This is a genomic window from Mesorhizobium newzealandense (assembly GCF_042682145.1).
Classification (GTDB): domain Bacteria; phylum Pseudomonadota; class Alphaproteobacteria; order Rhizobiales; family Rhizobiaceae; genus Mesorhizobium; species Mesorhizobium newzealandense.
This window is the reverse complement of record NZ_JBHUGZ010000003.1, coordinates 1-54,912: the sequence shown is the minus strand read 5'-3', so window position 1 is coordinate 54,912 and position 54,912 is coordinate 1. Positions and strand designations below refer to the sequence as shown.

At 61.6% G+C, this 54,912-nt stretch carries 54 protein-coding genes and 3 pseudogenes (1 of these 57 only partly in view); 25 read left to right on the top strand and 32 right to left on the bottom strand.

What is annotated here, in order from left to right; translation table 11 throughout:
- The 3 genes and pseudogenes from ACFSOZ_RS06855 to ACFSOZ_RS06845 form a co-directional block, all read right to left on the bottom strand.
- Positions 1-116 (bottom strand): annotated as a pseudogene (locus ACFSOZ_RS06855) (IS5 family transposase); it reaches 639 nt to the left of the window's first position.
- Between the two features lie 87 nt (positions 117-203).
- Positions 204-437 carry a hypothetical protein gene (locus ACFSOZ_RS06850; protein ID WP_379095135.1) on the bottom strand — a complete coding sequence of 78 codons (234 nt, stop codon included), beginning with the start codon at positions 435-437 and terminating at the stop codon, positions 204-206.
- A gap of 420 nt (positions 438-857) precedes the next feature.
- Entirely contained in the window at positions 858-1,577 is a 720-nt protein-coding gene (locus ACFSOZ_RS06845; protein WP_379095132.1) for a Crp/Fnr family transcriptional regulator, read from the bottom strand.
- Between the two features lie 134 nt (positions 1,578-1,711).
- Between ACFSOZ_RS06845 and ACFSOZ_RS06840 the strand changes: the two genes are divergently transcribed.
- The gene (locus ACFSOZ_RS06840; RefSeq protein ID WP_379095129.1) at positions 1,712-2,014 is read left to right on the top strand and encodes a DUF6894 family protein; all 303 of its coding nucleotides are present in this window, start codon (positions 1,712-1,714) and stop codon (positions 2,012-2,014) included.
- A gap of 315 nt (positions 2,015-2,329) precedes the next feature.
- Here the strand turns inward: ACFSOZ_RS06840 and ACFSOZ_RS06835 are convergent, their stop codons facing one another.
- Complete coding sequence (locus tag ACFSOZ_RS06835) at positions 2,330-2,554, bottom strand: hypothetical protein (RefSeq protein ID WP_379095126.1); 225 nt, start codon at positions 2,552-2,554, stop codon at positions 2,330-2,332.
- Positions 2,555-2,966: 412 nt separating this feature from the next.
- Here ACFSOZ_RS06835 and ACFSOZ_RS06830 point away from each other — a divergent pair, with 412 nt between their 5' ends.
- A complete protein-coding gene (locus ACFSOZ_RS06830) occupies positions 2,967-3,308 on the top strand; it encodes a c-type cytochrome (RefSeq protein ID WP_379095123.1) in 342 nt (113 codons plus the stop codon).
- 1,054 nt (positions 3,309-4,362) lie between these two features.
- Here the strand turns inward: ACFSOZ_RS06830 and ACFSOZ_RS06825 are convergent.
- The 5 genes from ACFSOZ_RS06825 to ACFSOZ_RS06805 all read right to left on the bottom strand — a co-directional run bounded on the left by ACFSOZ_RS06825 (position 4,363) and on the right by ACFSOZ_RS06805 (position 9,555).
- Positions 4,363-5,253, bottom strand: coding sequence for an acyltransferase family protein (locus ACFSOZ_RS06825; RefSeq protein WP_379095120.1), 891 nt, complete (start codon positions 5,251-5,253; stop codon positions 4,363-4,365).
- A gap of 24 nt (positions 5,254-5,277) precedes the next feature.
- On the bottom strand, positions 5,278-6,090 hold the full coding sequence (gene istB / locus ACFSOZ_RS06820; RefSeq protein WP_379095118.1) for an IS21-like element helper ATPase IstB: 813 nt from the start codon (positions 6,088-6,090) through the stop codon (positions 5,278-5,280).
- Positions 6,080-7,609, bottom strand: coding sequence for an IS21 family transposase (gene istA, locus ACFSOZ_RS06815; protein WP_379095250.1), 1,530 nt, complete (start codon positions 7,607-7,609; stop codon positions 6,080-6,082). Before istA ends, istB begins: the two co-directional genes overlap by 11 nt.
- Positions 7,610-7,711: 102 nt before the next feature.
- Positions 7,712-8,275: a hypothetical protein gene (locus tag ACFSOZ_RS06810; RefSeq protein WP_379095115.1), complete on the bottom strand. Its 564-nt coding sequence runs from the start codon at positions 8,273-8,275 to the stop codon at positions 7,712-7,714.
- Positions 8,272-9,555 (bottom strand): tyrosine-type recombinase/integrase, encoded by a 1,284-nt coding sequence (locus ACFSOZ_RS06805; protein ID WP_379095112.1) that lies wholly within the window; start codon positions 9,553-9,555, stop codon positions 8,272-8,274. The genes ACFSOZ_RS06810 and ACFSOZ_RS06805 overlap by 4 nt, the downstream gene beginning before the upstream one ends.
- 353 nt (positions 9,556-9,908) lie before the next feature.
- Between ACFSOZ_RS06805 and ACFSOZ_RS06800 the strand changes: the two genes are divergently transcribed.
- Positions 9,909-10,562 (top strand): hypothetical protein, encoded by a 654-nt coding sequence (locus ACFSOZ_RS06800; RefSeq protein WP_379095109.1) that lies wholly within the window; start codon positions 9,909-9,911, stop codon positions 10,560-10,562.
- A 371-nt stretch (positions 10,563-10,933) separates the two neighbouring features.
- Positions 10,934-11,311 carry a c-type cytochrome gene (locus ACFSOZ_RS06795; protein WP_379095107.1) on the top strand — a complete coding sequence of 126 codons (378 nt, stop codon included), beginning with the start codon at positions 10,934-10,936 and terminating at the stop codon, positions 11,309-11,311.
- 869 nt (positions 11,312-12,180) lie between these two features.
- On the opposite strand, the gene ACFSOZ_RS06790 is transcribed toward ACFSOZ_RS06795, so the two are convergent.
- Positions 12,181-12,402 (bottom strand): hypothetical protein, encoded by a 222-nt coding sequence (locus tag ACFSOZ_RS06790; RefSeq protein ID WP_379095104.1) that lies wholly within the window; start codon positions 12,400-12,402, stop codon positions 12,181-12,183.
- Positions 12,403-13,149: 747 nt separating this feature from the next.
- On the opposite strand from ACFSOZ_RS06790, the pseudogene ACFSOZ_RS06785 reads away from it, so the two are divergent.
- From ACFSOZ_RS06785 to ACFSOZ_RS06760, 6 genes and pseudogenes are all read left to right on the top strand, one after another.
- Positions 13,150-13,623: pseudogene (locus tag ACFSOZ_RS06785) on the top strand (beta/alpha barrel domain-containing protein); the annotation flags it as partial.
- Between the two features lie 156 nt (positions 13,624-13,779).
- Complete coding sequence (gene bioB, locus ACFSOZ_RS06780) at positions 13,780-14,721, top strand: biotin synthase BioB (protein ID WP_379095246.1); 942 nt, start codon at positions 13,780-13,782, stop codon at positions 14,719-14,721.
- A complete protein-coding gene (locus ACFSOZ_RS06775) occupies positions 14,718-15,857 on the top strand; it encodes an 8-amino-7-oxononanoate synthase (protein ID WP_379095101.1) in 1,140 nt (379 codons plus the stop codon). The genes bioB and ACFSOZ_RS06775 overlap by 4 nt, the downstream gene beginning before the upstream one ends.
- Positions 15,854-16,489, top strand: a complete 636-nt coding sequence (bioD, locus tag ACFSOZ_RS06770; protein ID WP_183459551.1) for a dethiobiotin synthase — start codon at positions 15,854-15,856, stop codon at positions 16,487-16,489. The genes ACFSOZ_RS06775 and bioD overlap by 4 nt, the downstream gene beginning before the upstream one ends.
- Positions 16,489-17,754, top strand: a complete 1,266-nt coding sequence (locus ACFSOZ_RS06765; RefSeq protein WP_379095098.1) for an adenosylmethionine--8-amino-7-oxononanoate transaminase — start codon at positions 16,489-16,491, stop codon at positions 17,752-17,754. Before bioD ends, ACFSOZ_RS06765 begins: the two co-directional genes overlap by 1 nt.
- Positions 17,751-18,734 carry a beta-ketoacyl-ACP synthase III gene (locus ACFSOZ_RS06760; protein ID WP_379095096.1) on the top strand — a complete coding sequence of 328 codons (984 nt, stop codon included), beginning with the start codon at positions 17,751-17,753 and terminating at the stop codon, positions 18,732-18,734. Before ACFSOZ_RS06765 ends, ACFSOZ_RS06760 begins: the two co-directional genes overlap by 4 nt.
- Positions 18,735-18,777: 43 nt before the next feature.
- Here ACFSOZ_RS06760 and ACFSOZ_RS06755 read toward each other — a convergent pair whose 3' ends face one another.
- Positions 18,778-20,403, bottom strand: coding sequence for an ABC transporter substrate-binding protein (locus tag ACFSOZ_RS06755; protein WP_379095093.1), 1,626 nt, complete (start codon positions 20,401-20,403; stop codon positions 18,778-18,780).
- Between the two features lie 942 nt (positions 20,404-21,345).
- Here ACFSOZ_RS06755 and ACFSOZ_RS06750 point away from each other — a divergent pair.
- Positions 21,346-21,912, top strand: a complete 567-nt coding sequence (locus ACFSOZ_RS06750) for a polysaccharide biosynthesis C-terminal domain-containing protein (protein ID WP_379095090.1) — start codon at positions 21,346-21,348, stop codon at positions 21,910-21,912.
- A complete protein-coding gene (locus tag ACFSOZ_RS06745) occupies positions 21,906-23,132 on the top strand; it encodes a glycosyltransferase (protein WP_379095087.1) in 1,227 nt (408 codons plus the stop codon). Before ACFSOZ_RS06750 ends, ACFSOZ_RS06745 begins: the two co-directional genes overlap by 7 nt.
- A 61-nt stretch (positions 23,133-23,193) precedes the next feature.
- On the opposite strand, the gene rbsK is transcribed toward ACFSOZ_RS06745, so the two are convergent.
- From rbsK to ACFSOZ_RS06730, 3 genes are read right to left on the bottom strand one after another with little or no spacing between them, the layout of a single operon-like run.
- Entirely contained in the window at positions 23,194-24,123 is a 930-nt protein-coding gene (rbsK, locus tag ACFSOZ_RS06740) for a ribokinase (protein WP_379095084.1), read from the bottom strand.
- A gap of 4 nt (positions 24,124-24,127) precedes the next feature.
- Positions 24,128-24,580 (bottom strand): RbsD/FucU family protein, encoded by a 453-nt coding sequence (locus ACFSOZ_RS06735; protein WP_379095082.1) that lies wholly within the window; start codon positions 24,578-24,580, stop codon positions 24,128-24,130.
- 26 nt (positions 24,581-24,606) lie between these two features.
- Complete coding sequence (locus tag ACFSOZ_RS06730; protein ID WP_379095079.1) at positions 24,607-25,665, bottom strand: ABC transporter ATP-binding protein; 1,059 nt, start codon at positions 25,663-25,665, stop codon at positions 24,607-24,609.
- A 283-nt stretch (positions 25,666-25,948) separates the two neighbouring features.
- On the opposite strand from ACFSOZ_RS06730, the gene ACFSOZ_RS06725 reads away from it, so the two are divergent.
- From ACFSOZ_RS06725 to ACFSOZ_RS06710, 4 genes are all read left to right on the top strand, one after another.
- Positions 25,949-27,613 (top strand): ABC transporter substrate-binding protein, encoded by a 1,665-nt coding sequence (locus tag ACFSOZ_RS06725; RefSeq protein ID WP_379095076.1) that lies wholly within the window; start codon positions 25,949-25,951, stop codon positions 27,611-27,613.
- Between the two features lie 87 nt (positions 27,614-27,700).
- Complete coding sequence (locus ACFSOZ_RS06720; RefSeq protein WP_379095073.1) at positions 27,701-28,822, top strand: carbohydrate ABC transporter permease; 1,122 nt, start codon at positions 27,701-27,703, stop codon at positions 28,820-28,822.
- Between the two features lie 12 nt (positions 28,823-28,834).
- Positions 28,835-29,752 carry a carbohydrate ABC transporter permease gene (locus tag ACFSOZ_RS06715; RefSeq protein WP_379095070.1) on the top strand — a complete coding sequence of 306 codons (918 nt, stop codon included), beginning with the start codon at positions 28,835-28,837 and terminating at the stop codon, positions 29,750-29,752.
- Positions 29,753-29,754: 2 nt separating this feature from the next.
- On the top strand, positions 29,755-30,078 hold the full coding sequence (locus tag ACFSOZ_RS06710; protein ID WP_379095068.1) for a hypothetical protein: 324 nt from the start codon (positions 29,755-29,757) through the stop codon (positions 30,076-30,078).
- 11 nt (positions 30,079-30,089) lie between these two features.
- On the opposite strand, the gene ACFSOZ_RS06705 is transcribed toward ACFSOZ_RS06710, so the two are convergent.
- The gene (locus ACFSOZ_RS06705; RefSeq protein WP_379095065.1) at positions 30,090-30,833 is read right to left on the bottom strand and encodes a creatininase family protein; all 744 of its coding nucleotides are present in this window, start codon (positions 30,831-30,833) and stop codon (positions 30,090-30,092) included.
- Between the two features lie 3 nt (positions 30,834-30,836).
- Complete coding sequence (locus ACFSOZ_RS06700) at positions 30,837-31,463, bottom strand: SIS domain-containing protein (protein ID WP_379095063.1); 627 nt, start codon at positions 31,461-31,463, stop codon at positions 30,837-30,839.
- Positions 31,464-31,571: 108 nt separating this feature from the next.
- Between ACFSOZ_RS06700 and ACFSOZ_RS06695 the strand changes: the two genes are divergently transcribed.
- On the top strand, positions 31,572-32,594 hold the full coding sequence (locus ACFSOZ_RS06695; protein WP_379095061.1) for an aldo/keto reductase: 1,023 nt from the start codon (positions 31,572-31,574) through the stop codon (positions 32,592-32,594).
- Positions 32,595-32,752: 158 nt separating this feature from the next.
- Here ACFSOZ_RS06695 and ACFSOZ_RS06690 read toward each other — a convergent pair whose 3' ends face one another.
- From ACFSOZ_RS06690 to clpP, 4 genes are all read right to left on the bottom strand, one after another.
- Positions 32,753-33,025 carry an HU family DNA-binding protein gene (locus ACFSOZ_RS06690; RefSeq protein WP_006201846.1) on the bottom strand — a complete coding sequence of 91 codons (273 nt, stop codon included), beginning with the start codon at positions 33,023-33,025 and terminating at the stop codon, positions 32,753-32,755.
- Positions 33,026-33,324: 299 nt separating this feature from the next.
- The gene (gene lon, locus ACFSOZ_RS06685; protein ID WP_379095058.1) at positions 33,325-35,736 is read right to left on the bottom strand and encodes an endopeptidase La; all 2,412 of its coding nucleotides are present in this window, start codon (positions 35,734-35,736) and stop codon (positions 33,325-33,327) included.
- Between the two features lie 306 nt (positions 35,737-36,042).
- On the bottom strand, positions 36,043-37,317 hold the full coding sequence (gene clpX, locus ACFSOZ_RS06680; protein ID WP_111545683.1) for an ATP-dependent Clp protease ATP-binding subunit ClpX: 1,275 nt from the start codon (positions 37,315-37,317) through the stop codon (positions 36,043-36,045).
- Between the two features lie 295 nt (positions 37,318-37,612).
- On the bottom strand, positions 37,613-38,242 hold the full coding sequence (clpP, locus tag ACFSOZ_RS06675) for an ATP-dependent Clp endopeptidase proteolytic subunit ClpP (protein ID WP_109669506.1): 630 nt from the start codon (positions 38,240-38,242) through the stop codon (positions 37,613-37,615).
- 331 nt (positions 38,243-38,573) lie between these two features.
- Here clpP and ACFSOZ_RS06670 point away from each other — a divergent pair, with 331 nt between their 5' ends.
- The gene (locus tag ACFSOZ_RS06670; protein WP_379095055.1) at positions 38,574-39,164 is read left to right on the top strand and encodes a hypothetical protein; all 591 of its coding nucleotides are present in this window, start codon (positions 38,574-38,576) and stop codon (positions 39,162-39,164) included.
- Between the two features lie 142 nt (positions 39,165-39,306).
- Here the strand turns inward: ACFSOZ_RS06670 and ACFSOZ_RS06665 are convergent, their stop codons facing one another.
- Together ACFSOZ_RS06665 and ACFSOZ_RS06660 are read right to left on the bottom strand one after the other, a co-directional pair.
- Complete coding sequence (locus tag ACFSOZ_RS06665; RefSeq protein ID WP_379095052.1) at positions 39,307-39,657, bottom strand: hypothetical protein; 351 nt, start codon at positions 39,655-39,657, stop codon at positions 39,307-39,309.
- A 217-nt stretch (positions 39,658-39,874) separates the two neighbouring features.
- Positions 39,875-40,978: an NAD(P)/FAD-dependent oxidoreductase gene (locus ACFSOZ_RS06660; RefSeq protein WP_379095049.1), complete on the bottom strand. Its 1,104-nt coding sequence runs from the start codon at positions 40,976-40,978 to the stop codon at positions 39,875-39,877.
- A gap of 119 nt (positions 40,979-41,097) precedes the next feature.
- Here ACFSOZ_RS06660 and ACFSOZ_RS06655 point away from each other — a divergent pair, with 119 nt between their 5' ends.
- Genes ACFSOZ_RS06655 through ACFSOZ_RS06645 form a run of 3 tightly spaced genes read left to right on the top strand, consistent with a single transcriptional unit; the run spans position 41,098 to position 44,178 of the window.
- Positions 41,098-42,348, top strand: a complete 1,251-nt coding sequence (locus ACFSOZ_RS06655; RefSeq protein ID WP_379095047.1) for a cytochrome P450 — start codon at positions 41,098-41,100, stop codon at positions 42,346-42,348.
- 60 nt (positions 42,349-42,408) lie between these two features.
- Positions 42,409-43,440 (top strand): hypothetical protein, encoded by a 1,032-nt coding sequence (locus tag ACFSOZ_RS06650; RefSeq protein WP_379095044.1) that lies wholly within the window; start codon positions 42,409-42,411, stop codon positions 43,438-43,440.
- A 21-nt stretch (positions 43,441-43,461) separates the two neighbouring features.
- Entirely contained in the window at positions 43,462-44,178 is a 717-nt protein-coding gene (locus ACFSOZ_RS06645) for a transporter substrate-binding domain-containing protein (protein WP_379095243.1), read from the top strand.
- 70 nt (positions 44,179-44,248) lie between these two features.
- On the opposite strand, the gene ACFSOZ_RS06640 is transcribed toward ACFSOZ_RS06645, so the two are convergent.
- From ACFSOZ_RS06640 to ACFSOZ_RS06610, 7 genes are all read right to left on the bottom strand, one after another.
- The gene (locus ACFSOZ_RS06640; protein ID WP_379095041.1) at positions 44,249-44,593 is read right to left on the bottom strand and encodes a cupin domain-containing protein; all 345 of its coding nucleotides are present in this window, start codon (positions 44,591-44,593) and stop codon (positions 44,249-44,251) included.
- Between the two features lie 6 nt (positions 44,594-44,599).
- Positions 44,600-45,880 (bottom strand): O-acetylhomoserine aminocarboxypropyltransferase, encoded by a 1,281-nt coding sequence (locus tag ACFSOZ_RS06635; RefSeq protein WP_379095038.1) that lies wholly within the window; start codon positions 45,878-45,880, stop codon positions 44,600-44,602.
- 146 nt (positions 45,881-46,026) lie between these two features.
- A complete protein-coding gene (locus ACFSOZ_RS06630) occupies positions 46,027-46,548 on the bottom strand; it encodes a CoA-binding protein (protein ID WP_379095035.1) in 522 nt (173 codons plus the stop codon).
- A complete protein-coding gene (locus ACFSOZ_RS06625; RefSeq protein WP_379095032.1) occupies positions 46,535-47,299 on the bottom strand; it encodes a GNAT family N-acetyltransferase in 765 nt (254 codons plus the stop codon). The genes ACFSOZ_RS06630 and ACFSOZ_RS06625 overlap by 14 nt, the downstream gene beginning before the upstream one ends.
- Complete coding sequence (locus ACFSOZ_RS06620) at positions 47,296-48,072, bottom strand: AAA family ATPase (protein ID WP_379095029.1); 777 nt, start codon at positions 48,070-48,072, stop codon at positions 47,296-47,298. Before ACFSOZ_RS06620 ends, ACFSOZ_RS06625 begins: the two co-directional genes overlap by 4 nt.
- Positions 48,072-48,494 carry a VOC family protein gene (locus tag ACFSOZ_RS06615; RefSeq protein ID WP_379095027.1) on the bottom strand — a complete coding sequence of 141 codons (423 nt, stop codon included), beginning with the start codon at positions 48,492-48,494 and terminating at the stop codon, positions 48,072-48,074. Before ACFSOZ_RS06615 ends, ACFSOZ_RS06620 begins: the two co-directional genes overlap by 1 nt.
- Positions 48,495-48,496: 2 nt before the next feature.
- Entirely contained in the window at positions 48,497-49,318 is an 822-nt protein-coding gene (locus tag ACFSOZ_RS06610) for an enoyl-CoA hydratase (protein ID WP_379095024.1), read from the bottom strand.
- Between the two features lie 152 nt (positions 49,319-49,470).
- Between ACFSOZ_RS06610 and ACFSOZ_RS06605 the strand changes: the two genes are divergently transcribed.
- From ACFSOZ_RS06605 to rpsI, 3 genes are all read left to right on the top strand, one after another.
- Positions 49,471-49,935 (top strand): PaaI family thioesterase, encoded by a 465-nt coding sequence (locus ACFSOZ_RS06605; protein WP_379095021.1) that lies wholly within the window; start codon positions 49,471-49,473, stop codon positions 49,933-49,935.
- 216 nt (positions 49,936-50,151) lie between these two features.
- A complete protein-coding gene (gene rplM / locus ACFSOZ_RS06600) occupies positions 50,152-50,616 on the top strand; it encodes a 50S ribosomal protein L13 (RefSeq protein ID WP_013532205.1) in 465 nt (154 codons plus the stop codon).
- A gap of 1 nt (position 50,617) precedes the next feature.
- Positions 50,618-51,100: a 30S ribosomal protein S9 gene (rpsI, locus tag ACFSOZ_RS06595; RefSeq protein WP_111545698.1), complete on the top strand. Its 483-nt coding sequence runs from the start codon at positions 50,618-50,620 to the stop codon at positions 51,098-51,100.
- A 211-nt stretch (positions 51,101-51,311) separates the two neighbouring features.
- Here the strand turns inward: rpsI and ACFSOZ_RS06590 are convergent, their stop codons facing one another.
- Positions 51,312-52,211, bottom strand: a complete 900-nt coding sequence (locus ACFSOZ_RS06590) for a LysR family transcriptional regulator (protein ID WP_379095018.1) — start codon at positions 52,209-52,211, stop codon at positions 51,312-51,314.
- A 91-nt stretch (positions 52,212-52,302) separates the two neighbouring features.
- On the opposite strand from ACFSOZ_RS06590, the gene ACFSOZ_RS06585 reads away from it, so the two are divergent.
- Complete coding sequence (locus ACFSOZ_RS06585) at positions 52,303-53,181, top strand: aldo/keto reductase family oxidoreductase (protein WP_379095015.1); 879 nt, start codon at positions 52,303-52,305, stop codon at positions 53,179-53,181.
- Positions 53,182-53,259: 78 nt separating this feature from the next.
- Here the strand turns inward: ACFSOZ_RS06585 and ACFSOZ_RS06580 are convergent, their stop codons facing one another.
- Positions 53,260-54,648, bottom strand: a complete 1,389-nt coding sequence (locus tag ACFSOZ_RS06580; protein WP_379095012.1) for an MFS transporter — start codon at positions 54,646-54,648, stop codon at positions 53,260-53,262.
- Between the two features lie 83 nt (positions 54,649-54,731).
- A pseudogene (locus ACFSOZ_RS06575) lies at positions 54,732-54,912 on the bottom strand (glycerophosphodiester phosphodiesterase family protein); the annotation flags it as partial.

Sequence of the window (54,912 nt, the reverse complement as noted above, 5' to 3'; positions counted from 1 at the left end):
CCGTTTACAAAGAGGCGATTGTCCCGACCGCTGCGCCCGGGATCACCAGCCTTGCCAGGCAACAGACCTTCAATACGCTGCCATTGCTCGCTGCTCAGTTCATATCGCCGTGCCATCCATCGCTCTCCAGACCGAATCTGGAAGCCTATGAATCATGCATCAACGCAAATTTGAATCCTGAATGTCGATTGGTCCTAGGGCGGCTAACAGTTGGATGGCGAGGAAAGCACCAGATGAGCGTGCTCGACCAGCGCCTGCTTGTCGGCCGGAAGCTTGCGGAACTGCCGCACAGTCATGCCGCAGCCGAAGGCGAGTATGGCGACGCCGCGGTCTGCGCGCTTGACGCGTTTTATCCTGTGCCACTGCCACATGCTCGGCAGGCGATAGGTGCCGACGTCCTCGATCTCGACTTCGGTGAAGGGAGCCCTGGCCAGCATCGCGCGCCTCGATATGGGAGAACGCAGGGATATTGCATAAGTCGGCGCTTATGAGCAAGGTTCAGCGACTCGCGTTCTTACCGGTTTGTCCGGAGCAAGCCGTCAACTTTTCGACGAGCGTGCCACAATCCGCGCTTCCCGCACAATGGAAGCTCGGTCATGTCCGACAAGCGATACAATTTCTCGTATCTGTGCTTCTGAGGCGCCGGTTTCCCGGGCGAGCGCCGCTACAGCTTCCCCGTTCAAACCGGGTCGTCCTGGCCTCTATCGCCATTTTCTCCTGCGCCTCCGTTTGGGGCAGGAGTGCGATGTTCGCTCCCAAGCGTCATCGCCCTTAAAAATTGCCGACGATGAGCATATTGTATGCTTTCGAACCTCGTTAGCCAACGAGAAAGCTGCCCCGCCGATCTCGCAGCCGCGTTAGCGCGGTTCACGCATCATGCTCAGATAAGTCGGGTCGAATTCGGCAACTTCCTGCAGGCGGTGCCAGTCGAGAATTGTCACCGTATAGTTCGACCAGGTAACGACCCCGCTCTGGCGAAGGGCCCCGATGACCCGGTTCATATGTACAATCGACAGGCCGAGCACGTCAGCCAGTTCAGCCTGTGAGAGCGGCAAATGGAAACTCATGTCCGTAGTGTGCTTGACCACCTGCAATCTCACAAAGAGCTCGCATACGAGATGGGCCAGATGAGAGATCTTGGAACGGCGCCCCATCGCGACAATCCATTCGCGGTGGATGGCGCCGTCAACCAGCGTATCCAGCCAGAGCAATCGAGTGAGGTGCGGTGCTTGCTCGGTGATCGCACGAAGCTTGCTGTGATCGGCAAATATGACGTGGCAGGGTGACAGCGCCACGATGCCATGGTCCATCGTCTTCAGCAAAAAAGCATGAAGATCAACAAAATCACCTGGCACCTGGAGTGAAGTGAATTGCCGACCGCCATCCTCTAGAACCTTGTACCGCGCGGCCAGGCCGTCGAGGATCAACGTGCTATAGGTTGGTCTTGATCCGGAAGACACGATGTCTTGGCCGGTGGCAAAGCTTCGCTCGAAGGTCATAGCACCTGACAGCAATGCCTTCTCGGCGTCGGAAATGGCGTCGTGCTGACCAAGGTTCAGGTACAGGGATTCTAGCATGGCAACCGCCTCCAGCTCAGGGCTTTGAAGCAGATCGCCAATTGGAAGCAAAGGCGGCTTCGACAGCACCTAGTCCGTCGGAAGTTGACGGGCATTAACATTTGATATGATGCGCTTTTTCGGGAGCAAAAGCGATGGCACTTGGAACCACCTCTTCGCCGGCGAATTTAGGCTTGGAATCGCTGACGGGTAGCAGGAACATGCCGCGCTATTATCTCGACCTCTACAATGGCGACGGTCTGACAGTCGACAGGGAGGGCCAAGTCTTCGACACGCGCGAGCGTCTCCGGCGCGAAGCAATCCGCATACTACCTGATATCGTTCGTGACGAGATACTCGAAGCCGACCGTACCGCGATCACCGTAAAGGTCCGGGACGAAGACGGACGCCAGGTGTTTGAGGCATCTCTCGTAGTTTCATCGGGATGGTGTGATTGAATGAGCGGGTTTTTGCGCATTGGGCCGAGCGTCGGTTTATGTCAATGAGAAAAGCGGATCGTCTATTTCGATGCTAACTACGCCTAAGATGCCTCCAACTGTGTTCACTGGATCGCTACAAGCCAACCCGGCTGCTCTGGCAGCAGGCCAAACCGCTCCCGATTGGCTAGGGGAGGACCAGATGGTGATTAACGAGTGACGAGGCAAATGACGTTAGGCTCTCGCATCCCGCTGTTCGTCACCCACGGGCGCGGTCGAAGGCGCTCATCCGAAAGTCGGCTTCCAGTCGCGGTTGCACCATCCCCTACCGCTGGGTCAGCTAGGTAGCTTGATGAAGTCTTTGCGGCGCGCGCGTACCGCAGCCAGCAATTCAGCATCATCCTCGGTGGCGCCGCTCAGAAAGATGGCCAGCACGGTTGACGCCAGGATCTCGCCATCCACGTAGTCAGCCCCGGCCTCGGCCCATATCTGGTCGAATACACACTGACAGGTCTCTAAATCTTCCGGGTTTAGGATTTGGCTTTGCGGGATACGTAGCAACTCTGCCTCGCTCTAAAATGGGGCGAGAGTGCAGGCTAGTCTCCCAAGCGGCGATTGCCCCTCACGAGCGCCGACCAAGATAAAATACGCTTTATGGCGCATTTCGCGAGTCCTCAGATAGCCCCGCCAGCGCGCGTTTCCCGCCGCCGTCCTCCTACACCGCCGAAGCGCCTTGCGCGTCCTGGCGCCCGCCTGGGGCCGCGCTGGGAGATCAGGAGGACAAGCCAAGCTTGCCGAAAAACACCGCGGTCTTGGTGGGGTCTCAAACTTTGATACCCTTTGGCAGTCGGCACTGCTTTATCGTTCTACACAATCCCCAATTGCTGGACTCGCGCGCTGCACCGGCAGTTAATCTACGTCAGGCCAAAGGCATTCAGATTGAACATGTTCGTCAACCGATGGGAGGACTTCGATGATCAATAGCATGCGTGGTTTGATCCTTGGCCTGGCTGCCCTCGTCGTCACCTCGTCATTTGCGCAGGCAGGGGGCGACATCACCGCCGGCCGGAAAGTCATGACGCAATGCCAAGTGTGCCACGGCAAGGATGGCATCGGCAAGCTGTCTTACACGCCCAATATCTCCGGGCAGAAGTACGAGTATCTCGTCCACTCGCTGATGGCTTACAAGATCGGACAGCGCAAGAGTCAAATGATGTCGTCGGTCGTCAAGAACCTGAGCGATGAAGACATCGCCAATGTTGCGGCTTACTATGCTGCGATCAAGATTACCGTCGAAGCGCCGCCTGACAAGTAACCTTGCGGGACCGTGGCTGTTGCCCTGGATTGGATTGCGGTCAAACTGTCCAAACCAAGGAAGCGTCCCGCGCCTCCTGGCGCCTCTCGCAGGGCCGCTTCCTGCCCCCGTCAGTCCGCCAAGCCGGCGTCGTGGTGGACGATGGCGTCAAGGATGTGGCGTTTATAGGGAGTGCTCAAGTTGCCGGCCTCGATCAGACGATCGCCCGACCTTCCTTTTTCTTCCGCACAGGCTTCGATGCTGGCGGGATCGTCGCTTGCTGCAATCTGAGGTCTCTCAAGCGAGCGGTCTTGGCTTCTCTCGCTTTACGTTCGGCATCAATGACCAGGCGCGACTCCCGGTCAGCCCTCGCATCTCTATCCGCGTCCACTTGGCGTCTCACTAACAAGCCTCCGCAGCGGTGGCCCGCGCCGATTTGCAGCGGACGCGGGCGGACCAAGGTCATGCCGAACTTTGGCTAGCAGCCGACCGCTGAAGAACCGGCTGCCGGCGATTCAATTAGCTTGCGCTTAAATGGTTCCGGGATCCATGCACCAAAGGCCTATTTCGTTCTCGCTAATGTAAGCACATCATAAGCCGCCCGGCGGAGGATGGTTCTCGGCTGTCGCGACAATTTGCCCCCAAAGCGCGATCGCGGCAGCCGGGGGGCCGCCCCTCAACGGCGGGAGCCGGGCCGCCCAAACCTTTCGGCTTTCGGGTCAGTTTTTGATTTTCGCTCATCTGGCGCTTTTTCTCTGATCGCGCTCAGGCGGCCGTTCTTCTCGACTGCGCAAGATAATGAAACTGAGTTTAGGCGTGTCGCTTCCCCTTATGGGGCGGCGTATCAATCGCGAAATTGCCGCGGCGGCTTGGGCGTAGATTTGCAACTCCACGTTCTTGCGCGTGTCAGACGCTCCGCAATTGGGACAACCCACATGTTCATTTGCCTGACGGATCAGAGGAACTCTGCAGCGCGAGCAGCCGATCTGAGACATGTCAAGGTTCATCCGAGGGACTCGCAATTTCGGTGCCACCCTGATGTGTCTGGCGCCTGCCGACCGCCGGGATGGCGAGTTTAGATCGCCAGTTGAGCCGTGCGGCGGCGCTGCATGGGCTTTTCAATGAAGGCGTAAGAAAGAGCAGCGATCGGAACCGACAGCGCCACGGTCGCCGCCAAAACCACGCGCCAGTCATCGCTATAGAGCATGGCGGCTCGGGCGATCGGAAGATGCCAGAGATAGAGCGAGTAGGAGATCAGCCCGACCCAGGCGAGAGGCCGCCAGGAGAACACCTTGTTGATGATGGTCCCCTCACTCGCGACAAGGCTTATGATCAGACCAGCGGCAGCCAGATCAATGGTCGGCTGCACGTAGGCCATCATCACCGCGTCCTGCCAAAGCACGACAGACAGGAACAGCAGCAAGGTGGTTGAGGCCAACCCGACCATCTCGGCCATCCGCCCCTTGAGCGCGAACCCGCCTGCCGCAATGGCGCTGCCGAGGATCAGGCCGCTCAGTCTCATGTCGAAGCGAAACGCCGTTTGCGCGAAGTCATGAAAGTAGATGCCATTGCCCAGCCGCCACAGAGTCACCGCCGCGAACATCAAAAGCAGCGCCCTCGTTCGAATGCGAGGACCAAGCCAGAAGACCACGATCGGCCAGATCAGGTAGAACTGCATTTCGACCGACAGCGACCATGTGTGGCCAACGATCGGCACTTCTTTCCCGAACATGTCAGTCAGGTAGAACGCCGCCAGAAACAGCACCAGAAGGGTCGGCACATCCGGCCAGAGCATCGGCACGATCACGGCGGCTGCCGCCAACATGACCAACAGCGGAGGATATAGCCGTTTCGCCCTGCGCTTCAGGAAGCGCATGACGTTGATCGTGCCGTCACGGTCACGTTCCTTGAATAGGATCGACGAGATCAGATAACTGTTGATTTCCACCGAGAACTGACCCGGCATTTTCACCGAGAATTGACCCGCCTCTCATGTATGTTTCGGTTCGGTGTTGACGGTCAAGGTTCTGGCTTTCTCCTTCGCTTTTTTCGGCTCGTGGGCTGAGCTGTTCTTGAACCGGAAGCTGTCGTTTCCAGTTTCGAGGATGTGGCAATGGTGCGTCAGTCGGTCGAGAAGTGCGGTCGTCATCTTGGCATCGCCGAAGACACTCGCCCACTCGCTGAAGCTGAGGTTTGTGGTGATGATGACGCTGGTGCGTTCGTAGAGTTTGCTCAGCAGATGGAAGAGCAGTGCTCCACCTGATGCGCTGAACGGCAAATAGCCGAGCTCATCCAGGATCACGAGATCGGAATGCACGAGGCGATTGGCGATCTGGCCGGATCGTCCCTGTGCCTTTTCCTGTTCGAGCGCATTGACCAGTTCGACAGTCGAGAAGAAGCGAACCCGTTTGTGATGATGCTCAATAGCCTGCACGCCGAGAGCGGTCGCAATATGGGTTTTGCCTGTCCCTGGGCCGCCGACGAGCACGATGTTGTGGGCGTCATCGATGAACTCGCCGCGATGAAGCTGACGCACCAGGGCCTCGTTGATGTCACTGCTGGTGAAGTCAAAGCCGTTGAGATCGCGATAGGCTGGAAAGCGTGCCGTCTTGAGCTGGTAAGCTGTAGACCTGACCTCCCGTTCCGCTGTCTCGGCCTTCAGCAGTTGCGACAGGATCGGAATGGCGGCTTCAAACGCCGGCGCTCCCTGTTCGGTGAGTTCGCCTACAGCTTGCGCCATGCCGTGCATCTTCAGGCTCCTGAGCATGATGACGATTGCGCCGCTGGCAGGATTATGACGCATGGCGGACCTCCAAAGCCTTCCTCAAGGCGTCGTAGCGCTCGACGTTGGCCTTCGGCTCATTGGTAAGCGCCAAAGCCTGAGGAGCACTGATGGTCGGAGGCGTAAGCGATTTGCCGTCGACGAGGCGATGGAGCAGATTCAGCACATGCGTCTTGGTTGGAACACCGGCCTCCAACGCCATCTCCACAGCCAGGAGCACCGCCTGCTCGTCGTGCTGAAGGACAAGTGCCAGGATGTCGACCATCTCGCGATCGCCGCCCGGCTTCTTGAGCAAATGTTGCTGCAGCGTCCTGAATGCATCGGGAAGTTCAGCAAAGGGTGCTCCGTTGCGAAGGGCGCCGGGTTTGCGCTGAACGACAGCCAGATAATGCCGCCAGTCGTAGACCGTCTGGCCAGGCCGATCATGTGAGCGATCGATGATGCGGCGATGCTCACAGAGGATCAGACCCTCTGCAGCGACAACGATGCGATCTGGATAGACCCGAACGCTGACAGGCCGATTGGCAAAGGATGCAGGCACGCTGTAGCGGTTACGTTCCAGATGGACGAGGCAGGTCGGAGAGACCCGCTTGGTGTATTCGACAAACCCGTCGAAGAGACGAGATGTCGGCATCAGAGTCCGGGCTTCTTCGGCCCAGATGTCATCGATGGTTCCTCGCATCCGGCCATGCGGCGTCTGCTGCCACAGTTCTCGGCAACGCCGCTCAAGCCATTCGTTCAGGGCATCCAGCGATGGAAAGCGTGGAAGCGGTTGCCAGAGCCGATGACGTGCATCCTGAACATTCTTCTCGACTTGCCCTTTCTCCCAGCCGGATGCTGGATTGCAGAACTCGGGTTCGAAGAGGTAGTGGCTGGCCATCGCCATGAAGCGCACATTGACGTCGCGCTCCTTGCCTCGTCCGACCCTGTCGACCGCCGTCTTCATGTTGTCGTAGATGCCGCGGCGGGGAATCCCGCCAAAGACTCGGAAGGCATGGTTGTGTGCGTCAAACAGCATCTCGTGCGTTTGCAGCGGATAGGCTCGAACGATGAAGGCGTGGCTGTAACTCAGCTTCGTATGCGCCACCTGCAGCTTGGTGCGCTCATTGCCGATGATCGCCCAGTCCTCAGACCAATCGAACTGGAATGCTTCCCCAGGCTCGAACGCAAGCGGCACGAATGTCCCGCGCCCTGTCGTCTGTAATTCCCTCTGCAGATCCGCCTTCCACTCCCGGGCGAAAGCAGCAACACGACCGTAAGACCCCTCATAGCCAAGGCTCAGCAGATCGGCATGGAGCTGCTTCATCGTGCGTTTCTGCTTGCGGTTCTTTTTGGCTTCCGTCCTCAGCCAAGCCGACAAACGGTCGGCGAAAGCGTCAAGTTTGCTCGGCCGATCCGCCACCTTGAACTTCGGCTCTACGTCATCAGAGCGCAGATATTTGCGGATGGTATTCCGGGACAGGCCGGTCCTGCGGCAAATCTCCCGGATCGATAGATGCTCTCGAAAATGCCAGCGTCGGATTACGCTCAATAACGCCATGTCGATCACTCCAAAGCCCCCGCTAACGTGCAGGGGTGGTTCAAACATGGGTCAATTCTCGATGGAAATATCCTGTGTTGCCGGGTCAGTTCTCAGTGGCAATCAACATATAAAGCCTCCGCGTTGGCGTGCTGCTCGCCGTCTTGCCCAAATCTTCTCTACAGAACGCTCCGCGATATCCACGCGCAACGATTCGAGCACGTCGGCAACAATCGAACAAGCCGATTGATGGTCATCCTCATGGTCCTCATTTTGCGTTGCTGAAAAGCCGGCCTTGCGGGCAATTTCGACCGCATGGAAAATTGCATCGTCTCGGTGCAGGTTCGTTATTGGATGCCGACCGCGCCGGAAGGCTTGCGGCTGTTTCCGCCTAGCAATGTCGAGAAGATATTTTTGAACGCTGTTGGGAAGCGGTATCGCCCGATCGGTTAGATGTGTCGCGACTTCGACGATCGCATCATACGCTATCTGGTCTCCGGCTTCTGCCATTTCAACGACGCGCCCGGCATCTCCGCTCTCGTAATAGTCATGCGGCTCGACGGGGTCCAAGCCGCACATCCAGATAAGGGCGAATCTCAGTCCTCTTTTGCTTGCACCCGGATCCCTCAGCCACGGATGAGTTTCCAGATAGGCGCGAACGGCAGCTGGAGCCTCGGCAGGGGTCATTTGCTTGCCTTGCTTATTGAGACGACGTCGGCGCCACCCTTGATGATTGACTCCAGCCGATCCGCCCAACGCTCCAGCGCCTCGCGCTTTTCCTTCGCATAGTCATATCGGGCATAGACGCGGCTGGTGATGCTGGCCTTTGTCGCCGAGACATGATTCAGCACGTGCCCGATGATGAACGGCGAAATGCCGATTTCCTCCATGTGAGTTGCAGCCGACCTCCGAAGGTCGTGCGGCGTCCAAGGGGCAATGCCCATGATGATCGACACGCCCCGCTTGATCACCTCCTCACGCTTCACAGCCTTGGGGATTGAAGCACCGGTGACCGCAGATCGGCTTCCGGGTCCGGGGAAAATGAAAGGTGTTGGCGTCCTGTCTTTCCGATCGTCCAGCGCGTCGACTGCCGCAATCTGTTCGCGGATGATGGCGACGGCCGTGGCGGACAGCGGCACGACATGCTCGCGCTTATTCTTCGCCCTGGCCGGGGGTATGGTCCACAAGCGCTGATCGAGGTCGATCTCATCGCGGACCATGCCGGCGACCTCGCCCACGCGCTGCGCCGTTACAAGGCAAAGGCGGAGAATGCGCCGGGTCGATTCTCGCATGTCGGCGTCGGGCAGCGCTGCCCACATGGTTTTGATTTCGCCGGCCGAAAGTACGCGGTCGCGCTCGGCCGTCTCGGTCGGTCGCCTCATGCCCTCCACAAGGTTCTCGTCGAGGTCGCCGCGTCCGCGCGCCCACCGGACCATTGCCCGCATATCCTCGAATATGCGGTTTGCCTCGACGTGCGCGCCCCTGTCCTTGACGGCATCAATGCAGCGGGTCAGGTCGCGGCGATGAAGGTCAGCCAATTTGATCGTGCCGATGATCTCGGAAACGTTCTTGCGGAGGCGTCGCGCAATCTCGTCGCCGGATCGCTTGGTCGAGGCATGGCGGGCCACGTAATTGTCTATGAGGTCAGAAACCGTCTGAGATGCCGCCAGCGCACGTTTCTCGACGAGCGGATCGTGGCCATCGCCGATGCCGCCGCGCCCTTCCCTCGCCTTCTCCCGCGCCTTGCCTAGCGTCAGTTTTGGGTCGCCTTCGCCATACCGCCCAATCTTCATACGGGCTCGCTTGCCATCGCCCGGCCGCGTGTAGTTCAGATAAAAAGCCCTCGTACCAGCTGGCGACGCCCGCAGGCTCAATCCCTTGACCACTGTGTCGAAGTAATCAGTCTGTTTTCCATCCACGGCCTTAGCCGTTTGGCAGAACCTGTCGGTGAGTTCGATTGTTGGCATTTTTGGCGCCCAGCGAGAAACCGGTTTCGATTAGGTACGCCAATAGGTACGCCAATACATGCGCTTTGTCGATACGCCATGCGACAAGCCGCAACAATGTGCACCGTTGAATGCCTTACGTGGTATGGAGTTTGACCGTTTCAGGCTGTCGCAGGGCATTGCAGGAGGATGTAACGGCAAGCCTCTGTTAACCGGTTGGTCGCTGGTTCGAATCCGGCCCGGGGAGCCAAATCTTTGCAAGCACTTAGCGAAGCCCTCAAACCGAAAATTTTTCGGTTATGTACGGCATATGTACGCTGCGCTCCTGCGCTTTCCGATTTGGCGCCTGCCGTGGTGTGATGGAGCAGTCGGTTATGACGAACCCCCTAAAGGGCCGGATCAAGGCCATTGAGAAACTCGAAAAGGAGTTCATCAAGAAGGCTGCGGTCCATCTTGATGACGGCGACATGTATCTCATCCACATGTTTCTTCTAGGAGCTGCTCAGCGCACCCTATGTCAGTCTCGCGGTTTCCGGCATCTGATTGAGAGCAAGAACTTTCCATCCGCGACCGTCCTGCTGAGGACTCAAATCGACACGGCGATGCGGATGAATGCTCTGCCCCTCATCCAAGATCGTGAAAGCAGCATGAAAAGGTTGATGGCGAACGAGGTCCAGTTCGACAGGTTGACCACTATGGATGGAGGAAAGCAGGAGCGCCTCACGGACGCCTATCTCAGGAAACGCCTTTCGGCCGAGCATCCCTGGATCGACAAGGTCTACACTGAGACTTCCGACTTTGTTCATTTGTCGTTTCGTCACCTGTGGACTGCAGTGGCGGGTGTAGAGGATGAAACTAGAACCGTTCGCTTCGCCCTCTCAGGCATGGACGCTCAGCGTCCTCAGTCTGATTATTTTGAGGTCTGCGATGCCTTCGCCGCCGTCTCGAAACTCGCTTATACGATGATCCTAGCTTCTTGGGGTCCGGTCCGGACTCCGCAAGAGAATCCTGATCAAGACGCGGCCTGATTTCCGCGACCTGATCGGGTCCGGTGCCAATTGCGGCGCCGGGGTGAGGTTGCTGAAGCCGGCGCCGACCACTCATCTGCCTGACGGCGAAGCCGGCATCATCGACAACAGCGAAATGTAGGCGCGATTGCGGAGTGTATCGTTTTACACAATCCCCAATTGCTGGACTCGCGCGATGTACCGGCAGTTAATTTCTGCGTCAGGCCAAAGGGGGAAAAAGGAAAAAAGCGTACAGTCTGCAAGTTCGTCCGCCTCTTACGGCACCGGACGCTTGGGAGCCAACTCAGGTGCTCCTCGCCCTCTTAGCGGAGACTGAAATGGCAAAAGACCATTCAGATTGAACATGTTCGTCAACCGATGGGAGGACTTCGATGATCAAGAAACTTACTCGACACGTCCGGGCGGAATGGTCAACCTGCCGTGGTCTTCAGGGAGTGACCCTTGGCCTGGCTGCCCTCGTCGTCACCTCGTCATTTGCGCAGGCAGCAGGCGACAGCATCGCCGGCCGGAAAGTCATGACGCAATGCCAAGTGTGCCACGGCAAGGATGGCATCGGCAAACTGTCTTACACGCCCAATATCTCCGGGCAGAAGTACGAGTATCTCGTCCACTCGCTGATGGCTTACAAGATCGGACAGCGCAAGAGTCAAATGATGTCGTCGGTCGTCAAGAACCTGAGCGATGAAGACATCGCCAATGTTGCGGCTTACTATGCCGCGATCAAGATTACCGTCGAAGTTCCGCAGTGAACACGCTGACGACGTAGGTTGTCACCGGCTTGTGGGCCATCTTTTCCCCTGGCCACTGAAAGCCCGCGCCGCTTGCGGGCAAGCGCGGGCCGATCGGGCGATGCAGGCCCGATCTTCGGCAGGGGAGCGGGTGAGCATCACCTGCCGCAGGCGAGAAACTGTTAGATGTCGCTAATGTTCCGCCAAGCGCCAGAGGGCCGCACCTGATCAAACCGCAAATTTTGCGGAATGAAGCCCGCTGCCTAACGGTGGCGGGCCTCTTCAAGGCACGAGAACGCGAGGTACCCACACTCATGGCACTTGAACAAATTCTGGTCTTCTCTCCCGTGGCCAACCATGGGCTCCTGCCTTGCTCGCCATATCCAGCAGCGCGGGCATTGAGGCGTATCGTCTATAAGGGGCTGATACGTATCTAAGCGGGCACCCGCAGCGACCTTGTTGTCCAGATCGGATTCCAGTTTTGCCTTGGCTTCATCGTGCAGGTCCAGCCTGCGCCTTAAGTCTCCGGCCTTCTTCTTCTCGTCGAAAGCCAACCGTTCGGCGTCGCGCGTGAGGGTTTCCCTGAAGCGGACCATTGCTGATGGAGTGCAATGACGCATGCGGAATGCAAGATGGCCCTATGAGGTACACCCGAATGAGGTACAGCGGGCCTCACGGTGGCGGGCCTTTCAATTTAAGTCGCACACGGCCATTTGAATTGCGGCGCGGGCTGTAGCTCCTTACGTGCCAGCCATGAACAAGGCGAAGCTCACGATCTGGATCGTGCTGGCAGTGCTGATCGTAGTCGGCATATATCTGTTTTTACAAGCGGACGCGCCCGATTGGTCATCGCGCATCTGATCCCGCTACCCAGCCGTAGGGGGGCTAATTCACCGGACCTGTCCCGAACCATTGAATGAACGGCGCATCTTGCCGGTGATATCCTTGACCGTCTTCAACCGCGCTTCGTGGGCACGCTGGAGTGCCCGGCAATGCTCGCTGCTGGGCGATAGAAGCGGCTGGACGATGCTCTTATGAAGCCGCTCCGCCTCCGTCAGAAAACGGTCGATTTCAGCCTGTGAAAGCTGCTTGTGACGTTTGGTCCTGGCCATAGGCGAACTCCGTTGAAGGGTCGCCGCAACAGAGGATTATATTCCTCGTCTCGATCTCACTGGCAAGGGCCTATCTCTACCAAGGTCGGCATAAGGCGGAACAAACTTCAAACGCATGCACTGACTCGCAAACCCGCGATTCAATTAGCATGTGCTGAAATAGTTCCGGAAAATGAAAAAAGCCCGTTGCCTGTCCTCAAAAGAGGGGTAACGGGCTGAGGTTATGGAGGGCGATTAAGCCCATAAGAATTGTAATTCGGAATGCGGCTCTTGTCGTTAAGTCATTGCCCATCGTCTGCGGTTGTGGACTATCTGTGGATAATTCACTCGGTGCCCTCTTGCCCGCTCCGTCGCGCATCTTCAACCGTAGCGCAATTGGAAAGCCCCACTCAGGAAGAAATCGATGCTTGCTAAGAGAACCGCGATTGCTCTGCTGTCCTGCCTGGCCATTTCGGGCTGCGGTATGGCCAAAGCTGCGAGGGAAACCGGGCAGACGTTCGACAAGTATGGATGTCTTGCTCGTGACTTCAAAGGCCAGCCCCCCTGCGAACCTGAAAATGCAGCAGCGCCCTGACGAGGGAGGCGGTGCCGGGCGGCATCGATCCTCGCGTCGATCAGAGATTGGAACGTCCAGCCCTTTGCCATCGGAACGCCGATAGTTAGGCGGGTTGCTGGCCGGCGGGCGGCGCCGCACCCAAGGAGGCGAGTTGTTCGCTGAGCAACCGGCTTACGATGTCATGCAGTGGCGGCTATGGCGCGAAGATCGTCTGCACGCGCAAGACGACGCCTGAATTGCGAGCCGTCGAAAAATACGCCGTCCGAGCAAGTGGCGGATCCAATCACCGCTTCGGCCTCGACGACGCGATCCTGATCAAGGACAACCACATCGCCATCGCCGGCGGAATTCGCCCTGCAATCGAACGCGCGCGAAGCAGCGTCGGCCATCTCGTCAAGATCGAAGTCGAGGTCGACACGCTGGCCCAACTGGAAGAGGCCATGGCCCTCACCCCCGACGCCGTCCTGCTCGACAACATGTCGGTCGACGAGCTGCGCCAGGCGGTGGCCATGGTTGGCGGCCGCGCCACAACCGAGGCGTCGGGCAGGATCACCGCCGCGATTGCGCCAGCCGTTGCCGCAACCGGTATCGATCTGATTTCCATCGGCTGGTTGACTCACAGCGCGCCGATCCTCGATATCGGCCTGGACTACCGTCAGCCTTGACCCTCGAGGCTGACCATCTAGCCTACCCAGCTTCTTTCGACCGTGTCCGCCATTTCAAAGGCGCCTGTGTCGCATAACGCAAGGAACAGGATGGAAATGCACGCAGCGATTTCGGAAAAGACCCAGCCTGAAGTTCAATCCGTCGACGGCGGCCGGATGTGGACCCTGGAAGAAGCCCAGGCCCTCCACGATGCGCCCTTCAACGACCTGCTGTTTCAGGCGCAGACCGTGCACCGCCAGAATTTCGATCCCAACAAGGTCCAGCTCAGCCAGCTTCTCAGCATCAAGACCGGCGGATGTCCGGAGGATTGCGGCTATTGCAGCCAGTCGGCCCATCACGAAACCGGCCTGAAGGCGTCGAAGCTGATGGAAGTCAGGCGCGTCATCGCCGAAGCGACCAAGGCGCGCGATGCCGGCGCCACCCGCTATTGCATGGGCGCCGCCTGGCGCAATCCCAAGGCGCGCGACATGGATGCGGTGGTAGCGATGGTCGAAGGCGTCAAGGCGCTGGGCATGGAGACCTGCATGACGCTCGGCATGCTCGATCTTGAGCAGACCGCTCGTCTGAAACAAGCCGGTCTCGACTATTACAACCACAACATCGATACGTCGGAACGCTACTACAGTGAGATCATCAGCACGCGCAGCTTTGCCGACCGTCTGGAGACGCTCGAGCAAGTGCGCCAATCCGGCATCAAGGTCTGCTGTGGTGGCATTGTCGGCATGGGCGAAGAGCCGGTGGACCGGATCGACATGCTGGTGACGCTGGCCAACCTGCCGGAACATCCGCAAAGCGTTCCGATCAACATGCTGATCCCAATCGCCGGCACCCCGCTTGCCGAAGCCAGGCCCATCGAGCCGATCGAATTCGTGCGCGTGATCGCCCTGGCGCGCATCATGATGCCGAAATCGCATGTCCGTCTTTCCGCCGGCCGCACCGCCATGACCGACGAGATGCAGGCGCTGTGCTTCTTTGCCGGCGCCAACTCGATCTTCGTCGGCGACACGCTGCTGACGGCGGACAATCCCGGCGAAGACAAGGATAGTCTGCTGTTCCGGCGTCTCGGCATCGAGCCGATGGAACGCGAGGCGCAATGAACGGGGCACCGCTTGCCCGCTATGACGCGACCTTGCAGGGACTGGCGCGCAAGGACCGGTTGCGGACACTGTCGCCGCGCGCCGGGCTCGACTTCTCGTCGAACGACTATCTCGGCCTTGCCGTCTCCAAAAGACTTGGCGACGCGGTTGCGGCGGCGATTGCGCGGGGCACGCCGGTCGGCGCGACCGGATCGAGGCTGTTGCGCGGCAACGCGCCGGAGCATGAGCAATTGGAGGCGGACGCAGCGGCGTTCTTCGGGACCGACCGCGCGCTGTTCTTCGGCAGCGGTTACATCGCCAACTTCGCTCTGCTGACCGCGCTGCCGCAGAAGGGCGACCTGCTCGTCCTCGACGAACTCGCCCATGCCAGCATGCATGAGGGGGCGCAGGCCGGACGCGCCCAGTTCGTGTTGGCCGCGCACAACGACATCAATGCCGTCGAGGATGCGATCACGCGCTGGCGCGCCGATGGCGGCATCGGGCGCGTCTGGATCGCGGTCGAAAGCCTCTACAGCATGGATGGCGATCGCGCGCCGATGGAGAGCCTCGTCGAGCTAGCCGATCGGCACGACGCATTCCTCGTCGTCGACGAGGCGCATGCCACCGGCGTCTGGGGACCGGATGGCCGGGGGCTCGCCGCCGCGTTCGAGGGCCGCGACAACATCGTCGCGCTCCACACATGCGGCAAGGCACTGGGCGCCTCCGGTGCGCTCGTCACTGGGCCGGGAACGCTGTGCGACTATCTCATCAACCGGTGCCGGCCATTCATCTACGCCACCGCGCCATCGCCGCTGATGGCGGTCGCGGCGCGCGAAGCGCTCGCCATGCTGTCGGACGAGCCCATGCGCCGCGTTCAGCTGCAGGATCGCGTTGCCCTCGCGGGCCGCCAATTGGCCGAGCGCTGCGGCGTGACGCCCAGCGGCTCGCAGATCCAGCCATTTGTCATCGGCGAGGTCAGGCGCACCATGGCGGTGGCGGCGGCACTGCAGGCGCGCGGCTTCGACATTCGCGGCATTCGTCCGCCGACGGTACCGGAGGGCACGTCGCGACTGCGCATTTCGCTGACGCTCAATGTCGACGAAGCCGACATTTCGGCGATGGTCGAGGCACTTGCCGAGGTGCTGGGCTCGGCATGACCAAGCGCATCGTCATCACCGGAACGGACACCGGCATTGGCAAGACAGTATTTTCGGCGGGGCTCGCCGGCCTGCTCAATGGCTTCTACTGGAAGCCGGTGCAATCGGGCCTCGACGAGGAGACCGACAGCGAGGTCGTTGCCCGGCTTTCCGGCTTGCCTGCTGGGCGCGTCCTGCCGGAAGTTTACCGTCTGAGGATGCCGCTTTCGCCGCATCGATCAGCCGAAATCGACGGCGTCGCGATCGAGGCGGCCAAGCTCTCACTTCCAGTCCTACCGGGTCCGCTCATCATCGAAGGCGCCGGCGGGCTGATGGTGCCGCTCAACCGGCAGACAAGGTTCATCGATATTTTCCGGGAATGGCAACTGCCGGTCATCCTTTGCGCGCGCACCGCGCTCGGCACCATCAATCACACCCTGTTGTCGATCGAGGCGCTGCGGGCCCGCTCCATCCCGCTCATCGGCCTCGCCTTCATTGGCGAGGAGGTGGCCGATACGCAAAAAACAATCGTGGAATTCAGCGGCGTGCCACAGCTCGGGAGACTGCCCCTGCTCGATCCGCTGACGGGTGAAACGCTGAGGGATGCGATGGTTGCCGGCTTTGACCTCGCCTCGATTGCGGGAGGCGAATGATGTCGCAGTCCAGTGTGTGGCATCCGTTCACGCAGCACGCGCTTGAGCCCGTGATCCCTGAAATCGTCCTGACGGAGGGAGCCTATCTCCACAAGGCTGACGGCACGCGTATCCTGGATGCCATCTCCTCCTGGTGGGTCGTCACCCATGGCCACCGCCACCTCCGCATCATGAAGGCTATCGAGACGACCGCGTCGAGCCTCGACCAGATCATCTTTGCCGGCTTCACGCACGAGCCGGCAGAGCGCCTGGCCAAGGCACTTGTCGGCCTCGCTCCCTCCGGCCTCGACTGGGTGTTCTATTCCGACAGCGGCTCGACCTCAGTCGAAGTGGCACTGAAGATGGCGCTTGGGTATTTCGGCAACATCGGCGCACCGCGCTCGCGCATCGTCGTCATGGAGCACAGCTATCATGGCGACACCATCGGCACGATGAGCGTTGGCGCCCGCGGCGTGTTCAACGCCGCCTACGAGCCTTTGCTGTTCGAGGTCGACACCATCCCCTTCCCGGCCGCTGGGCACGAACAGGAAACGCTGGATTGTTTCGAGGCCGTCAGCCGTGACCGACGCGCCGCCGCACTGATCGTCGAGCCGCTCGTGCTCGGCGCCGGCGGCATGCTGATGTATCCGGCCTGGGTTCTCACCGAACTGAAGAAGATCGCCGAGGCCTCCGGCACGCTGCTGATCGCCGACGAGGTGATGACCGGCTGGGGACGCACCGGGACCATGTTCGCCTGCGAGCAGGCGTCCATCTCTCCGGACATATTGTGCACCTCGAAGGGCCTGACAGGTGGTGCCATCCCGCTGGCGGCCACGCTCGCCACTGATGCAATCTTCCAGGCTCATTATTCCGAGGACCGGAAGAAGACCTTTTTCCACTCGAGTTCCTACACCGCCAATCCGATTGCATGCGCGGCAGCCCTCGCCAATGTCGAGATCTGGCGTGATGAGCCCGTGGCCGAGCGGGTCGCGGCCCTGAGCGCGAGACAGGCCGCCGGGCTTCGGCGCTTTCGCGACAATCCGTTCTTCACCGACAGCCGGACAACCGGCACGATCGCAGCGCTCGATCTGCACGCCGGCTCAGCCGGCTATCTGGCCGAGATCGGGCCGAAGCTGCGCGCATTCTTCCTCGACCAAGGGCTGCTTGTGCGCCCGCTCGGCAATGTCCTCTATCTGCTACCGCCTTATTGCATCACCGGCGACGAGCTCGACCGGCTCCATGACGCAATCGAGGAGGCCGGTGAACGCTTCGGCTCAAAGCCATGAGCAGGTCGTCGCGCATTCTCGGGTTCGGCCATCGTGCGCCCGGGCGCAAAGTGGAGAATGCCGAGATCGAGAACAATCTCGGCCTCGATCCGGGTTGGATCGAACGGCGCACCGGAATTCGCTCGCGCTTCTGGGCAACGGACGAAGACACGCTGTCTGGTCTTGCCACGCAGGCTGGCGACATGGCGCTGGCGAACGCCGGTATTGACCGCAGCGACATCGGGCTGCTGTTGCTTGCCACTTCGACGCCCGATCACCTTCTGCCACCCAGCGCACCCCTGGTCGCGCACAAGCTAGGCCTTGGCCGCACGGGCGCGGTCGATCTGACCGGCGCCTGTGCCGGTTTCATCTATGCGCTGATGTTTGCTGATGGATTCACCCGCCTGCACGGCAAACCAGCGCTGATCATCGCCGCCAACATCCTCAGCCGCCGCATCAATCCAGCCGAGCGCGCAAGCTCGGTCCTTTTCGCCGATGCCGCCGGCGCCCTGGTTATTGGTCCGTGCGAGAACCCCTATCAGGGCATTCTCGGCGCTTCGGTGGATTCGGACGGCTCACGCTATGGACTGATCCAGATACCCGCTGGAGGAAGCAACGCGCCGTTCCATGACGGGCTCGACCTTGCGCAAACCCGCATGACGATGACCGACGGCCGGGAAGTGTTCGCCAGGGCTGTCGAGATGATGACCGATTGCTCGACAAGCGCACTCGCCGCTGCCGGAGTGCGACCACAGGATGTCGGCAGGTTCGTGCCGCATCAGGCGAATGCCCGCATTTTCGATGCGGTCGGCAGGAACCTCGGCATAGCAGATCAAGCGATCGTCAAGACGATCGCCGACTACGGCAACTCTTCCGCCGCGACCATCCCACTGTCGCTCTCGCTGGCCAATCAGACAGAGCCATTCCGGCGTGGCGAGAAGATCCTCCTGGCAGCAGCAGGTGCGGGTCTCAGCGGCGGTGCGCTCGTGGTCGGAACTTAGCCGAGTGGCGAACGCCAACAGCGACATCCTCGGCCAGCGCGGTTCACGATGCTGCATCCTCAGTCGTGCGGCCGCCCGCACCTGCCTCGGCTGGCGGCCGCGTTCTGACTTGACCGCTTCGGCAGCGGAGTAGAAATGGCCTTGGATTTGGGAGGTCGAGCGACAACCCAGATGAGGTCCGGGTGATCGCCAATCTGGGCAGCTCAAGAATCTGGACGCCGAAGGCAGAGAGCCGGTTGGCGTCAAGACCGATCACCTCCCTCTTTCTCGTGGCCGCTGAAACAGCACGGGCGGTTGCCGACCCGGCGCGGCCGGGGCTCCGATGGTCTCGTTGGTGATACACTGCGTACCTCCGAACAGCAATTGGTCGAGGCCGGCCGGCCCAGTAAGAGGCGAAGAACGGCTTCTTGAGCCAGACATTGTCCCAGTAGCCTTCATTGGGCTCCCTGATCACATTCAGGTTGAGCCCGGCCGCCCGGGCATGCTCCTGCCAGAGGAGAGCGGAGTCGGTCGCACCCGTGAAGCCGGCATCCGCGACTGACAGGTCGAACTGGGTGTTCTCCGCCCCCGCCTTCTTGAGGAGGTTCTTGACCATGTCGGGGTCGTAGACGTGCTTCGGCTGCGGATCGATCGCGAACTTGACGACCGGTGCGATCGGATTGTCGTTGCCGATGGCGCCGTGGCCGAGAAACACCTTCTGCACGATCTCGTCGCGATTGAGCGAGTACTTGATTGCATTGCGCACATCGGGATTGTCGAAGGGCGCCTTCTGGACGTTCATGAGATAGACGTAGTGGCCGTAGCCCGTCGTCTCTAAGATCACGAGATCGGGGTTCTGCTTCAGAATGTCGAGCGTCTTCAGATCGCAGCGATCCATGTAGTGGACCTCGCCGGTGTTGAGCGCATTGGTGCGCGCCGTCACATCGTTGATCGCCAGGCATTCGACACGGTCGAACCAGCCCTTGTCGGATTTGAAGTAGTTCGGGTTCTTGTTGAAGGTGGCGATGACGCCGGGCTCGAATTTCTCGAGCATATAGGGGCCGGTGCGGATGCCCGACTCCCAGTCGACGCCGCCCTCTTTCGCCGGCATTACCGGGATGTCCGATATGATGTAGGGGAAGTCGGCATTGCCGCCGTCGAGTTCGAACACCACCGTCTCGGCACCGTCGGCGACGACGTTATTGACCGAAGCCAAGATCGATTTCGCCACCGATCTCGTGCCCTCGATGGTGTGATGCCTGACCGAGACCACGACATCGTCGGCGGTAACCGTCTTGCCATTGTGAAAGGTAGCGCCTTTCCTCAGTTTGAACACCCACTTCTTGGCGCCGTCTGACGGCTCAAAGCTCTCGGCGAGGTCGGGGACCACGTTGCCCTTGGCATCGATCTCGGTCAGGCCGTTCGACAAGGTTCCCTGTAGCGCGGTGACGGTGAACGGGTTGAGGTAGATACCCGGGTCCATCGAATCGGTGGCGTCGCCATCGCCGATGCCGATCTTCAAGGTGCCGCCCTTCTTGGGCTCGGCGCGCACCGCCTGGACGAACATCGCATTGGCGGCCGTGGCCGTGAGGCCCGCGGCGAGCGCCAGCTGAACAAAGTCACGACGCGAAACCCTGCCTTTCGCGGCAAGCTTGGCGGCCGACTGCAGCTTCAATTCGAATTCCGTCATTTCCTGGTTTCTCCTTCAGATCCAGATGGAGAACGGGCATGTCCAAGAAAAGGAAACGAGGAGGCGCATCCCCTCACGAGATGGGTGGGTAACCTCCCCTGTTCGTTCTTGTTCTCGTTTAGTTACTCCGTCGCAGGCCAGACGGTTTCGGCCCGCGGCAGATCATAGCGCGCCCGAGTGTGGCGGGCAAACAGCCGACGCTCGCGACGCGTGCTACATGAAAGGGAGCCGCCTGAATGACGGTGTCCGTATCGCTGCGCTGCCGCTGGACGTCACCGTTACGAGCCTGGAAGCAGAGCTTGAGACCGGCAATCCCCTTTCCCAGCTATACGCAACGAGGCGACTAGGCTGGTTTGGACCAGCGGCAGCACAAGCCGTTCCGGCTCTGGTTGAGGCGCTCAAGGTTGAGCATCTCCGCCGGGAGGCGTCGAGGCGCTGGGAAAGATCGGGCCTCCGGCACGAGCTGCGATACCTGCGCTCGTGGCACTCCAGAATGAAGCTCTGGTTGGCATTTACGCAAAGGACGCGCTGTCCAAAATCAGAGGCAATTGATGGGCCCTGGACGCGCGCCAGGGATTTCCGCTTGTGGCCCAACCGCGACCTCCAGTGTGGTCGCCGCTAACGTCCGCTTTCAGGCGGTGGCAAAGGCATCCTCAACGGCCGATATGCGGCGCTAAGCGGTCTTTAGCGCGTGGGTCGCGCACCGACGGCGCGGGCTTGGCTGGATATTCGAAATACCGGCGCAGACGACAACCGATCCGAATTCAGATCAACTGACACGCTTGCAAGGGCAAGTCTGGCCGCTCCACGCGCCCAGAAATTCGCACTGCGCCCGAAAAAAGTCGTCGTGGCGATGCGAACCTGGCGGCCCAGTCAGGACATCCCGCGAAAATTGTGAGAGGTAGTTCGATCCGACTCGGTCAAATAACGAGGACTTTGTTCATGAGCGATCATTCCGGGATCCGCCCAAATATTCTTGAATCCACACTTGCCGCGGCTCAGCAGGATCAACGAACTCTCGACGAGCAGCGGCAAAACATTGCGCCTCTGGTGGACGGCATGTCGTTTTTCGACAGCATCCGGCACAATGATGACCGCGGCAGCGTCACGGAGGTCTATGACCCACGCTGGGGTTGGCATGCCGACCCGCTGGTCTTTTCCTACATGTTCACAATTCGCCCCGGCATGGTGAAAGGCTGGGGCCTGCACAAACTGCACGAGGATCGCTATTTTGTGGTCAGCGGCGAGTTGGAGCTGGTCCTTTATGATCCTCGCCCCGAATCCAGCACATACGGCAAGATTTCGAAGGTTTACCTCTCCGGCAATCGTCCACGCCTGGTCAATGTTCCGAAATTTGTCTGGCATGCCGACCGAAACATCGGAACGTCCGAAGTGGTCGTCATCAATTTCCCAACGATACAGTACGACCACTCAAATCCCGACAAGTACCGTCTGCCCATCGACACCGATCTCATTCCCTATGATTTCGGCAGCGCCAAGGGATGGTGAGCAAGCCCCGCATTTCCATCCTGATGCCGACGCATTCGCGCGTGGATGTCATCGGCGTGGCCATCCAGTCGGTGCTGGACCAGACCGTCGAGGATTTTGAGCTCCTGGTCGTCGGCGACGGCTGCGCGCCCGGCACAGCCGAGGTGGTCGAAACCTTTCAGGACGCCCGCATCCGCTTCTTCGATCTGCCCAAGGCGCCGAACTTTGGCTACGCCAACCGCAATATCGCGCTGCGCGAAGCGAGGGGCGAGTTGATCGGCTTTGCGGCCGACGACGATCTCCTGTTTCCGGATCATTTTGAAGTCCTGACGGAAGGCTTAAAAGGCGGGGCTGCGATCGCGTACAGCCAGGCGCTGTGGGTTTCCACCGATGGCATCGCCGCGCCCTTCCTGACCAATCTGGAGCTCGCCGACGAATTCAGGATGTTCACCGAGGTCGGCAATACGATACCCGCCAGTTGCTTCCTGTACCGGGCCGATTGCCTGCCTTCGCGGGATGTCTGGCCGGAAGACGTCGCATCGTGCGGGGACTGGCAGCTTTGGCGACGCATCATACGCGAGAACCCGCGGAATCCCCTCACCTATTGCCGCGTTCCAACCGTCCTGCATTTCAGCGCCAACTGGAAGAATTCGCGTTACTCCCAGGCATCGCAACTGGCTACGTTTCTCGACATCGCCGACAGAGCGGGCTGGTGGCCTTCAGCCTTACGCGTCTGGATACCGCACGCCAGCAAGGAACAATACGAGTATTCGCGCCTCATGCGCGCTGACCCCGCAGCCTGGAGTGAGCAGATGCGCCGTGCCGTCGGTGATCTGGTGGCGCGGCTTGCCTGGGAGGATGTCCAAACGACGCGACCGATGCTTGCAAGCGCTGAAGCGGGGATGGCCACGTTGCAGTTTGAAAACGCGAGGTTGCGCAACGAGCTGCAGTTGGCTCAGCAAGGCAGTGCCGAGCTACAGAGGGTCGCTTCGGACGCGAGCAACAAGGAAGCTGCGTTGCAGCCGGAAATCTCGAGGCTGCGCAACGAGCTCGATCTGGCTCAGCAAAGCAACGCCGAGCTACGGAGCGCCGCTTCGGATGCAAGGAACGAGAAGGACGGGATCGAACAAACGCTGCTGGCGTGCCGAACGGAAATCGCGGCTTTGTATCAGTCCAGAAGCTGGCGCCTCACCGGTCCGCTGCGCAGGATCTCCACCAGCTTGCGTTCGAAAAAATCATAGGGCTCAAAACCTTTAACAACAGGCCTGAGGCGGCGTCGGCGATCCGTCCACCAAGCCGATCTCACCCCCTTGCCAGCAGCGCCTCGACCTCCTGCAACGTCGGCATGGACGGCGCGGTGCCTGGCCGGGTCACCGAAATTCCGGCAACGGCGCAGGCGAAGCGTACCGCCTGCAACGGCTCGACACCTAGCGACAACGCGGCGGCCAGACCACCGTTGAAGGCATCTCCTGCCCCCGTGGTCTCGACAACCGGGCCGGCATTGATGACGGGAATGTGCTCGGAGCGATCCTTCGAGTGCAAAAGCGCACCCTTGTCGCCGAGCGTGACGATGACGGTGCCGACGCCCTTTTCCAGCAGCTTTCCGGCGGCGGCGCGTGCATCGTCGACCGAGGAGACCTTCATCCCGGTCAGTTCCTCCGTCTCGGTCTCGTTGGGCGTGAGATAGTCGCACAGCGTGTAGATGCGGTCGGGAAGCTTTGCCGCCGGGGCTGGGTTGAGGATGGTCGTCACCCCTGCCCCGCGTGCGATCTCCAGCGCCCGCATGGCGGCATCGATCGGCTGTTCGAGCTGGGTGACAAAGACGCCGGCACTGCTGATCAGAGCGGCATTGGCTTCGATATCGGCTGACGAGATCAGCGTCGCCGCGCCGGGGCTGACGATGATGGCGTTGTTGCCGGTCGTCTCCTCGACAAAGATGTAGGCGGCACCGGTGTAGCTTTCCGGCGTGTCGATGACGGCATTCTTGACGCCCGCCTGGGCCCAGGTTTGCCTGGCCATATCGGCGAAGGGATCGACGCCAAGGCGGGTGAGGAACGTGACGTCGGCGCCAAGCTTGCCGGCGGCCACCGCCTGGTTCGAGCCCTTGCCGCCCGGCCCCAGCTTGAACGAGTTGCCGAGGATCGTCTCGCCCAACCGCGGCTGGCGATCGGCGCGATAGGCTGTGTCGGCGACGAACACACCAAGGATGACGACAGGCTTGCCCGAGGCCATGCCGTTACTCCGCATCCGGAGGCACGACGCCCTTGCGGAAGGCGAAGCAGCCATAGAAGCGGCGCTCACCGGTCTGGATGACGCAGTAGGCCTGCTTGGCGCGCTCGTAGAAGGCGTAGCGCTCGACCGCCATCATAGGCCACGACTTGCCTTCGGCGGCGTCGATTTCCTTCTGCACTTCCTTTTGCACGGGCGGAATCTCGTCCGGCTTGCCGACGATCTCCATGCGCGCGGCGGAGTCATCGACGAATGTATCCAGCGGGTAAAGCGACAGCACCGCCCTAGCCACCTCGGCGGCCGGCGCATCGATGCGCAGCAGGCGGCCGAGCGCGGTCTGGCGCGCCACCGAATCGGACGGGAAGTTGGTGTCGGCGATGATCAAATCATCGCCATGCCCCATCGCCCGCAATGCCTGCAGCACGTCGGCATTGAGCAACGGATTGATGCCTTTGAGCATGGTCTTCCTCGTGAAGTCGTTTGTGATCAGAGACGCTTGCCGGTCTCGGCGTCGAAAAGATGGATCTGGTCCAGCCTCGGCTTCAAGGTGAGCGTGTCGCCGGGCTTGAAGTCGTGGCGCTCGCGGAACAGCGCCACCATCTCGCCTTCGCCGAAGCGCAGGAACACCAGCGTTTCCGAGCCGGTCGGCTCGACCACCGAAATCTTCGCCGCCACGCCGTCGGGATGGATCTCGAGATGTTCCGGGCGCACGCCATAGACGACGGCCTGCCCGTCCTGCGCGGCATTGTCCGACGCAATCGGGAACAATGTCCCTGCGATTTCGACACCAGGCTTGCCGCCCTTGCGCATGACACCCTTGAGCAGGTTCATCGAAGGCGAGCCGATGAAGCCGGCGACGAACAGGTTGGCCGGCCGGTCGAACAGTTCCAGCGGCGCACCGACCTGCTCGATGCGGCCGTCGCGCATGACGACGATCTTGTCGGCCATGGTCATGGCCTCGATCTGGTCGTGGGTGACGTAGATGGTGGTGGTCTTCAGGCGTTGGTGGAGTTCCTTAATCTCGGTGCGCATCTGCACGCGCAGCTTGGCGTCGAGATTGGACAGCGGCTCGTCGAACAGGAACACCTGCGGATTGCGCACGATGGCGCGGCCCATAGCCACACGCTGGCGCTGGCCGCCGGAGAGCTGGCGGGGATAGCGTTTCAGATAGGGATTGAGGTCGAGGATGTCGGCGGCGCGCTTGACCCGCTCGGCGACCACGGCTGGATCGGTTTTCCGAAGCTTGAGCGCAAAGGCCATGTTCTGCTCGACCGTCTTGTGCGGATAGAGCGCATAGTTCTGGAACACCATGGCGATGTCGCGCTTGGCCGGCGGCAAATGGTTGACGATGCGGTCGCCGATGGCGATCGTGCCGCCGGAGACGGTCTCCAGCCCGGCCACCATTCTGAGCAGCGTGGACTTGCCGCAACCCGATGGGCCAACCAGCACCACGAACTGTCCGTCGGCAATGTCGACGCTGACTTCGTGCAGGACCTTGACGGTTCCAAACGCTTTGGCCACCTTGCTGATTGCGACTTGAGCCATATCTCCCCCATCGGCCCCATCGGCCGTAGACGCAGAAGCTAACCAACGCGAACGGTCAGGGCAAGTCGGTCTCTTATAGATAAAAACCTGTTGTCGTTGACACGGCGTTTGGTTGTGAGAATAGTGGCGGGCGCTGGTCCAAAATCGGTACCGCTATCGGAGCTTCAATCAAGCAGGTGGGGTCCTGCGTAGTTCGTTTCCGAGCCGGGAGAATCGTTGGCGCTCCAGCGTCCGACAAGGTTGGCCATATCCATTCACGCTGATGTTCTGGGAGGAATAGTCGATGAGAACAGGTCTTTACGATAAACTGGTCCGTGCCGGCGCCACGAGGCGCGACATCTTGAAGGGCGCGGCCAGCATGGCCGCGATAGCGGCCGCATCCGGCGCCGGACTTGGCGCCTTCACGCGCCCTGCTTCCGCGGCTAGCGAGCTACGCTCCAAAATCCTGCAGATCCCAGGCGTCGGCAAGGGTCAGCCGACCGACGCCGATTTCCAGAAGGTCGGTGAACTCTGCCTCGAAGCGACCAAAGCCAACGTCAAGGAAGGCGAATTCGCCGGCGTCGAACTGACCTTCATGGGTCTCAACAACCAGAACCTGCACAATGTGCTGTTCCGCGGCTTCCTGAAGCCATGGGAAGCCTACACCGGCGCCAAGATCAGCTGGATCGACCTGGCGCAGGCCGACTACAACGCCCGCCTGCAGCAGTCGATCGCTACCGGCACCGTCGATTTCGACATCATCGAGATGGGCGCACCGTTCGAAGGCGATGTCTGTGGCAAGGGCCTGACGTCGGAAATGCCGGACTGGGTCAAGACGCAGATCGATTTCGACGATCTGGTCAACTACCTGAAGCCTCCGGTCGGCACCTGGGATGGCAAGCAGTATCGCGTGACCATCGACGGTGACACGCACAATTTCAACTACCGCACTGACGTGTTCGCCGACGCCGACCTCGCCAAGGCCTGGAAGGATGGCGGCGGTGAAGGCGAGTGGGGCGTGCCGAAGACCTGGCAACAGGTTCAGGCCGTGACCAAGTTCCTCAAGGGCAAGAAATTCAAGGGCCAGGACGTCTACGGCTATCTCGATGCGCCCAAGCCGTGGGGCGGTTTCGGCTTCTACTTCCTTGGCAGCCGCGCCACCGCCTATGCCAAGCATCCCGATGACAAGGCCTGGCTGTTCGACGCCGACACGATGAAGCCGCGCATCAACAATCCGGCCTGGGTGCGCGCCATCCAGGACGTCATCGACGCCTTGCCTTCGGAACCGGCCGACCAGATCAACGCCGACCCGAACACCACTGGCTTCCAGCAGTTCCTGGCCGGTACCGGTTCGATGATCCCCTGGTGGGGCGACATCGGTTCCAACGTCAAGACCAACGATTCCTCGGTCATCGGCGACGTCACCGGCTTCTCGATCCTGCCGGGTTCGGACGACGTCTACAATTCCAAGACAGGCGCCTGGGAAAAGCTCGCCAGCGGGCCGAACTACTCGCCGAACTGCGCCTATCTGGGCTGGGGCGTCTACGTCATGGCGCGCGTCGATGCCGACGAAAAGAAGAAGAAGGCGGCATGGTCCGCCGCCGCCCATCTCGGCGGCAAGGACCTGTCGATCTGGACGGCCATGTATCCGTCCGGCTTCCAGCCCTACCGCAACTCCCATTTCGACATTCCGGAATGGGTGGCGGCTGGCTACGACGAGGCGTTCATCACCTCGTACCTCAAGTCGGAGGGCGACTCCTACAACCATCCGAACGCAGCGATCGAGCCACGCATCCCCGGCATCTTCCAGTACTACAGCGCCGCCGAGGACATCCTGGCCAACACCTTCGCCGGCAAGATGAAGGCACAGGAAGGCGCCGACGCCATTGCTGCGGCCTGGGAGAAGCTGACCGACCAGATCGGCCGCGAAAAGCAGATCAAGCTCTACAAGGCCTCCCTCGGCATGTAGGCTATGTGAAACCGTGGTCCGGCGGCAACGCCGGACCACAGCCGATCGGCTCCGGCTCCTCGATGAGCCTTCAAACGGGCGAAATTTGTGGCTGACCAGACTTCGACCGCAAAACAGTGGCCGGCAGGTGCCGCCCCCTCCGATCTGATTTCACCAGGCCGCAAGCGGCTCGGCTGGGTGCTGATGGCCGTTGCGACGCTTGGCCTGCTGGCGGTGATCGCGCTAGAGATCCTGTACAAGACCGAAACCGGCACTGTTGGCTTCGAAACCTGGCGCCCTGTCGTCTACGCCTATGTGCTGTGGGGCGTGGCAATCGGCATCGGACAGGTTTTGACACGCGGTGAAGACGGCCAGCGCGCGCTGTTCCTGTTGCCGGCGCTGCTGTTCACCATCGCCATGGTGATCTTCCCCACCCTGTTCGGCTTCTACATCGCGCTCACCGACTGGAACCTCAGCTCCTTCAGTGGGCGAAAATTCAACGGGCTCGCGAATTTCTGGCAGATGCTCGGCGATCCCTACTATCGCAATGCGCTGTTCAACATGGTGCTCTATGTGCTTGCCGTGCTGGTCGAATACGTGATTGCCTTCGGCCTGGCGCTGTTGCTCAACGCGCAGATCCGGGCGCGCAAGTTTTTCCGCGTCGTCTTCCTGATGCCGCTGATGCTGTCGCCGGTCGCGGTGTCATGGATGGTCGGCAAGTCGCTGATGGAATATCGCTTCGGCCCGGCAGCCACACTGGCGCGCTATCTCGGCTGGGAAAACCCGGCCTTCTTCTCGGATCCGATCATCGCCCGCATCTCGATCATGGTGCTGGATGCCTGGACCTTCATCCCATTCATGATGATCATGCTGCTGGCCGGCCTGCAGGCGATGTCACGTGAGATCCTCGAAGCGGCACGGGTCGACGGCGCCAATGCGTGGCAGACCTTCTGGCAGGTCACCTTTCCGCTGATGCTGCCGGTGTCGGTGACGGCGGTCATCCTGCGCATCATCTTCAAGCTGAAGCTGGCCGACATTATCATCACGGTGACCTCGGGCGGGCCCGGTGGCGCCACCGATTCCGTTTCCAGCTTCATCTACCGCGAATACCGCGACCGCTCGAATGTCGGCTACGGCACCATGCTGGCGATGGCCTATCTCGTCATCATCATCGTGTTCGTGACCTGGCTGCTGAAATTCGCCAGCCGCTTCGTGCGCAACGTCAACTGAGCGGCGGGGATCATGAGCGTTCAAACCACCGAATACACCGTTTCCGAAATCCGCTCTCCGGCGAGTTTCATCACCAGCCGCGTCTTCATCTATGGCGCGCTGGTGTTCTGGGCCTTCATCTGCCTGTTCCCGATCTACTGGACGCTAACGACCTCGTTCAAATCGGCGGTCGACGTCACCCAGGGCCACTTGATCCCCTTCGTCGACTTCCAGCCGGACTGGAAGGGCTGGCGCTCACTTGGCCTGTCACCGGATTCGATCTTCCAGACCTCCACGGTGCGCGATGAGTTCTTCAAGCGCTTCATGAACTCGGTCATCACCTCCGTCGGCGCGTCGAGCCTTGCAATTGTCATCGGCAGCCTGGCGGCCTACGGCCTTACCCGCTACCGCTACCACTTCGCCTGGTTCAAGAACGAAGACATTTCGTTCTTCTTCCTGTCGCAGCTGATCCTGCCGCCGGTGGTGCTGGCGCTGCCTTTCCTGGTGCTCTACCGGGAGGTCGGGCTGCTCGACACGCGCATCGGGCTGATCCTGCTCTACACGCTGATGGTGCTGCCGATCGTCATCTGGATCATGCGCGACCAGTTCAACTCGATCCCGGTCGAGCTCGAGGAGGCTGCGCTCGTCGACGGGCTGTCGATCTGGGGCGCCTTTTTCCGCATCGTCATGCCGATCGCGCTGCCGGGCATGGTCGCCGCCTTCATCCTGGCGATGGTGCTGTGCTGGAACGAGTATTTCTTCGCGGCCCTTTTGACCTCGACCGATGCCAAGACAATTCCGGTCATGGTGGCGAGCCAGACCGGCTCGCAAGGCATCAACTGGTGGTCGATGGCAGCGCTGGCCACGGCGGCAATTGCGCCATTGGCCGTCATCGGCATCGCGCTCGAACGTTACCTCATCATGGGCATGACTGCGGGAGCAGTGAAGTAGCCATGGCCGGCCAGTACTGGTTCGCGCGCAACATCCGTGCCGGCTATGTCGGCCGCGGCCGCTACGGCAAGGGCGCCATGCCACTCGGCTGGCAAGGCCGCGCCGTCATCGCCGGTTTTGTCATGGCCATGCTGTCCGGTGCCCTGCTGATGGCCCTGGTGGGCGTCTACGGCAACCACCTTGCGCTTGGCATAGCCCTCTACGTCATCCTTGCCCTATGCGGGGGCGGCATCTTCATCTGGGCCGTGGCCACCAAGAGCGACCCGAACAAGTCGATGGCCGAATACCGGGCGGAGCGGCAGCGCGCCAGATCGAGCGGCGCATAATTCTTGCCCGGTCAGCCAAGAAGCGTCGCGCGCAGATGCTCGAGGATCATGGCCACACCCTTTTGCCCGAGCTCGGCCGAAGCGTCCCTGGCGGTCGCCGTATACCAGCTCTTGTTGTCTTCGAAGTGAGCGGCGTCGACCGCCTCCGGGCATAGCGCCAGCATCAGAGATGTCTCGCCGATGCCGGCATGGTCGAACGGGTATTTGCCGTTCATTTCCGCCGACATCAGCGGATGCACCTGCACCCAGTTGAAGAAGTTTTCACCCGCGGCGTGCCCGGAATAGTAGTCGGCCATCGCCTCCGAGCCCCACCAGCCCTCGCCACGCTCCTTTTCGAGGAAACGGAAGATCGCCTGGCGGCCGGCGGTCTTGAAGGCGAGATCGGTCGGCATGCCGGCGGCGAAGTTCTCGGTCTGGTGGTGGATGATGGCGTGGATGTTGCGAAAGCCGACGCGCAGCAGGCTGTAGAACAGCTCCTCCGCAAACGGCGCCAGCGCATTGCCGCCGACCTGCACCGAGCCGCTGCCCTCCGGCGCCGCCACCGCATAGCTCGCCGCGCCATAGTAGAAGGGCGGCAGGATGACGATGTCGGCCTCCTTTTCGAACAGCTCCAGCGTCTTGATGACGGCCAGTGTGTCCATGCCGACGGCCATGTGCTCGCCATGGTATTCGAGCACGCCGAGCGGCAGCGCGACCGGCCAGTTCTCGGCGATCGCCTTGCGGATCTGGTGCGGCAGCATCAATTCGTAGCGCATGATCTATTCCATGTTGGTGTGGCGGGCGCGCATCGCTTCAGGCGATGCGCCGATCAAATCCCTGAGCTTCAGCACCATCACCTCGAACAGCAGGAACAGCGCGCCTTCGAACACCGAGCCCATCGGCAGGACCGATGTTTTCTTCGTTCCCTGGTCGTTGGCCATGGTCTGTGCCGGGATGAGCAGCGTGAAATCGGCGCGCTCTGCGGCGCTGCTTTCGGCTTGGGCGGTCAGCAGGAGGTTCGTTGCGCCTGCATGGTGCGCGATCTGCATCAAGGTCAGCACGGTCGAAGTCTCTCCCGGCCCTGAACTGGCGAGGAAGACATCGCCGGCCCCCAAAGGCGGCGTGGTCATGTCGCCAACCACCGAGACCGACAGGCCCAGATGATAGAGCCGCATGGCAAGACCCTTGACCTGCAAGGCCTCGCGGCCGCAGCCGTAGACGATGATCTGCCTTGCTCCTGCCAGCATCTTGCAGGCGGCGTCGATGCGGCCCTCGTCAATGCCCGCCAGCACGCCGCCGAGTTCGTCCAGTGCGGTCTTGAACAGGTTTTCGCTCCGCTCGCTCACCGCAAATCCGCCCTCGAAATCATCCCGGGATTTTCCCAAGAACAGCTTGATTTTGCTCATGCTAGCAACCGCGAAAATGCGTGTCCAACGCTCCGCGACGCTTTTGCCGGGCCACAGGCATGATAGTGTCATGTCAGACAAATCAACCCCCCGGGAAAATTGCAGGATATGAAGACACGGCATTTCGACCGCATCGGCAATGGTGGCATCGACTTTACGGAACTTGGCTTCGGCACTGCGCCGCTCGGCAATCTCTACCGTGCTGTCTCGGACGAGGACGCCAATGCCACGCTGGAGGCCGCCTGGGCGACCGGCTGCCGCTACTACGACACCGCGCCGCTCTACGGGCTTGGCCTGTCGGAAACGCGGCTCAATCCGTTCCTGCGCGGCAAGAAGCGCGACGACTACGTGCTGTCGAGCAAGGTCGGCCGCATCATGCGCGCCTGCCCGCCCGAAGAGCGCACGGGCATCGGCAAGTTCTTCGACACGCCGTCGCGTCGCGAGGTTTACGACTACAGCTATGACGGCGTCATGCGGTCCTTCGAGGCCTCATTGGAGCGGCTTGGCGTCGATCGGATCGACATCCTCTTCGTGCACGATGTCGACATCTTCACCCATGGCAGCAAGCAGGCGTCCGACCAACGCATCGAGGAGTTCATGCGCTCGGGTTATTACGGGCTGCTGTCCCTGCGCGACCAGGGGGTGATCAAGGCGTTCGGCGGCGGCATCAATGAGTGGCAGGTCTGTCAGGCGCTGGCCGAGCGCGGCGACTTCGATCTCTTCCTGCTTGCCGGCCGCTATACGCTGCTGGAGCAGGAGGCGCTCGCATCCTTCCTGCCGCTCTGCCAGAAGCGCGGCATCGGCATCGTTCTCGGCGGCCCCTACAATTCCGGCATCCTGGCCACGGGGCCGAAGCCTGGCGCCTATTACAATTACACCGAGGCGCCACAGGACGTGCTCGACCGCGTGGCGCGCATCGAGGCGGTCTGCAAGCGCCACGGCGTGCGGCTGATCGAGGCCGCATTGCAGTTTCCGCTGCAGCATCCATCGGTGGTGTCGGTAATCCCGGGCGGCCAGCGGCCGAGTGAAGTCGAGAGCAACCGGTCGCTGCTCGACGCGAAGCTGCCGGTAGCGCTTTGGGCCGATCTCAAGAAGGAAGGCCTGATGCGCGCCGAGGCGCCGACCGCGTAATCCACTTCGCAACCCGGGCGACCACGCGCGTCGGCGTCGGGCACAAAAAAGAAAAGCCGGGCAAGCCCGGCTTTTCTGGTCGCATGTACCTGCGTCGGGCGGTAAAAATGAAAAGCCGGGCAAGCCCGGCTTTTCTGGTCTCTGAAAGAAAAAGGCGCTTAGTTGACTGCGTCCTTGAGGCCCTTGCCGGCCGAAAACTTCGGCACGGTGCGCGCCGGGATCTTCACTTCTGCGCCGGTCTGCGGGTTGCGGCCGGTCGAGGCCGCACGCTTTGACACGGTGAAATTGCCAAAGCCGACAAGCCGGACATCGCCGCCCTTCTTCAGTTCGCCGGTGATCACGGAAAATACCGCATCGACCGCCGACTGCGCGTCACCCTTCGAAATGCTCGCGGCGTCGGCGACAGCGGACACCAGTTCGTTCTTGTTCATAAAAATTCCCTTCCATGAGAACACCGGAACTTACGACTCATCCGGCAGGAAACGGACTTTAGAAAGAAGCGTTCCCGCAACCAAGTCGAAAAGGCAGGAAAAAATCGGAAAAACCCCGGAATTCCGGGGTTTTTCACATGAAAAAGCCGGGCGCGAAGCCCGGCTCTCTGTTTGTGCACTGCAACCTTAGCGAAAACTAACGCATGGCCTCGAAAACCGCAGTCGGTTTTCGGAAAGGACCATGCGCAAGTCCAAGGTGTTAGAGCGTCCTTTGCGCGTCCACGTGGACGCGCGGCGCCCTAATGCGCAAGCGTCTTGCCGGCATCGTCCGCGCTGTCCGTCGCGGCCGGGGGATTGACCGGTTCGACCCATTCAATCGGCTCCGGCATACGCACCAGTGCATGGCGCAACACCTCACCGACCCGTCCGACCGGAATGATCTCCATGCCGTTCTTCACGTTGTCCGGAATCTCCGCCAGATCCTTGGCGTTGTCTTCCGGGATCAGCACCTTCTTGATGCCGCCGCGCAGTGCGGCCAGCAGCTTCTCCTTCAGGCCGCCGATCGGCAATACCCTGCCGCGCAGCGTGATCTCGCCGGTCATGGCGACATCCGCCTTGACCGGAATGCCGGTCAGCACCGAGACGATGGCGGTCGCCATCGCCACGCCAGCCGACGGTCCATCTTTAGGCGTCGCACCTTCCGGCACGTGCACGTGGATGTCGCGCTTGTCGAACAGCGGCGGCTCGATGCCGAAATCGACGGCGCGCGAGCGGACATAGGACGCCGCCGCCGAAATCGATTCCTTCATCACGTCGCGCAGGTTGCCGGTCACCGTCATGCGGCCCTTGCCGGGCATCATGACACCTTCGACCGTCAGCAACTCGCCGCCGACTTCCGTCCAGGCGAGCCCGGTAACGACACCGACCTGATCGTCAGCCTCGACCTGACCGAAGCGGAAACGCGGAACACCGAGGTAGTCGGCGAGGTTCGCCGCCGTGATGTTCACTGTCTTCGTCTTCGTCTTCAGAATCTCGGTCACAGCCTTGCGCCCGAGCTTCATCAGATCGCGCTCCAGGCTTCTGACGCCCGCTTCACGGGTGTAGGTCTGGATGATGGCGCGGATCGCGTCCTCGCCGACGGAGAATTCCTTCGGCTGCAGGGCATGGTCGCGCACCACCTTCGGCATCAGGTGCCGCTTGGCGATTTCGATCTTCTCGTCCTCGGTGTAGCCGGCGATACGGATGATCTCCATGCGGTCCATCAACGGCGCAGGGATGTTCAGCGTGTTCGCGGTCGTCACGAACATCACGCTCGACAGGTCGTATTCGACCTCGAGGTAATGGTCCATGAACGTCGAGTTCTGTTCGGGATCGAGCACCTCGAGCAGCGCCGACGACGGATCGCCACGGAAGTCCTGGCCCATCTTGTCGATCTCGTCGAGCAGGAAGAGCGGGTTGGACTTCTTCGCCTTCTTCATCGACTGGATGACCTTGCCGGGCATCGAGCCGATATAGGTGCGCCGATGGCCACGGATCTCGGCTTCGTCACGCACGCCGCCGAGGGCCATGCGGATGAATTCGCGACCGGTCGCCTTGGCGATCGACTTGCCGAGCGAGGTCTTGCCGACGCCGGGAGGGCCGACGAGGCACAGGATCGGCCCCTTCAGCTTCTTCTGGCGGCTTTGCACGGCAAGGTACTCGACGATGCGGTCCTTGACCTTGTCGAGGCCGAAATGGTCGGTGTCGAGCACGTTCTGCGCGAAGGCCAGGTCCTGCTTGACCTTGGAGTTCTTGCCCCACGGGATCGACAGGATCCAGTCGAGATAGTTGCGCACAACGGTCGATTCCGCCGACATCGGCGACATCGTCCTGAGCTTCTTCAGTTCGGCTTCCGCCTTTTCGCGGGCCTCCTTGGAGAGCTTGGTCTTCTTGATGCGCGCCTCGATCTCGGCAGCCTCGTCGCGGCCGTCCTCGCCCTCGCCGAGCTCCTTCTGGATCGCCTTCATCTGCTCGTTGAGGTAGTATTCGCGCTGCGTCTTCTCCATCTGGCGCTTGACACGCGAGCGGATGCGCTTCTCCACCTGCAGGACGGAGATTTCGGCCTCCATGAAGCCCATCGCCTTTTCCAGCCGCTCCTTGACCGAGAGCGTGGCCAGCATTTCCTGCTTTTCAGGGATCTTGATGGCGAGATGCGAAGCGACCGTGTCGGCGAGCTTGGAATAGTCGTCGATCTGGCTGGCGGCACCCACCACTTCCGGCGAGATCTTCTTGTTCAGCTTGACGTAGTTCTCGAAGTCGGTGACGACCGAACGAGCCAGCGCCTCGACCTCGACCTCTTCCTCTTCCGGCTCGACCAGCGCCGCGGCGCGGGCCTCGTGGAAGTCGGGACGGTCGGTGAACGAGACGATTTTCGCGCGCGAGGCGCCTTCGACCAGAACCTTGACGGTGCCGTCGGGCAGCTTCAGCAATTGCAGCACATTGGCGAGCGTGCCGATGTCGAAGATGGCATCGGGCTCGGGATCGTCATCGGCGGCATTCATCTGGGTGGCAAGCAGGATCTGCTTTTCCTGCCCCATCACCTCTTCCAGCGCCTTGATCGACTTTTCGCGCCCGACAAAGAGTGGAACGATCATGTGCGGGAACACCACGATGTCGCGCAGTGGGAGGACTGCGAAGACGCCGTCGCTGGGAGCCTTGGATATTTTGGCCATTGTCCAACCTTTCATGTCGCGGCCGCCAATCAGCCAACCGCGAATCTTATATTAACGACCGGGGATCGTTCCGCCTACCACCGTTTGTGACGGGAGTTTTACAGCACAGAAATCGGGCACCTCGGCCTTCTCCAATTAGTTGGATGCACGATCCACAAAGATCAAGGGGCCCGAACAATTCCGCTCCTCCAACTTGCCCGCAAGTGACACATTTGCGACGGCAAGGCCGGGCGTACCCGCAAAACCCTGCGCGACAGCAAAACGGCGCCTTGCGGCGCCGTTTCAGAATTTCGCTGCGGGCTCATGTCAGGCGCTGACATTGCCCTTCTTTTCCTTCTGTTCGGAATAGATGTAGAGCGGCCGGGCACTGCCGGTCACCACCTCTTCCGAAATAACCACTTCGCGCACGCCTTCGAGTGCGGGAAGTTCGAACATCGTGTCGAGCAGGATCGCTTCCATGATCGAGCGCAGGCCGCGCGCGCCGGTCTTGCGCTCGATGGCGCGCTTGGCGATCGCCGACAGGGCGTTCTCGTGGAAGGTCAGGTCGACATTCTCCATCTCGAACAGCCGCTGATACTGCTTGACCAGCGCGTTCTTCGGCTCGGTCAGGATCTGGATCAGCGCCGGTTCGTCGAGGTCCTCCAGCGTCGCCAGGACCGGCAGACGGCCGACAAATTCGGGGATAAGACCGAATTTCAGCAAATCCTCGGGCTCGACCAGGCGGAAAACATCGCCGGTGCGGCGATCCTCGGGCGAAGCGACGATGGCGCCGAAGCCGATCGAGGTTTTCCTGCCGCGATCCGAGATGATCTTGTCCAGCCCGGCGAAGGCGCCGCCGCAGATGAACAGGATGTTGGCGGTGTCGACTTGCAGGAACTCCTGCTGCGGATGCTTCCTGCCACCCTGGGGCGGCACGGAGGCGACGGTGCCTTCCATGATCTTCAGCAGTGCCTGCTGCACGCCCTCGCCCGACACGTCGCGGGTGATCGAGGGATTGTCGGACTTGCGCGAAATCTTGTCGATCTCGTCGATGTAGACGATGCCGCGCTGGGCCCGCTCGACATTGTAGTCGGCCGACTGCAACAGCTTCAGGATGATGTTTTCGACGTCCTCGCCGACATAGCCGGCTTCGGTCAGCGTCGTGGCGTCAGCCATGGTGAAGGGCACGTCGATGATACGGGCCAGCGTCTGCGCGAGCAGCGTCTTGCCGCAACCGGTCGGGCCGATCAGCAGGATGTTCGACTTCGCCAGCTCGACATCGTTGTTCTTGCCGGCATGCGCGAGGCGCTTGTAGTGGTTGTGGACCGCCACCGACAGCACGCGCTTGGCGTAGGGCTGGCCGATGACATAGTCGTCGAGAACCTTGAGGATCTCCTGCGGTGTCGGCACGCCCTCGCGCGACTTCACCATCGAGGTCTTGTTCTCCTCGCGGATGATGTCCATGCACAGTTCGACGCATTCGTCGCAGATGAAGACCGTCGGACCGGCGATCAGCTTGCGCACTTCGTGCTGGCTTTTGCCGCAAAACGAGCAGTAAAGCGTGTTCTTGGTATCGCCGCTGTTGTTGCCGACCTTGCTCATTTTCATGTCCTTTCATGGCCGCCCGCCGATGGTCTGGCTGAAAGGGCGCATTCTCTATCTATCGCGGGAATCCGCCGCCGCCAGTATGCCGGCTCCCGCAACGCATTCCGTACGAAACACAAATCAGAAAACGTGGCAATGATTCGCGGCAGCCCCGCATAAAGCTAAGCCGCCGAAACTCAACATAGCCTTAACGTAGGCAATCCTGACCGCCGAGGGAACAGCCAATTGTGGCCGAAATGCCGCAAGACATGCCAAAAGCGCGTGATGTCGCCATCCAACTGCCATCTAGCCCTTATGCCACAGCGCCTTCAGCCGGCTCGCGCGACGAAATGACCTTGTCGATGAGGCCGAAATCCCTGGCTTCGTCGGCGGTCATGAAATGGTCGCGGTCGAGCGTCTTCTCGATCTCTTCGTAGCTCTTGCCGGTGTGCTTGACGTAGACCTCGTTGAGGCGACGCTTCAGCTTGATGATGTCCTGGGCATGGCGCTCGATGTCGGATGCCTGGCCCTGGAAGCCGCCGGACGGCTGGTGAACCATGATGCGGGCGTTCGGCGTGGCGAAGCGCATGTCCTTGTGGCCGGCGGTCAGAAGCAGCGAGCCCATCGAGGCCGCCTGGCCGATGCAGAGCGTCGACACGGCCGGCTTGATGAACTGCATGGTGTCGTAGATGGCCATGCCGGAGGTGACGACCCCGCCCGGCGAATTGATGTAGAGGTTGATTTCCTTCTTCGGATTCTCGGCTTCGAGGAACAGGAGCTGCGCGCAGACCAGCGTCGCCATGCCGTCCTCAACCGGACCGGTGATGAAAATGATGCGCTCCTTGAGGAGGCGCGAGAAAATGTCGTAGGCCCGCTCGCCGCGATTGGTCTGTTCGACCACCATCGGAACGAGGTTCATGTAGGTTTCGACGGGGTTCTTCATGGATTGTCTCTTATCTCGCGGTGGGATTCCGGCGCCGGGAATGCTGGCAGATCGGGCAGAATCGGTTCTGGATCGTTATTCCGTAAATAGGATGCCGGCTCATCCTTGTGCAAGGCCGCCCCCTCCTAGCCATCTGGGTAAGTCGAATCAAGGTTACATTCTCGGGATTCATCGACCCCATGCCGTGATCGATCGGCGACGCCGTCACCATCCGTAGCAATTTCTTAACCGCATTGCTTAACGAAATACGGCAAATTCCCTTTTACCCGACGCCTGATCCCCTACAATCCAACGTTGAACCGTCATCGTACCGTTCAACAGGGGGAGTGTCATGTTCAGGAAAACCGCATGCTTCACCATTGCCGGGCTGACCATGCTCGGCACGATTTCCGAGACAGCGGCCGGCGGCCGCGCCGTCGAATGCTACGAGCCGGTCCGCACGCCTGATGTCTACGACACCGTATACGAAGACGTGCTGGTCAGCCCGCCTGGCCAGCAGGTCGACTATGTTCCGGCCATCTATGGCACCCGCGAACGCGTGGTGATGACGGTTCCGGCACAAGTGACCTATGAGGTGGTGCCTGCCGTCACCCGCACCGTATACCACACGGTCCAGATCGATGATGGCGGCTATTCCTGGGAATGGCGCGTAATCCATGGCCGCAAAGTGCTGTGCAAGATCTGGCACAAGGCGCGCTACGGGCGTGTCGCCGAGACCGTGGTGATCCAGCCGGAGCGTACGCGGCGCGTCGTCATCCCGGCGCAGTACGACAGGATCGCCGAGGAGGTGCTGGTGCAGCCGGAACAAAGGCGCATCATCAATGTTCCCGCGTCCTATCAGACGGTGGCGCGGCGCGTGCTGGTCCGCGAAGCTTCATCCGGCTGGCGGCGCGTGCATATTCCCAGGCACTGCCAGGATTAAGTTAGTGTCTGGACCCATAAAAGCGTTGGCAAGAGCAGCGGGTTGCGATCACAACCCGCTATGACCGCAACGCCGTGACCATCCTGGTAGCGATCTGCATCGCGGGCGCTGTCTCCTATTGGTTCTGAGTTCGGACCCCAGGTCAGACGGTCCAGGTCCAGTCGATCGGGTGGTTGAAAATCGGGGTGAACGTCACGCCGACCGCCTCCATATCCCTGCGGCCGTCGACAACCATCTCCTTCAGCAGGTCCAACTGTGCCGCATGCTCGTCGGTGTCCCAGACACTAACTTGCACGATCGAGCCCTTCGGCGAGACGCCCGCATAAAAGTGAAGGAGCCCCGGCAACCGCCTGATGGCCGGGATGATGTACTCCGAGGTCTTCTTGCTCGCGGCGTCGACCTCGGCGAACCGGCTCGGGTCGTAGCTGGCGCGCGAGACCCGGACGACGGCGGTTGTCGGCAATGACTCGGCGATGGTGATTCTATCCGTCATAGGGACCCTATCTCTTGGCAATTGCATAACGATGTCCATCATAACTGCCGAAGCGCCATCGAACACCTGTTCTGTCGGCCAGAGGACTTCCGCCGGGTCGTAACCGCTATGACCGCAACGCCGTGACCTTTTCGCGGCGGTCTGCATCGCAGACCGCCGGCTCCTGGTGGTTAGTCTCCTACTGGTTATAGAGTCCGGACCCTAGCTTCAGCGGCGTTCAGGCCACCTCCGCGCGCAGCCAACGCTTCAGGCCGGCGATGTCGCCATCACCAATGGCGGCGCCAACGCGCCGGCCGACAGCCGCGCCGAACTTGTAGCCATGGCCCGAGCAGGCCGAGACGATCAGGCACTTGCCCTTTTCGTGCGCCATGAATTTCTCGTCGGCGGTGAATGTGTAGGCGCAAGTGACGACCTCGGTCACCCGGTACTCATCGATGCGGGCGATCGGCGGCGAAAACAGGTTGCGGATCGCCTCGCCCTCGCCCGCCACCGGGTCACGGTTCCAGTCAGCGTCGCTGGTCGGCACCCTGTGCAGCCCGGAACCGAACTTCATGCCGGCGCCGCCGGATGGCGGGATTGCGTGGCCGTCGACCGGGCCGCCGATATCGAGGACGACCGGCGCTGTCTCCCAGGCCGCCTTGAGGTCGGCCGGCGGTTCGACATAGGCAAGTGCGGTTCGATAGGTCTTGAGCTCGCCATCCAGTTCCGGAAACAGTTTTAGCACCCAGGCGCCGGCGGCGATGACGATGCGATCGGCCTGCATCGTCTCGCCGCTTTCGAGCACGATGTGGCCGGCCTCGGCATCGACTTCCACGACCTTGCTGTTCTCGTAGACATTGGCGCCGTTGGTCCGCAGCCACTTTGCCAGACCGGACGCGATCTTGCGGCAATGCAGCACGCCGCCTTCGGTCGAAAAATAGGCGTAGCGGAACGAGCCGGCTTCAAGGAACGGCCAGCGTTCCACGGCTGCATCCGGTTCCAGCAATTCGAACGGGAAATTGCCCGCTTCCAGGCCCTCGCGGTATTCCTCGGCCTCATCGCCCGGCTCGCGCGAAAAGCAGACGAAGCCGCGCGCATCGAGGTGGCTTTCGCCGAGATCGGCCCACATCTCGTCCCAGGCCTGATAGGCTTCGGTGATCAGCCGGCCATAGCCGGTTCCGGCCCGGTAGGCGCGGCGGATGATGCGGTGGTGGTCGCCCGATGCCGCCAACGGGTTGGGGATCGGTCCCTGCTCGACGATGGAAACGCTGTGGCCGGCCTTGACCAGCGACCATGCCGTGGAAAGTCCGGCAATGCCCGCGCCGACAACGATCACATTCATCAGTTCAGTCTTTCCGCAGCCGCATCGGCTGGCTCAACGCATTGGGCTGCCAACGTTTTGCTCACTGGCCGCAACATACGGTCTGGAACCGGGCTGGCAAGCCGCGCTATTGGTCTGGCATGACCAAATTGACGCCACTCACCCCAGCCTTTGATCCAGCCACCCGCCGCCTCAGGCTTGACCCGCACGAGCCTGCCTTTTTCCAGGATCCGTACGAGGCCTATGCCTTTCTGCACGGCGCATCGAATGCGTTCTTCTGGGAAGAATTCGGCTTCTGGTGCTTTGGCGGCTTCGACGACGTCAACCGGCTGCTGCGCGACCGCCGCTTCGGCCGCCAGAACCCGGCTGGCATTCCCGACAGCCGCGGCATTGGCAAGGATCGTAGCCATCTCAGGGCCTTCGACGGAATCGAAGCCAATTCGATGCTGGAACTGGAGCCGCCGGTGCACACGCGGCTCAGAACACTGGTCAACCGTGCCTTCGTCTCGCGTCAGGTCGAGCGGCTGCGGCCACGTGTCGAAGCGCTCGCCAACGACCTGATCGACCGTTTCGAGCCGGGCGGGGCCGTCGACCTCCTGCCCGCATTCGCGGCACCGCTGCCGATCACCATCATTGCCGAAATGCTCGGCGTACCGGTCGAGATGGGGCCGCAACTGCTCGACTGGTCGCACCAGATGGTTGCCATGTACCTGCATGGCCGCACGCGCGAAACCGAGGAGACGGCCAACCGCGCCGCTGGCGAGTTTACCGATTTCCTGCGTGGCTATATCGCCGAGCGGCGCAGGAACCCCGGCGACGACCTGCTGTCGCTGCTGATCTCGGCGCAGGAGGACGGCCAGAAACTGTCGGAGGACGAGATGGTGTCCTCGGCCATCCTGCTGCTCAATGCCGGCCACGAGGCGACCGTCCATCAGACCGGCAACGCCGTCCGCTCGATCCTGGCGCAAGGCGGCGATGTCAGCCGCTTCTTCGGCTCGCCGGAAGCGACCGCGGCAACAGTCGAGGAATGCCTGCGCTTCGATGCCCCGCTGCACATGTTCATGCGCTACGCCTATCAGGAAATCGAAATCGTTCCCGGCATCGTCGTACAGCCGGGCCAGACGATCGGATTGCTGCTTGGCATGGCCAATCATGACCCGCGCGCCTTCGCCGACCCGCTTGCCTTCATCCCGGATCGTGCGGACCAGAAGAACGTGTCTTTCGGCGCCGGCATCCATTTCTGCATCGGTGCGCCGCTCGCCCGGCTCGAATTGCAAGTGTCGCTGAAAACCTTGTTCGACCGGCACCCAAAGCTCCATCTTGCCGAACAGCCGCGCTTCCGCGACACTTACCACTTCCATGGGCTGGAAACGCTCGCCGTCGGCTTCTGACGATCGCGGGCCTGGGGCGGCGATATGAGGTTGTTTTCGAGATCGGCGACGGCGTTCGCAATGGCATGGCTTTGCGCATGCCTGGGGGTGGCGCACGCCCAACAACAGCCGGAAAACATTCCGTGGGAAAACAGCGTTGCGATCGCCCAGAAAATGGCGGCCGGTCTGCTGGAGCGGCGAACCGGCTCGAAGGGCTTCCCGCTGACATCGTTTGCGGTCGAGGTCGATCTCAATCTCGACGGCTTTCCGGAGATCTTCGCCTATCGCTATGCGCCGGACTGCGACGGCATCCATTGCGGCAACTTCCTGTTTGTCCTGGAAGGCGACAGCTATCAGGAGGTTCTCGGCGACATTCCCGGCGCACGACTGGTGCCGCAAGACAAGATCGGGCTCAGCGCCTTCAAGCGGAACGGTTTTCTCGACATCCAGTCCGACCAGATGACGATCGGCTGGGACGGCAAGCGCTACGTCGACGCCTCGACGTTTCCTGCCTCGTCACTCGATGGCACCGCTTTCATCGCGGCTTGCCGGAAAAGCAAAACCAACGAGCAGCCGGCGGACGGCGAAGCGGAACGCGTGAGCACCGAATGCCAATGCCGGTTCAACCGGTTTCAGGTAACCGGCTTCACGCAGCCCGATCTCGACACGTACACCGCGTCGCTGGGCGAGAACTTCGAATATCCGTCGGGCGGGAAAGAGATTGCCTGGCAAGCCCTGCTGAAGAATGCCGAGGACGTCGGCACCGGCTGCGATGTCGCCAGCGGCAAAAGCCAATGGCCGCCGGCCTATTTCAATCATGGCGACCAGCCACAGCAGAAGCTGAACTTCGACGGCTTCCTCGATGCTTGCCCGGCACAGGATTTCATCCTCACCAATCACAAGGTCGGTTCTCCTGACCGTGCGCTCAGCCTTTGCGGCTGCCTTGCGCGCGAGATGCCCACGCAAGGCATCAGCCAGGAGGGGCTCGATCTCCTGGCGCAGTATTATCGCAACGAAATTTCCGATGCCGATATCGAGGCACAGGACGCCGATGCCCTGGCCTTTCACGACAAGGCGTCGGAGGCTTGCCTCAGCCAGTTCCCGACGAAGTAGGACGGCGACGGTTTGCTTGAGATGACCGAGTTGAAATTCGCCTTCCTGGAAGAGCCGCCATTCTGCTTTACCGGTGCATCGGGCGAGGTCTCGGGCTGTGACGTCGAGCTTGCGCGCAGGCTCGGTGAAATGCTCGGATTGGCGGGCTTCAAGCCGATCGAGACCGAATTCGCTGAATTGCTGCCAGGGCTGGTCGCGGGCCGCTGGACCATGACGACCGGCCTGTTCGTCTCGGAAGAGCGCAAGCGGCTCGTCGACTTCACACGGCCGATCTGGGCGTTGCAGGACGGGTTGCTGGTCGCGAAGGACAATCCGCGCGGCTTTCGCGGCTACCAATCCGTTGCCAGGGACCGGACGGCGTTGATTGGCGTCATAACCGGCCAGGTCCAGCATCTCACGGCGTTGCACAATGGAATTGCGCCGGAGCAGATCAGGATGTTTGCAACGCAGGCCGAAGCGGCGGACGCAGTGGCCAACGGCAAGGTGCACGCCTATGCCAGCGTTGCGATGGCGCACCGAGGCTATCTGACCCGGCGGCCCGAAATGCCGCTCGGGGTTGCAGAGGTTCCCGCCAGCGAAAAACAGCCTTCCGTCGGCGCCTTCGCGATCGCCAAGGGCCATGGCGCCCTGCTCCGACGCATCGATGCTTGCCTTGATGAATTGCTGGGCGGCAACTGGCACCGGCAGATGATGGCGCGCTACGGATTTTCGGACAACGATATCGATCGCGTCGTCTGATCCGGCCTGGACGCCTGTTTTTTATGCATGTCGTTCTCCCAAAACCGGGGCCACTTTCGGGCGACATGCATTAGAGCTTGATCACATACTCCTTGCGGGTCGTTTCAAGCACTTCCCAGCTTCCCCTGAAGCCCGGCCTGAGCACAAAACTGTCGCCGGCCCGTACCGTGCGCGCTTCGCCACCATCCTCGGCGATCACCGAAACACCAGACAGGATGTGGCAGAATTCCCATTCGTCGTAGACGATGCGCCACTTGCCCGGGGTCGATTCCCAGATGCCGGCATAGAGGCCGCCGTCCCGCTCCTCGACATTCCAGGTGCGGAATGTCGGATCGCCCGAGATCAGACGATCTGGCGCCGGGGCGCCAGATTCGGGTTCGACGGTTTTGGTGTCGACGGAAAGAAACACGGTCATGATCGATCAGACCTTGGCAAGCGCCTGTTCGAGGTCGGCGATGATGTCGTTGACGTCCTCGATGCCGATGGAAAGCCGCACGGTGTCCGGACCGGCGCCAGCCTTGACCTTCTGCTCGTCGGAAAGCTGGCGGTGGGTGGTCGAGGCCGGGTGGATGACCAGCGACTTGGTGTCGCCGACATTGGCGAGGTGCGAGAACAGTTCGAGCGCCTCGACGAACTTGACGCCTGCGTCGTAGCCGCCCTTGAGGCCGAAGGTGAACACGGCGCCGGCGCCTTGCGGCGAGTATCTCTTCTGCAGCGCGTTGTTCTTGTCGCTGGGCAGGCCGGGATAGTTCACCGAGGCGACCTTGGGATGATTGGACAGCCAGGCGGCAACCGTCACGGCATTGTCGCAGTGGCGCTGCATGCGCAGCGGCAAGGTCTCCAGGCCGGTCAGGATGAGGAAGGCGTTGAAAGGCGAGATCGCCGGGCCGAGGTCGCGCAGGCCAAGCACGCGCGCGGCGATGGCGAAAGCGAAGTTGCCGAAGGTTTCGTGCAGGATGAGGCCGCCATATTCGGGGCGCGGTTCCGACAGCATCGGGTATTTGCCCGACTTCGACCAGTCGAACGTGCCGCCGTCGACGATGGCGCCGCCGATCGAATTGCCGTGACCGCCGATGAATTTGGTCAGCGAATGGACAACGATGTCGGCGCCGTGCTCGATCGGCCGAATGAGGTACGGCGAGGCCAGCGTGTTGTCGACGATCAGCGGCAGGCCGTGCTTGCGGGCGATGTCGCCGATCTTTTCGATGTCGACAAAGGTGCCGGCCGGATTGGCCAGGCTCTCGATGAAGATCGCCTTGGTCCTGTCATCGATCTGGCTCTCGAAGGTCGAGATGTCATTGGTGTCGGCCCAGCGCACCTCCCAGCCATAATTCTTGAAGGCATGGCCGAACTGGTTGATCGAACCGCCATAGAGCTTGTTGGCGGCGACAAAATTGTCGCCCGGCTGCATCAGATTGTGGAACACAATCACTTGTGCGGCATGGCCGGAGGCGACCGCAAGCGCCGCCGTGCCGCCTTCGAGGGCCGCGATGCGCTCTTCGAGCACAGCCTGCGTCGGGTTCATGATGCGGGTGTAGATGTTGCCGAAGGCCTTGAGCCCGAACAGCGAGGCGGCATGATCGGCATCGTCGAAGACGAAGGAGGTCGTCTGGTAGATCGGCGTGGCGCGGGCGCCGGTGGCAGGGTCGGGCTTGGCGCCAGCATGGACGGCGAGCGTATTGAAACCGGGCGTGCGGGTCATCGAAACCTCCCTTTTGAAAACTCTTGAAATGGCGGGGCATTCTTGGCGAAGCCCGGGCGCGAATGCAAAGAAGAAAATACCCTTCAGCGAACGATCCGCGGCCGAGGCGCGAGAAAATGCACTGTCTTACGGAATAATTTTTGCTTCTACTTCTGGCGAACGCCGAAACTCTGATATCCGGAGCGCATCAGCGGCTTCTTCGACGACAGCACGCCGGAATTGACGCCGGTCCAGCCGATCTCGCCGGACAGCTTGCCATATTCGATCTTGGGGCAGCGGTTCATCACCACCTTGATGCCGGCGGCTTCGGCGCGCGCGGCGGCTTCGTCATGGCGGACGCCAAGCTGCATCCACAGCACTTTCGGCAAGGGATCGAGCCGCAACACCTCGTCAACGATGCCAGGCACCGCTGTCGCCGCGCGAAAGATGTCGACCATGTCGATCGGTTCGGGAATGTCGGTCAGCCGGGCATAGGTCATCCGGCCGAGGATTTCCTTGCCGGCCTGGCCGGGGTTGATCGGGAGCACCGAAAATCCCTTGGCCAGCAGATATTTCAGCACGAAATAGCTTGGCCGCACATCATTGGCGGACGCGCCAACCATGGCGATGGTCTTCACCGAATTGAGGATGCCGGCGATGTAGGTGTTGTCGTAACTATCGTGGTTCATGCGGCTTCCTGCGGTAGTGATAGCGGTAAAGTTCACGGCTGAATCCAAGTGAGGCATATAGCGCGCGAGCCGGCGCGTTGTCGGCCACCACCTGCAGGCATGCCGCCGAGGCACCCATCTGTCGCGCCCAGTCGATCAGGCCGCCAACGGTCTTGCGGCCCAGGCCTTGCTGCCTGAAACGGCCATCGGTTTCAACCGATTCCACCACAAGCAGCCCATTGTGGATGACACCATAGGCCAAGGCGGCAATTTCGCTGTCGCGTTCGAGTGACACGAACGCCCGGTCGCCGAGGATCAGCCCGGTCATCTCGCGAAAGACGCGGCGATCGGCCTCGTCATAAGCTTCCATGCGAAAGCGGGCCGCCAGCCAGTCCTCGCTAGGCATCGGTAAAACGGCAACGTCTCGGTCGCTGATGTCCGGCATGTCATCGATCCCTGAATAGAGATGGATGCTTCCGCCTTCAGGCTGGTAGCCGCGATGATCGAGTGCGGCTTCGAGCTCGCCGGCGATGTCGGGAACCCTAAACAAGGGCGTCTGGCCGTGGCCGATGTAGAAGGACTCGGCGGCGTCGATGACCGCATCAGGCGCGCCACGCTTGCCGCGCAAAGGATTGGCCGAATTGCTGCGTCGGATGCGCCCGCCCGATCGCCGCAGAAGCCAGCCGTCTACAACCGTCTCGACGGCAGCCGGCCAGCCTTCGCGGCAGGCCTGCTCGACGCGCCAGTTGAGATCATCGTCACCGACCGTCACGCGTCATCCTCCCTTAGCGCTTCCTCCATGAAGGCCTGCGGATCGGTGCAGAAGTCGCGCATCATGCGAAAATGGTCGGTATCGCTGAAATCGGTCGGGTCGAGACCGAAGCGGCTGATGCGGAACAGCCGTGCGCCGGGACAGGCCATCAGCAGCGGCGAGTGCGTCGCCATGATCACTTGCGCGGTGCCCGACTGGTCCATCCGCCGCAGCATCTTGAGCAGCTCGATCTGGCGTGACGGCGAAAGCGCGCTTTCGGGCTCGTCGAGGATGTAGATGCCTTGCCTGCGGCAGCGTTCCTCGAAGAAGCGGATGAACCCCTCGCCATGCGACCAGGACAGAAAATCAGGCGGCGCCCCGCCAGACTCCAGCGCCGCCTGGTCGAGATAGCGAGCCACGGAGTAGAAGGATTCGGCGCGAAAGAACCAGCCGGCGGTGACTTTCGGCAGCCAGTGGCCACGGAACGTGTCGGCAAGTGCGGCACCGCTCTTGTCGATGGCGCTTGAATGGTCGACCGGCCTGTAGCCCTTGCCGCCGCCGGCTTCGTCGTAGCCGGCGAGCGCACCGATCGCCTCGAGCAGCGTCGATTTGCCGGTACCATTCTCGCCGACGATGATGGTGATCGGCGTGGTGAATTCGAGTTCGAAATCGCGGCCGCGAAACAGCGGCAGGTTCCAGGGATACTTTTCCCAATCCTCGACCCGCGCGGGATCGAGCAGGATACGCTTGAGATAGGGTGCCTTGAGCCGCGTCAGTTGCTTGCGGTAAGCCATCAATCGGGCAGGGAAATCGTGCCGTCTTCCGCGATCGGGAAGGCCGGATTGTGCGCCACTTCCCAGACATGCCCGTCGGCATCGGCGAAATAACCATACCAGCCGCCCCAGAAGGCGCGGCCGGCCGGCTTGACGATACGGCCGCCGGCTTTTTCCGCCATGGCAAGCACCTCGTCGACTTCGGCGTCGGAGCGGGTGTTGTAGGCGAGATAAACCGCCGACGGCGCCCCGGCGAAGGCAATACCCGAATCCTCCTCGGCGCTGGCGCGCGGGAACAGGCCGAGAATGGCGCCGCCCATCTGGAAGAAGGCGACACCGTCGGTGATGCCGGCGTGACGGGTGAGGCCCATCGCCTCGTAAAAGCGCACCGCGCGGTCGAGATCGTCAGTGGCGATGGTGATGATGGAGATGCGCGGTTCCACGATTACTCGTCCGTCCATTCCGGCTTGCGCTTGCCGATGAAGGCGCCGATGCCCTCCTCGGCATCGCGAGCCAGCATGTTCTCGACCATGATCCGGCCGGTATGGGCATAGGCGTCGGCCAGCCCCATCTCGGCCTGCGCGTAAAAGGCCTCCTTGCCGGTCTTGACCACCAAAGATGATTTGGAAGCAATGGTTTGCGCGTATTTGGTGACGATCTGATTCAGATATTCCCGTGGCACGACGCGGTTGACCAGGCCGAATTCCTTGGCGGTTGCCGCATCGATCGTCTCGCCGGTCAGAAGCATCTCCATCGCATGCTTGCGCGAGACGTTGCGCGACAGCGCCACCATCGGTGTCGAACAGAACAGGCCGATGTTGACGCCCGGCGTGCAGAAGGTCGCCTCATGCGACGCCATCGCCAGATCGCAGCTGGCGACCAGTTGCAGCCCGGCGGCGGTGGCAAGGCCGTCGACTTCGGCAATCACAGGCAGGGGGTGACGCACGATCGCCTGCATCAGCGCAGCGCAAGCGGCGAACGTCTCTGCGAAGAAGGCCTTGCCACGGTCGGCGTCGGCGCGCCGCGCAGTCATTTCCTTGAGATCGTGGCCGGCGCAGAACACCTTGCCGGTTGCCGACAGCACGATGACGCGAACGGCCTTGTCGGCCTTGGCGCGCTCGAGTTCCACCGTCAGCGCCGCCATCGCCGCCAGCGACAGCGCGTTGGCGGGCGGATTGGCGAGCGTGAGGCGCAGAACGCCCTTGTTCAGTTGTGCGACAACCGGGCCGTCAACGGCGGCAGGCTTGATGGCAAGGATTTCAGCCATGGATGAGGTCTCCGCGATTCCGCTCGGGGCTGGAGAGTATCTAATATCGGATCAGCTTTCATCCAACACCCATCACTTGCGCCAGGGGACGAAAGTGTTGCCAGAAATGCCGCGCTGCGTTCATACAGGCTGGCGCAAAACGAGAGGCCTACATGCCCGCCCAGACCAATCTCAAGCCCGTATTGACCGCGGCGCAAGTCAACACGCTGATGAAGACGGTCTATCCGCAACTCAACGAGCAGTTCACTTTCTATGAGGCGATCGACGTATTTCCGGGCGGTTGCACCGTGCGGCTCAATGCCGGCGAGCAGCACCTGCGTCCCGGCGGCACCGTGTCCGGCCCGTCGCTGTTCACGCTGGCCGACATCGGCGGTTATGTCTGTGTGCTCTCTCATGCCGGACCGGACGCGCTCTCCGTCACGACCAACCTCAACATCAACTTCGTCCGCAAGGCCGAGGCCGGGCCGATCGACGGCCATTGCCGCATCCTGAAGCTTGGCAAGAGCCTGATGGTCTTCGACATCGACATCGTCGCCGGCCCCGACGGACACACGATCGCGCATGCCACCGGCACCTATTCGATCCCACCGAAGCGAAATAGCGATGTGGTAAAATAATACCTTTTACCCAAGATACTGTTTTTGCTACACTTTGCCCGCTCCCGGCCTTTTCAAGCGTCTTGACGTGGCCCCTCGCCCTCGCCTATAAGCCCTCACGAAGCAGCGGCCCGCAAAGGCCGCCGTTTTGTTATTGGCGGCGGGCAAGGGCTTTTCGCCAATCCAAGCAACAAAAAACGCCTTCCGTTGTGAAGGTCCGAACCGAAAGCAGAGAACATGACAACCTTTTCGCAGAAGCCTGCGGATGTGGTGAAGAAGTGGATCCTGATCGACGCCGAGGGTCTCGTCGTCGGCCGTCTCGCCACTGTCATCGCCAATCATCTTCGCGGCAAGCACAAGCCGACCTTCACCCCGCATGTCGACGACGGCGACAACGTCATCGTCATCAATGCCGACAAGGTGGTGTTCACCGGCAAGAAGTTCACCGACAAGGTCTATTACTGGCACACCGGCCACCCCGGCGGCATCAAGGAGCGCACCGCGCGCCAGCTGCTCGAGGGTCGTTTCCCCGAGCGTGTCGTCGAGAAGGCCGTCGAGCGCATGGTGCCGCGTGGTCCGCTCGGCCGTCGCCAGATGAAGAACCTGCGCGTCTATGCAGGTGCCGAGCATCCGCATGTCGCCCAGCAGCCCGTCGTGCTCGACGTGGCCAAGCTGAACGCCAAGAACAAGAAGGTCGCATAAGATGGCTGAGCTTTCCTCGCTCGCAGAACTGGGCGCCGCCACCGGCAACACCAACACCCAGCCGGCAGCCCCCGTCCACGTCCAGAAGCTCGACAAGTCGGGCCGCGCCTATGCCACCGGCAAGCGCAAGAACGCCATTGCGCGCGTCTGGGTGAAGCCCGGCTCGGGCAAGATCGTCGTCAACGACAAGGAATTCGCGACCTATTTCGCGCGTCCGGTCCTGCAGATGATCCTCAACCAGCCGATCATCGCCGCCAACCGTTCGGGCCAGTACGACATCGTCGCCACCGTCATCGGCGGCGGCCTCTCCGGCCAGGCTGGTGCTGTGCGTCACGGCATCTCCAAGGCGCTGACCTACTACGAGCCGACGCTGCGCGCCGTGCTCAAGAAGGGCGGCTTCCTGACCCGCGACAGCCGCGTCGTCGAGCGCAAGAAGTACGGCAAGGCGAAAGCCCGCCGCTCGTTCCAGTTCTCGAAGCGTTAAGCGCACAGCCGCTTCAGACAATCGAAAAGGCCGCCTCCGGGCGGCCTTTTTGCTTGCGGCTCGGCGGTCACCCCACCCGCGCCTTCGGCGCGACCTCCCCATCAAGGGGAGGTAGAAGAGCACGGCGCCCTACCTCCCCTCGATGGGGAGGTAGGGCGCGTAGCGCCGAGTGGGGTGAGGCGCCGGCGCAGTTCAGGCCTGGTGGCAGGCCTCAGGCTTTGCCGGCCTTGATGAAATCGATGAACGCACGCAGCGGGGCCGGCACGAGGCGCCGGCCGGGATAATAGAGGAACGGCCCGGAGAAGCTCTGCCACCACGGTTCGAGCACCGGCTCAAGCGCGCCGCTTTCGAAGTAAGGGCGAAGCCAGCCCTCGAAGAGGCCGATGATGCCGGTGCCGGCGATCGCCGCATCGACGGCCAGGTCGGTCGCCCCGCCGATCCACACGATCAGCGGCCCCGTCGGGTCGACCCGGACCACCTCACCGTTACGTTCGAATTCCCACGGCAGCATCGCGCCGCTGGCAAAGCGGCCGCGCACGCAGGCGTGGCCGAGCAGGTCGCTCGGGTGTTCAGGCCGCCCATGGCGGTCGAGATAGGCGGGGCTGGCGGCAGTGGCGAAGCGTTGCACGCGCGGTCCGATCGGCACCGCGATCATGTCCTGTTCCAACCGCTCGTCGTAGCGGATGCCGGCGTCGCAGCCGGCCGCCAGCACGTCGACAAAGTTCTCATCGGCGATCACCTCCAGCCGGATGCCGGGAAAGGCGGCGAGAAAAGCCGGAACGATGTCGGGCAATATCAGCCGCGCGGCGCTGACCGGCACATTGAGGCGCAACGAGCCCGCCGGCCTGTCGCGAAAGCCATTCACCACGTCCAGAGCCGCCTCGACCTCCGACAGCGCCGGGCCAAGCCGTTCCAGCAGGCTGAGGCCCGCCTCGGTCGGGACAACGCTGCGCGTCGTGCGGTTGAACAGCCTGACACCGAGTTGCACTTCCAGGCGACGCACCGCCTCGCTCAAGCCAGAGGCGCTGCCGCCGCTGGCACGCGCACCATCGCGGAAGCCGCCGGCGCGCGCCACCGCCACGAAGGCGTTCAGATCACTGAGGTCCATCATTGTGCGCCATTCCGTACAGCCTGTGTGGATTGTACCTGATTATCACAAGGTTGAGCAGCGCCTATCTTTGTCTCCTCAAAGGAGATCACTCATGTCTGATATTCAACAGGCCGGCACCTTCACCCTTGGAAGCCACACCGTTAAGCGTCTCGGCTACGGAGCCATGCAGCTCGCCGGGCCCGGTGTGTTCGGGCCGCCCAAAGATCATGACGCGGCACTGGCCGTGCTGCGCGAGGCCGTTCTGGAAGGGGTCGACCACATCGACACCAGCGACTTCTATGGCCCGCACGTCACCAACCGGCTGATCCGCGAGGCGCTGGCACCCTACCCCCGGGATCTGGTCATCGTCACCAAGATCGGCGCCAAGCGTGGCACGGATGGATCATGGCTGCCGGCCTTTTCTGCCGAGGCGCTGACCCAGGCGGTGCACGACAATCTGCGCAATCTCGGCCTCGATGTGCTCGATGTGGTCAACCTTCGGATCATGTTCGATACACATGGTCCCGCCGAAGGATCGATCAAAGCGCCGCTCACCGTGCTGGCCGAACTGCAACGGCAGGGCCTGGTCAGGCACATCGGACTGAGCAACGTGACATCGACGCAGATCAAGGAAGGACGCCGGATCGCCGAGATCGTCTGCGTGCAGAACCAGTACAATCTGGCGCACCGCGGGGATGACGCCCTGATCGACGACCTTGCCCGTGACGGCATCGCCTATGTGCCGTTCTTCCCGCTCGGCGGCTTCAACCCGCTGCAGTCTTCGACGCTGTCCGATGTAGCGCAGCGCCTCGGCGCCACGTCGATGCAGGTCGCGCTCGCCTGGCTGCTTCACCGCGCACCCAACATCCTGCTGATCCCCGGCACATCATCGGTCGTGCATCTGCGGGAGAACCTCACTGCTGCCGAACTCGCGCTTTCGGACGACGTGCTCAGGGAATTGGATGGTATGGCGAGCGTCGCCGCGGCCTGACCAGGAGCGCTGCGATAGCAGTGTCCAAACGACGATTTTGAAAAGGCCGCCTGCGCGCGGCTTTTTCATTGAACATTTTCATCCGGCGGAATGGTCCGCATCGCGGACAAAAATGAACGCGCAGAGCGCCGAGCCGGCCACTGCAAGCGCCGAGGCCAGGAATGCCAGCCGCATTCCCGCGATCGTGCCCAGCGCCAACGCGGAGCCAAACAGCGCCACGCCGATCGCGCCACCCGACTGGCGCACGGTGTTGAGCACTCCGGACGCGGTCCCCGAAATCTCCGTCGGTACCGCGGACAGCAACGCCGTGGTCATGGCGGGAACGGCAAGACCAATCCCCAGCGGCAGGAACAGCAGGCGCCACAGCAGCGACAAATACGATGTGTCGGCCTGGATCGACGCCATCAGGCCGAAACCGGCCGCGCCGATGGCCAGGCCGATCGCCATCGGCAATCGCGGGCCATAGTTTGCGGCAATGCGCCCGGCGGCGATATTCGACACCGTGACGGCCGCCATGAATGGCAGGAAGGCGAGCCCGGTCATCTCGGGCGAAAAATGCCTTTGCTGCTGGAAATAGAGGCTGAGCATGAAGATCGTGCCGTAAAGCGTCAGGTTCACCGCCAGCCCGACGAGGCTCGTCACCGCCGGCACGCGGCTGGCAAACAGGCCGAGGGGAAACATCGGAGCCTTTGTCCTGCTCTCGACCAACAGGAAGACGCTTCCGGCAATGGCCGCCAGCAGCAGTCCGCCAATCACCGGCACCGAAGCCCAACCCGACGAGCCGGCTTCGATGAAGGCGCCGGTCAGCGCGAACAGTGTCAGCACGACAAGCCCCTGCCCGGCCCAATCGATCGGCGGCCTTTCCGCCCTGAGCGGCGTTTCCTGGAGAACCCGGTAAGCCATCCAGATGGCGAGCACGCCGATGGGCAGGTTGACCAGGAAAATGCTCTCCCAGCCAAGCGACGCGACCATGAAGCCGCCGAGCACCGGTCCAGCCGACAGCGCGATGCCGCCCGCCGCTGTCCACAGGCCAACGGCGCGCGCCCGGCGTGCCTTATCGGAAGCGTAGGCGCGATTGAGGAGCGCCAGCGAACACGGCATCAACAAGGCAGCGCCGGCGCCTTGCACGGCGCGCGCCGCGATCAGCATCCCTGCACTCTGCGCCAGGCCGCAGGCCAGCGAGGCAATGCTGAACAGTGCCATGCCACCAACGAAAACGCGGCGGGCGCCGATCCTGTCGCCAAGCGCGCCGCCGGCGAGCAGCAGCGAGGCGAAAGCAAGCGTATAGGCGTCGACGACCCATTGCAGGCCGCCTATGCCCATCGAGAGCGCCGAACCGATCCTGTTGAGCGCGACATTGACGATGGAGACATCCAGTTGCACCACCACGAAGCCGAGACTGGTGGCGGCAACGGTGGCGGCATAGGCGAGATGGGCGGGGCGCTTGAAGACCATGGTGTCGGACATGCCCAAGGATAGCGGCTTTTCACTGACACCGTTCTGTCAGCAGACACTGGCCCGCGACAATGTGCGACCTCAGTGGCGGCAGATCAATTGATGCTGGCGGTCGCGGCGGGTTCGATGCGCGGCTCGGCATAAGGCACGCGGTAGCCGTTGGCCGCCAGCCAGTCGATGGCCGCTTTCGGCTCGTCGGTCTGGATGATGGTGGCGCCGCGGTCGGCCCAGAAGCCCCAGGCTTCGCGCGGCAGGCTGGCCTGCACTGCAAGTTCG

Bases quoted from the DNA above. Each gene is read 5' to 3' on its own strand.
- ACFSOZ_RS06850 (WP_379095135.1), bottom strand. From the start codon at position 437: ATGCTGGCCAGGGCTCCCTTCACCGAAGTCGAGATCGAGGACGTCGGC.
- ACFSOZ_RS06845 (WP_379095132.1), bottom strand. From the start codon at position 1,577: ATGCTAGAATCCCTGTACCTGAACCTTGGTCAGCACGACGCCATTTCC.
- ACFSOZ_RS06840 (WP_379095129.1), top strand. From the start codon at position 1,712: ATGGCACTTGGAACCACCTCTTCGCCGGCGAATTTAGGCTTGGAATCG.
- ACFSOZ_RS06830 (WP_379095123.1), top strand. From the start codon at position 2,967: ATGATCAATAGCATGCGTGGTTTGATCCTTGGCCTGGCTGCCCTCGTC.
- ACFSOZ_RS06825 (WP_379095120.1), bottom strand. From the start codon at position 5,253: ATGCCGGGTCAGTTCTCGGTGGAAATCAACAGTTATCTGATCTCGTCG.
- istB (WP_379095118.1), bottom strand. From the start codon at position 6,090: ATGCGTCATAATCCTGCCAGCGGCGCAATCGTCATCATGCTCAGGAGC.
- istA (WP_379095250.1), bottom strand. From the start codon at position 7,609: ATGGCGTTATTGAGCGTAATCCGACGCTGGCATTTTCGAGAGCATCTA.
- ACFSOZ_RS06810 (WP_379095115.1), bottom strand. From the start codon at position 8,275: ATGACCCCTGCCGAGGCTCCAGCTGCCGTTCGCGCCTATCTGGAAACT.
- ACFSOZ_RS06805 (WP_379095112.1), bottom strand. From the start codon at position 9,555: ATGCCAACAATCGAACTCACCGACAGGTTCTGCCAAACGGCTAAGGCC.
- ACFSOZ_RS06800 (WP_379095109.1), top strand. From the start codon at position 9,909: ATGACGAACCCCCTAAAGGGCCGGATCAAGGCCATTGAGAAACTCGAA.
- ACFSOZ_RS06795 (WP_379095107.1), top strand. From the start codon at position 10,934: ATGATCAAGAAACTTACTCGACACGTCCGGGCGGAATGGTCAACCTGC.
- ACFSOZ_RS06790 (WP_379095104.1), bottom strand. From the start codon at position 12,402: ATGGCCAGGACCAAACGTCACAAGCAGCTTTCACAGGCTGAAATCGAC.
- bioB (WP_379095246.1), top strand. From the start codon at position 13,780: ATGTGGACCCTGGAAGAAGCCCAGGCCCTCCACGATGCGCCCTTCAAC.
- ACFSOZ_RS06775 (WP_379095101.1), top strand. From the start codon at position 14,718: ATGAACGGGGCACCGCTTGCCCGCTATGACGCGACCTTGCAGGGACTG.
- bioD (WP_183459551.1), top strand. From the start codon at position 15,854: ATGACCAAGCGCATCGTCATCACCGGAACGGACACCGGCATTGGCAAG.
- ACFSOZ_RS06765 (WP_379095098.1), top strand. From the start codon at position 16,489: ATGTCGCAGTCCAGTGTGTGGCATCCGTTCACGCAGCACGCGCTTGAG.
- ACFSOZ_RS06760 (WP_379095096.1), top strand. From the start codon at position 17,751: ATGAGCAGGTCGTCGCGCATTCTCGGGTTCGGCCATCGTGCGCCCGGG.
- ACFSOZ_RS06755 (WP_379095093.1), bottom strand. From the start codon at position 20,403: ATGACGGAATTCGAATTGAAGCTGCAGTCGGCCGCCAAGCTTGCCGCG.
- ACFSOZ_RS06750 (WP_379095090.1), top strand. From the start codon at position 21,346: ATGAGCGATCATTCCGGGATCCGCCCAAATATTCTTGAATCCACACTT.
- ACFSOZ_RS06745 (WP_379095087.1), top strand. From the start codon at position 21,906: ATGGTGAGCAAGCCCCGCATTTCCATCCTGATGCCGACGCATTCGCGC.
- rbsK (WP_379095084.1), bottom strand. From the start codon at position 24,123: ATGGCCTCGGGCAAGCCTGTCGTCATCCTTGGTGTGTTCGTCGCCGAC.
- ACFSOZ_RS06735 (WP_379095082.1), bottom strand. From the start codon at position 24,580: ATGCTCAAAGGCATCAATCCGTTGCTCAATGCCGACGTGCTGCAGGCA.
- ACFSOZ_RS06730 (WP_379095079.1), bottom strand. From the start codon at position 25,665: ATGGCTCAAGTCGCAATCAGCAAGGTGGCCAAAGCGTTTGGAACCGTC.
- ACFSOZ_RS06725 (WP_379095076.1), top strand. From the start codon at position 25,949: ATGAGAACAGGTCTTTACGATAAACTGGTCCGTGCCGGCGCCACGAGG.
- ACFSOZ_RS06715 (WP_379095070.1), top strand. From the start codon at position 28,835: ATGAGCGTTCAAACCACCGAATACACCGTTTCCGAAATCCGCTCTCCG.
- ACFSOZ_RS06710 (WP_379095068.1), top strand. From the start codon at position 29,755: ATGGCCGGCCAGTACTGGTTCGCGCGCAACATCCGTGCCGGCTATGTC.
- ACFSOZ_RS06705 (WP_379095065.1), bottom strand. From the start codon at position 30,833: ATGCGCTACGAATTGATGCTGCCGCACCAGATCCGCAAGGCGATCGCC.
- ACFSOZ_RS06700 (WP_379095063.1), bottom strand. From the start codon at position 31,463: ATGAGCAAAATCAAGCTGTTCTTGGGAAAATCCCGGGATGATTTCGAG.
- ACFSOZ_RS06695 (WP_379095061.1), top strand. From the start codon at position 31,572: ATGAAGACACGGCATTTCGACCGCATCGGCAATGGTGGCATCGACTTT.
- ACFSOZ_RS06690 (WP_006201846.1), bottom strand. From the start codon at position 33,025: ATGAACAAGAACGAACTGGTGTCCGCTGTCGCCGACGCCGCGAGCATT.
- lon (WP_379095058.1), bottom strand. From the start codon at position 35,736: ATGGCCAAAATATCCAAGGCTCCCAGCGACGGCGTCTTCGCAGTCCTC.
- clpX (WP_111545683.1), bottom strand. From the start codon at position 37,317: ATGAGCAAGGTCGGCAACAACAGCGGCGATACCAAGAACACGCTTTAC.
- clpP (WP_109669506.1), bottom strand. From the start codon at position 38,242: ATGAAGAACCCCGTCGAAACCTACATGAACCTCGTTCCGATGGTGGTC.
- ACFSOZ_RS06670 (WP_379095055.1), top strand. From the start codon at position 38,574: ATGTTCAGGAAAACCGCATGCTTCACCATTGCCGGGCTGACCATGCTC.
- ACFSOZ_RS06665 (WP_379095052.1), bottom strand. From the start codon at position 39,657: ATGACGGATAGAATCACCATCGCCGAGTCATTGCCGACAACCGCCGTC.
- ACFSOZ_RS06660 (WP_379095049.1), bottom strand. From the start codon at position 40,978: ATGAATGTGATCGTTGTCGGCGCGGGCATTGCCGGACTTTCCACGGCA.
- ACFSOZ_RS06655 (WP_379095047.1), top strand. From the start codon at position 41,098: ATGACCAAATTGACGCCACTCACCCCAGCCTTTGATCCAGCCACCCGC.
- ACFSOZ_RS06650 (WP_379095044.1), top strand. From the start codon at position 42,409: ATGGCATGGCTTTGCGCATGCCTGGGGGTGGCGCACGCCCAACAACAG.
- ACFSOZ_RS06645 (WP_379095243.1), top strand. From the start codon at position 43,462: ATGACCGAGTTGAAATTCGCCTTCCTGGAAGAGCCGCCATTCTGCTTT.
- ACFSOZ_RS06640 (WP_379095041.1), bottom strand. From the start codon at position 44,593: ATGACCGTGTTTCTTTCCGTCGACACCAAAACCGTCGAACCCGAATCT.
- ACFSOZ_RS06635 (WP_379095038.1), bottom strand. From the start codon at position 45,880: ATGACCCGCACGCCCGGTTTCAATACGCTCGCCGTCCATGCTGGCGCC.
- ACFSOZ_RS06630 (WP_379095035.1), bottom strand. From the start codon at position 46,548: ATGAACCACGATAGTTACGACAACACCTACATCGCCGGCATCCTCAAT.
- ACFSOZ_RS06620 (WP_379095029.1), bottom strand. From the start codon at position 48,072: ATGGCTTACCGCAAGCAACTGACGCGGCTCAAGGCACCCTATCTCAAG.
- ACFSOZ_RS06610 (WP_379095024.1), bottom strand. From the start codon at position 49,318: ATGGCTGAAATCCTTGCCATCAAGCCTGCCGCCGTTGACGGCCCGGTT.
- ACFSOZ_RS06605 (WP_379095021.1), top strand. From the start codon at position 49,471: ATGCCCGCCCAGACCAATCTCAAGCCCGTATTGACCGCGGCGCAAGTC.
- rplM (WP_013532205.1), top strand. From the start codon at position 50,152: ATGACAACCTTTTCGCAGAAGCCTGCGGATGTGGTGAAGAAGTGGATC.
- rpsI (WP_111545698.1), top strand. From the start codon at position 50,618: ATGGCTGAGCTTTCCTCGCTCGCAGAACTGGGCGCCGCCACCGGCAAC.
- ACFSOZ_RS06590 (WP_379095018.1), bottom strand. From the start codon at position 52,211: ATGATGGACCTCAGTGATCTGAACGCCTTCGTGGCGGTGGCGCGCGCC.
- ACFSOZ_RS06585 (WP_379095015.1), top strand. From the start codon at position 52,303: ATGTCTGATATTCAACAGGCCGGCACCTTCACCCTTGGAAGCCACACC.
- ACFSOZ_RS06580 (WP_379095012.1), bottom strand. From the start codon at position 54,648: ATGTCCGACACCATGGTCTTCAAGCGCCCCGCCCATCTCGCCTATGCC.